Here is a 57,671-nt window from a genome sequence, read left to right on the forward strand (position 1 = left end):
AAAACTTCGACCACTTTATAACCTTTTGCTGTTGCGTAATTTGTTAGGTAGTTTATTTGTCTCTCCAAATCTTCTTTTTGGTCTGCTGATGAAACCCTTGCGTAAATTACTGCTCTTGTTTCTTCCCTCCTCTTTAAGTACTTCTTAATCTCGCTGTAAGGTATCCTGTACTTCCCTCCTTCAGTTGTTACTACCCTTATTTTCCCTTCTCTAATCCACCGTAGGAGTGTTGAGTATGAAATGCCGAGAAGTTGGCAAGCCTCCTTAGGTCTCAGTAGTCTTTCCACAAAATTAGTTGATAATAAATGAATATAAAAAGATTTCTATTAACGCGAAAAGGATTCGGCCCAACTACCCTTATACTTCCTAAAGGTAGGGAAGTACTTGAGTTTAGAAACAGTATAACTCATAAGGAGAAAATCGTCATTGAATTTCCATCTCTTCAAGGTCAAGTGAGATCTTCTCGGTTTGAAAACTCTTCTTTCCGGAATAGGCCTCGCGGAAGAATGTATCAATCATGTTGTAGTTCCCGAATTTGTCGTTTTTTCTCTACCTACCTCAAGTTCAAAACCCTTCTCCCTATACTCGTTGATCGCCTTGTCTAGGGCCTTATTGAGATCATTCATTAAAGTTGTCCACATTGTCTCGCCCTCATCGACAACTGTTTCTTGTAATCTCTTGTAGAATACTGTGCTCTTTGGTGGGACTTTTCCGCTTAGGAAGGCATAAACATTTTGCTGTCCCTGATTTCTCCCTCTAACCAAGAGATGTCGTAGATGAACTTGATGATGAGAGTTTTGAAGAGTAAAATGACGTCCCTCTTGGGTTTCTTGGAGTAAAGTGACTCAAGTTTACCCCTAAACGTTTCCCAAGAGAAGAATTTATCTATCTTGAGTAGGAGGTCCTTTTCAGTTGAAAGTGCCTTCATAATATTATCTCATCCCAATTTCTTATTAATATTACTCATGAATTGCCGTTTTAAACAACTTGGATAACGTCTCCTGCCTATAAGTAATACTCGTTATACAAATACAAATAGCTTAATGACGACATTATGTCCTATATAGAACGCCACACTGCTGAAGTTGAGGGAAAACCTTTAACCATAATTTACAACCTCATTAAGGGGTGGGACTTATGTTGACTTTTGCAAGAGTTACTTAAGGAGTTTGATAATAAGTCTAGGGTTTTGATGAGTCTTGGAGTTATGTTAGCCTAAGTTTATAGTAAGTATACATATCGTAAACTTTTTAATAATAAAGATATAGTTTAAATTATGGGAAAGACCGTAGTAATTTCCGTTCGAATTCCAGAGGAGTTAGAAAGGGAATTAAAAAAGTATGGTATAAATGAAGTTGAAGTAATTAGAAAGGCTTTAATAAATGAAGTTAAGAAGGCTAAGGCTAAGGAATTAGAGGAAAGAATAAATGAAGTTGCGGATATATTAAAGAAAATACCGTTTGAGAATGTAGTAAAGAGCATTAGAGAAGATAGGGAAAGTAGATGAGTTACGTATTTGACTCCTCATCGATTTATAAAGCGTTTTCATTTAATAAGTTAAGTATTCTAGGAGGAAACTATACTGCAATTCTATCAAAATTCGAGTTAGGAAATGTTATATGGAAAGAGGTCACAATATTTAAAAGGATTACTGAAGATGAGGGTGAGAAATTATATCAGTTTTTACTTAAAGTCCTTGAAACTATGAATTTAGAGGACTTAAAATATAATGAAGTTGAAAAGATTGGTATTAAGAATAGAATCTCATTCTACGATGCATCTTACGTTTGGCTTGCAAGGAATTTAAGTTTACCGTTAATCACTGAAGATGAAAAATTGAGGAAAAAAGTTAGTGGATTTGTAAATGTAATGTCTTTGGAAGAAATTAAATGAATAGTACGTTATTGTCTCTTTAATTCTCTTCATATAATCTGATGTCAGATTTACATCTATTGCATTAATATTGTCCATAGTGTCATCATTAAGCTATTTATATTTGTATAACGAGTATTATTCATGGGTAGGAAGGCTGATTTAGGGAAGACTTAGCATGTCCTTCTTGTGGTAGTCATCACGTGGTTAAGTGTGGTAAGCCTTTGGGTAGGCAGAGGTATTTGTGTAAGGATTCCGATAAGTATTTCCTTGCTGACGCTTTCTATCATCATCATTCCAAGAAGTTGAGGGAGGAGGCTTTGAGGTTGTATGCTAATGGTATGAGTATAAGGGCCATATCCAGTGTGCTTAACGTGCATCGTGGTACTGTTTTCACTTGGATTAAGCGTTATGGTGGGCAAAAGCATGAGAAGCTTGTGGAATTGTGAAGTAAAGCTAAGGATTTGGTCAAGGATAAGGTTACTGCTAAGGTTGTTGATGAGATGTGGACTTATTTGTACAGAGATGCTAAGGCTTTCTACAAATGGATCTTTACTTGCTACGTTTACACAAGCCTTGGTTTTTACTTAATCTATTCAGTTGGTGATAGGGACGAAAGGGCTTTCAGCGAGGTTAAGAAGTACTTGCCGGATGAGGGTAGATGGGTGAACGATGATTACAACTTGTACTTCTGGTTGAAAGATCACACGGTTATCTCACCCGTTAATCCCAATGAATCCCTTCATTCCTCAGTGAGGGATAGGTTGGTTAGGTTCAAGAGGGCTACTAAGGCAGTAAATAGGAGCATTCGCACTATGATGTACTCCATAGCCCTAGTCTTATGGGAAAAAGCTAATACCAGAATTTGTAGCTTAATAACTACACTATGTCCACACTCTATACTTTATCATAAATCTTATATTACGTTTCAAAAGAAACATTTTTATGACTGGAAGATATAAGGTGTTAATAGTTCTCATAATTCTATTGGTTGGTGTAATTGCTCTCCTATATTATAGGGTAGGGAACCAGCAAGAAACTTGCGAACAACAAAAGGTATATTTCAATTTTAATTTGGAGGAGGCTTTAAACTTTTATGAGTCTTTAAATACTAGCTTGTGGCTTTTAAGGGAATATCCAGGGTCCCACACAATATGGCTTGCAGATGATCAAGCATTAGATTATAACGCTTTAATGTTAATTTACAATATAACTCATAATGTTACTGCAAAAATGTTAGCCGAACAGATATTGATTGCGATAAAGCCTTATGGTGGTTTGTATAAATATTATAATTCAGTCTTCGAAATTTTCGGAATATATCCTAGTACCACAACTCCTCAAAGCGGAGTAGATATTATTGTTGGTAATATTGATAATTACACATTGAAAGCAACGCTTTTCAATCACACTATCAGTAATTACTACGACTATGCCGATCTTTTAGCTTACAGGGTATTATTATGGTTGCAGCTGGGAAACTATAGTGGGGCAGAGGAGAACTTCATTAGCCTAGTGAAAATGTGGAACGGAATCGGGTTTAATGACTCAGCTTATTATAATGATACTTACCAGTCATATAAACTTGCACTTTTCTTGATAGTATGGAGAGCCTTAGAATTAAATCCTCATACTTGCTTATTAGCAACTAAATACGTCAATATGACGAGAGAAGTTTCCAACATAATGTCCCTACTACAAAGTTCTCAAGGTGGAGTTTGGACCAACTATAAGTATGTTAACGGAAAAATAGAATATGGCTATAACATTTCTTCAATGAATGGAGAAACTACTTCCCTTTTCGTAATAGCATATGCATTAATGTCTACTAATATAAGCATACCGATAACATCATGAAAGTTTTTACAAAAATTTCCTTTTAATAAAAATTGTTCTTTTACTAAATTTCTATTTATATAGTATAGCAAAATGGAGCCATTCACGCATCCTTTGGAAATTCAGTTTATTTAAAGAATCGTAATGAATTTAATTAAATATCGCCGCTTTGACTGGGTGGAGATCCACGCTCAGCAGTTTACTTTGTTATCTCCATCTTATTCATGAATTACAATTCGCAAAAGAGACTTGAATCGCCTCAGCAAAACGTATAGATTGCTTCCTTATTTTGAGAGAAGAGTTTTATTCGGAAATATAGAAAGTATATTATCAAAAAGGTAAATTATCTCTGATATAGCGCTAACCACCATGTTGGTTAATATGGATCGTAGTTATATCAGAAACAAGGCAAAAATACGTCTTATAAAAGTCATCAAATACAAGTAGTAATGTAAATACATTTATTACGTAAGCGTAAATCTTATAACTTATAATATACGAATTTTACTTTTACATATGCCAGTGATTAGCATAAGAATTGATGAGAAGTTAAAGAGGAAAATGGATGAATTAAGTTATATAAATTGGAGTGAAGTAATAAGGAGAAAGATAGAGGAAGTAATTGAAGAGAAAGAGAGGAAAAGGAAAAAAGAAAGAAAGGACTATAGGAGAATCTCTGTAGCCTCGGTCAAATCCTTTGAATTCTTCTTAAATTACGGCGGTAAGAATTCCGAAGAAGTTATAAGGGAATGGCGTGAGAAAAATTAGCAGTCATAGATGCATCAGTTGTAATAAAGTGGTTTGCCAATGAAACTTATAGCAGAGAATCACTAACTCTTAAGGAAGCATATGTAAAAGGTTTAGAGGATTTATCTGCACCTTGTATTCTTCCCTTTGAAGTTTTGAACGGATTAAAGTATACTTATAATCTAAGAGAAAGGAATTAGAAGAAGTAGGCAAAATTTTATCTGATTTCCAAATAACTCTTTACGGATTTGAAGATATGCTTAGCGAGATTATTTCTCTTTCTTCTAAGTACGGCATAACGATATATGACGCTGCATATATAGTATTGGGTAAGGTTTTAGGGGACAAAGTATATACTGCTGATGAAAAACTACTCAGAAAAGTAAAAGAATTACATTTTGTAATTCACATAAAGGATTTTAAATAATAAGGGCAATTCCGCTTGGCCATTTGGATCATTCCACGGGTTAAAATTATCTTGCCATGGTCCATTGGCAGCAACAATTACCATACTTCCTTCTGGTTGAACTGATGTTGACTGCGCTAATATTGGCATAACAAAAACACCTATTGCTCATTAATATTAAAATAGAAAATATGGTTGAAATTATCTTTCTTAACACTTGTTGCTTACTTCATTTCATAATTAGTCGCTTAATTATTTAATATTTATAGGTAACAAGTTAAAAAATATACGATTGTACTGTATTATGTACCTAAGCTTTAATCCTTATTTTAATAAATTTAGGTATGTTAGGCTTATCTAAAGCATATATATGAGTTTATTTAGCCAATGCTTTGTGGACTAGTTCAATTTTTTAAATGTTAAACTTGTTAAATTTTCTTAAATTCAAAATCGGACGTTGATTTAAACGTAAGTTTCTACGTTAACTAAGATAAAAATTGAAGTAACCCACAAAGCATTTAGCCAAATTTTTTATTGTCAAAAAATTTAAGCTCAGAAAAGGTCTTATACTACATGTATTGGAAAGTAGGAATCATATCAGACGAGATCTCTCTCGATTTCGAGCACGCAGTAAAAGTGATAAAAGAGCTAGGTGCAATTCACGTTGAAGTAAGAAATTTATGGAATAAGAATATAACACAAGTATCAGACTCCGAATTTTCAGAAATAAGGAACATTGTTGAAAAATATGGGTTAACTATTTCGAATTTAGATTCTCCTACCTTTAAAATATATATTAATGACGAGAAGGGTTATAAAGAGCACTTACAAATCTTGAGGAAGGTAATAGAGTTAAGTAAGAAAATTGACATAAACTATACTAGAATATTCACCTTTTGGTACGAGGGGGAATTAAAATATTATATTGATAAGCTAGCTGAGAGGTTTAACAGTGCCATTGATATAGCTGAAAGTGAAGGGGTAACATTAGTGATAGAGAATGAGTACAGTTGTCTCGTGGGAATTGGTAAAGAACTTAGAACGTTTTTGGACAAAATAAAGTCAAAATGGGTTAGGGTATTATGGGATCCTGGTAATGCATTTTTCGCTAGGGAAACGCCTTATCCAGACGGATACGAATTAATAAAAGATGACATCATGCACTTGCACATCAAAGACGCTATGGTTAAAGATGGGCACTTCATTTGGATGCCAGTGGGAAAAGGGATGATAGACTATAAGGGGCAATTAAGAGTATTAAAGGGTAAGCCATATGTAATATCTTTAGAAACTCATTATAGAAATGCCGCAAATGACCCAGAGGCAAGTACTAAGGAGTCCTTCAATGGCTTAATGAAAATATTAAGGGAGATAACAAGTTGATATAATTGTTAGTTAAAAGAAAGTCTTATTTTAATCTCTTAATTAACCACTCAGTTACTTCTTTATACAATCTCTGCCTAACTTCATAATCGTAAAATATATGTCCACCCTTGTCAAATAGTAATATTTGTTTATCAGTAAATTTTATTTGGTTGTAAAACTCCATTGAAAATCTGAAATCTAATACCTCATTACCTTTCGAATGAGCAATGAGTATTGGGACGTTAATTTCATCAGTTATATGCATTAGGTTAACTTTCATTTCACTAGTATTTCCTATAGTATACCCATTCCGGGGTTATTTTTACTTTTTGCCGTTACTTTTCACCTTTAGCTACCACAACTATAACAGGTATCCCTTTAACCTAAACTTCTTGACCCACCTATGTATCTCCGACCTGGATTTGCATACCCCTAGGATCCATTTGACGCAATATACGCCATAATAGCTGTTGTAATAATAATTATAATAATAGTGACAATAGTACTAGGCCTAAGAAGAAGATAAAAGTAAAAATAAAGCCAAAATTTTTCTATTTATTTATTCAATTTGTACATTCGATAGAAATATTCTTCTTTCTACAATAGGTTTTGTTTCTTTTATTCTAAATATATCCCTAAGAATTATGTTTTCAGAAGAATTTCCTATTAATAACTGATATTCACCTTTCTCTACTACTAGTCGCATAAAGCTGTCATAAAACGCTAATGCCTCCGTGGGTAATATGAATTTCACTCTTCTCTTTTCACCGGGTTTAAGATGAATCTTAGCAAATCCTTTTAATTCCTTAACTGGTCTAGCAACACTAGAAAAGGTTTTTGAAACATATAGTTGAACTACATCATCACCTTCCATTTTCCCCACATTTTTAACATCTATTGAAATGGCAATATTACTGTTAGGTCCTATCTCTTTTGGCGTTACTTCAAGGTTAGAATATTCAAATTGAGTGTAACTTAATCCATATCCAAATGTAAATAATGGAGATGAACGGAGCATAACGTATGGTCTAAAGGAAGATGGTTTCCTATTATAATATAATGGTATTTGCCCAGTATCCATTGGGAACGTTATAGGCAAGCGTCCACCTGGATTGTAGTCTCCAAATATTACATCAGCTATGGCATTTCCTCCTTCTTCTCCTGGAAACCATGCTTCAATTACTGCTTTAACGTAATTAATTATCGATGAAAGAACTAAGGGCCTACCATTAATTAAAACTAAGATTATTGGTTTTCCAGTCTTGTATAGTTCTTTGAGTAATTCCTCTTGAACTCCAGGTAATCTTAGACTACTCCTATCATTACCTTCTCCAGTGACTGCTTGATATTTCTTAAACTCTTCTTCTGAAGGAATATCCATCCATGATAGCGGCAATCCTGATTTCTCACCCATGATTGCTATTATTACGTCGGCTTGCCTTGCTATCTCTATTGCCTCGGCAAATCCTTCTTTTGATTCGCTTGCAATATCGCACCCCTTTGCGTAAAGCACTTTACTTTCCCCAACCTTCTTAACTATTCCTTGAAGCACTGTTACGATCTCTATCCCGCTATCTATATTTAGATGTCCAGTATAAGTATAATCTCCTAACATATTTCTTGGATCATTAGCATTTGGTCCTATTACTGCAATTTTATTAACATTCTTGCTTAGAGGTAGTATGTTATTTTCATTTTTAAGGAGAACTATTGACTCTCTAGCTGTCTTTAACGCTAATTCTCTCGATTTGTGATCATCTAACTTTTCTGGAACCGAATTTTCATTAACAAATGGATTGTCTAAAAGTCCAAGTCTATCTTTAATTCGTAAAACTCTCTCCACGGCCCTATCTATTAGAGACTCTGGGACCAAACCCTCCTTTAGAGCATTAACTAATGGTTCACCATAGCAATCTATAGTAGGAAACTCTATATCCACGCCAGATTCCAGAGCCAAAATAGCGGCCTCCATCTTATTTGATGCAACCCTGTGTATTGTCTCTAATTGTCTAATACCATCGTAATCAGATACTACTATTCCATCAAATCCCCATTCTTGTCTTAAAATATTAGTTAATAATTGGGGATTGCCATGGCATGGTATTCCATCAATCTCATGATATGCAGGCATAATCGACATTACTTTTCCTATCTTTACGGCAACCTCAAAGGGAAAGAGGAACGTTTCCCTCAATTCTCTATTTCCAACATGCACTTGTGCAATATTTCTTCCACCCTCTGGGAAACCATGAGCTGCGAAATGCTTTGCAGTCGCTACCAATTGATTATCACCTTGTAACCCGGTAATATATGCTAATCCCATTGAAGCTACTAAGTATGGGTCTTCCCCATAAGTCTCTTCGCATCTTCCCCATCTTGGGTCTTTACAAACGTCTAACACGGGAGAAAGACATTGGTTAACTCCAACTAGTCTTCCTTGAGATCTTATGACTGATGCTATATCCATAACTAATTCAGGATTCCAGGTACTAGCCAACCCAATCGCTTGAGGAAATGCTGTAGAAGAGTATCCCATTAAACCAGATAGACATTCTTCGTGTATTATTGCTGGAATCTTCATCTTGGTATTTTCTACTAGAAATTTTTGAATTTTATTAACTAGTTTTGCGACTTCTTTCGGTTTTAGTCCTAATCTGCTACCAGCTACTCTAGTGATCTGCCCTATTCCTAATTTTAGATATTTTTTTGCTTTTTCCTCAGAGAACTCCTTTTCCTCTATAAGAGCGTCTATTGGTATAGCTTGAAGTTGAGCTATTTTTTCCTCCAAGTTCATCTGATTTAGAAGACTCCTTATAGAGTTCACGATAATAAAATATCTCTATTTAGATTTAAGAGTTTAGGTTTACATGTTATATCTTGACTAGTTTAAATACTTCTCTACTATCCAGTGAATAAGTAAGCTCTTTAAATAAGAGAAATATTTTGATAATATAGCATCACTACTATCTAGTTCTAGATGCCACATTTTCTCGCACTCAACTGATAAGTAATATCTCTAGCCAATGCTCTTTAAGTCTTTAGTTATCTTCTATAAAAGGAACTATACCTTTACATTGTTTATCAAGTTCTTTACTTTTTATTCTGTATCGCAAAATCCTCAATATGAACTTGGAATATTCCTTCAGATATTAACCGGAAAACCCCATTATGAGAATCATCTGAAAAAACACGTTAGTGGGATCATAGACGAATCCTAAATCCCCATTAAGTTCTCATAAAAGTTTAATCGTGCATCCTTCGCATGAAATTTCTATGAGAATTTTAACGTAATAGTCTTAGGTAATCTCATTAATCCTATCAATGATTAAGCTATTCCGTGAATTGGTCTTTTCTTCTGCGACTTCGCCCTCCATATACTCTCACTCCCAAAGCGTTTAGACTGCTGTACCCATTTTTATTAATGTTTCCAAAATGTTTTCTCTTCATTTTTGTCTCAGTTTTACCAGCGAAATAGAACCTATCATATCTACCAAATCAGAAGTTGTTATGGAGGAAAGATTTCTGTCCTTCCTTATTTGTTGGGAGAAAAACTCTGATTTCGAATGTTTACCATTATCTACTACTATCAACTCCTACATCAAGCCCAACCTTACTCCTTCTCTCTACAACATCCTCTAAGTTTAACTCTAGATAAATGTAAAGCTAGTAAACACAATTTCCATTAGGAAAAAGGTTAGCAATATATTTTATAAATTTTCTACGAAGATTAAGATATGAATGGGGTTTTCCTAACTAACGTGACGCCTTTTACCAAAACATTTGAGCTAGACTTAGAAGGGCTAAAAAGGATTGTAGAATTCGCAGAGAGTGTTGGGTATAAGTATATTGTACCTCTAGGTACTGCTGGTGAGTTCTCCTCACTTACCTTCGAAGAAAAAGTTAGAGTTATTGATCAAGTAAGAAAGGCATTAAGTAAGGGGGAGATCATAGCTGGTGCATCATCTACTTCCTTTTTAGAAACTGCTGAACTTTGCAAAAAATATAAGGAGATAGGTGTCGACAAAATTATGATCTTACCTCCTTACTACTTAAAGGGTAACGAAAAGGGAATAACGGATTATTTCATCAAAGTCTCTGAATTGTGTGATTTAACCATAATATTATATAACAATCCATCATCAGCAGGTATAGATCTTTCCCCTCAACTAATAAAGAGATTAAGCGATATAATACCCAGTTTTAAGGTGCTTAAAGAGGCTAGATATAATGTTGTAGAATTTAAGGAAGTATTGAGACTTGTAGGGGATAAGATAGATATAATAGATGGTTTAGAAGAGAGAGCGTTATTGGGTCTAGTTTTAGGGGCTAAGGGATTTACTACCTCAATGGGCTCGTTTTCCTCATTGCCTTTTATGATTTATGAGAGTTACGAGAAAAAGAGGGATATAGATACTACCATAAGACTATATGATTTACTCTTAGAGTATAGGACATTTATAAAATTCCCCTTGACAATGTCCCATTTAGCTAAGCTAGGAGCTTGGTTACGTGGTTTAATCTCAAGCTATGTCACACGACCCCCACTACCGAATTTAGACGATGTGATAAGTGAAGATGTTAAGAGAAAGATTATAGAGAAAATAAATCAGATATTAAACTTTGAGAAAAATGGTATAAAGTAAGGCAGGTGATATGATGAGCTGGTCCGCTCTTATAAAGGTTAATTTTCTTCTCCAAGTCACGTAGAGGTTAATTTTGAGCTAGTAAGTGAATTTAGACCATCCTACACAGGATAACGATGACGTAAATGTAAAGCTGTCTCTAAGCAAGAGAATAGTTAGATACCACGGTAAAGAATTTTAAACCTAATAGTGTTTATCAGAACAATATCCAGGTAGAGAATAAAATAAAAATGATCGCTGTAACTTCCAGGGAAATCTTTTAAGACAACTAAGACGGATGCTAACGTTATTTGAAAAATAAAACATATGCACTTGCTATTACCTTAAGAAGACAATTTATTTTTGAATAATTCCTCAACTACTTTAGCTGCCGATTTAGGCTGTCTATCTCTAGTAAATATTCCTTTCCTATTAAGTATTGTTCTCCCTGGATTTTGAGGGGTTCTAAAGTCAGCAAAGTTCCAAATGTGAAAGCCTACTATGTAATTGTTCTTCCTTAAGGCTTCTATATACTTTCTTATCATTTCACTTTGATATTCCTCCGACCACATTTGGGGAGGATCGCTATGAAGGCCATATATTGCATCAGCACCAAATTCGGTAATGATTATTGGCTTCTCTGGAAACTTCTTATGAATTTCCTCTAATTCCATTGCGACAGTCCTTACACCACTATCAATATCTCCCCACTCAGTATACCACCCATGATAATAGTTTAAGGAGATTATGTCAACATATTCTAACGCTAGGTCTCGTACTGATCTATGAGAGGCGAAAGTTACTGGCCTAGAAGAATCCAAAGTCTTCAAGAATTTAACTTCTTTCTTTATAAACTCTGCAACTTCATACATATCGCTAGGGGGTTCATTCATAACGCTATACATTATTACTGAAGGTCTATTTTTATGTTGCCTAATCATTTCCTTTATCGTATGCTTTACCTTTTCGAAGTACTTTATATCACTGAACATCTTAGCAATCTCCTCTTGGCTCATCACCCTACTAATATTGGAATAACATAAAGGTGGCTCTAATATGACCAAAAATCCCATTTCATCGGCTAAATCTAAATGTTCATTTGAATAAGGGTAGTGGGAAGTTCTAAACGAGTTAGCTCCAATTTTTCTCATAAGGTAAAAATCCCTAACTAATACTGCCCCGTACATAAATTTACCTAGTATTGGAAAATCCTCATGTCTTCCAAAGCCCTTTAAGAATATGGGCTTACCGTTCAAGTATATTCTGCCATTCTTCACCTCTACATCTCTAAAGCCTATACGTTCATAAATCGAGTCCTTCAGATTTTCATCAACGTATATTTCCACTATGAGAGTGTATAAGTAAGGATTATCTGGAGACCACGGCGTAACATTACCTACATCTTTTTCATATATTTCGTTACTACTCTCCTCATCTAATAGGGCTTTTCCCTCTTTATCAACTAATTTAAATCTTAGGCTGTGCTTTTGATTACATTCTGGCAAAATCTCTACCTTTAGATGTCCATTGGATTTAGTATATACTGTTATATCTTCTACGTGACATTCATCTACAAACTCTATGTAAACTGGTCTCTGGATCCCTCCATAGTTGAAGAAGTCAAATGCTGCAATGTTTAGATCTTTAGCTGGGGGTAAGTTGTAGGGTGATGGTGTGTTATCTATCTTTACTACTATTTTATTAAATTCATTAGTATTAAGTTTAATTGGAAATTTGAATTGTGTAAATGATCCCTCATGAGTTCCTACATATTCTCCATTAATCCAAAGTTTTGTGATGTATCCTGCCCCCTCAAATACTATCCAAGCCTTCTTACTCTCATAACTACTAACAAACAGATCCTTCTGATACCACGCTATACTAGAAAACTGATCCCATTGTGGGTTTTGCTCATTCCAAGAAGCCGGCACGTAAATAATATCTTCAGATTCTAAACCTTTACCCCACTCGTTCTTTTCCCCAACATTCTCACTATCTATCTTGAATTTCCAAAAGCCTTGAAGATCTATTTTTGGCCTATAAAACGATCTCATATAGTATCTACAAACAAGAGAGTGTAATTAAAGCTTTATTAAAATATTAGAAACTTCTAAATAGTAACGCTAAAGAATTAAATAGGCAATCTCATATACTTCTATTCGGGGTAAATATTGGATAAGCCAAAGCTAGTCTTAAAAGAGTTTGTTCAACATAATGAAATAGCATTAGGTCATCATCAGTTTAGATCTCTCTATATAGGCTTTCATCCGATTTCCAGAAACATGATAGTTCATGATGGACATGCGGCTAAAGTTTATTCCAATGGTGCTTTGTGGGTTACTTCAGAATTATACAAAAATTTATAAATAATTATACCGAGTATTACTCATGGGAAAGAGTAAGTACAAGAGGGATTGGAGCAAGTACGACGAGAACGTTATAACTAGATACGAGCTAATGTTCCCCTTCTACGTCTTCCAACACTGGTGGGAATTACTAGCAGAAGAGAATAGGAATGCCAAGAAAACCTACAAGGCGCCAAAGGAGTTCAACGACTTCCTAGCGTTCCTGCACTTGTTCCTACCTTATAGGGCCATAGAAGGAGTATTGAGAGCATTAGAAAGACTGAAAATCATCCCAACAAGCCTAGACTACTCAACAATATGGGAAAGAGTAAGAAACATGAACATAAAATTCCCAGAGGCAAATGACCAACTTGAAGTAATAGCAGACGCAACGGGAATAAGCACAAACAAGGGAGGACAATACATTATAGCAAAATGGGGAAAAACCAAGGACTCAAAATTCCTCAAGATCGAAATAGTAATGGATAAGGACCAATTCAACGTAATAAACGCTGAAGTAACCAGCAACGAGGTTCAGACTGCAGTTAAGACGGTTAAGGATTTACAAGATAAGGGAAAGAAGGTCAAGAAGTTTTATGGAGATAAAGCTTATGATGCTAATGAGGTTTACAAGACTGGGGTTGAGGTTGTTGTTCCACCTAGGGAGAACGCCTCCACTAGACGCGGTCATCCTGCTAGGAGAAAGGCTGTAAGGGAGTTCAAGAGGTTGGGTTATAATCGTTGGAGGGAGGAGAGGGGTTACGGTGTTAGGTGGAGGATTGAGTCCTTATTCTCTGCTGTGAAGCGTACTTTTGGGGAATCTGTTAGGGCTACAAGTTTTTTAGGACAAGTGGTTGAGGCTAAGCTCAAGTTCTGGGCTTATGCATGGATGGTCCACTTGGCTAATTCTTTAGTTGGTAGAGCTCCGGGTATTAGGGTGTGAGCTTGCGAATAACGTTGAAATAAATATTAATTACTGAAAAATTCTCAGTGCATCATATCATGCTTATGAAATAAATTGAAGAGATCAACAAAGCATTCCAATGGAGAAGTAATATATAGAAATGAAAAGTTAGGCAAGCCACCTAGAGCGGCAGGTAATACATATGCTGCATTAACTTGGTCTAAAGATTTATTATTCATAGGTGGATGGCTTAAGGCACCTCCAGGAATGATAGAGGTATCACAATATGAGAGAATTTTGAAATATCAGGATATGCGGATGAAGTATAGTCATATACACATGATATATGACGATGATAAAGTAGAAATTCTATGGAGTAGGAAGTGAGATGATAAAATTCCTCCAAACAATTGGTATGGTTAGGTAACTGACTTACTTTACGACCAGCACGAGGATGCAGTCTACTTCAGTAGAGCCGATGGGCATGCTGAATTAGGCTTGTGGAAAGTAGGTGTATCTACTAGAGATGCAGAATTTCTGGTGAAGAATCGTACTGTATATAAGATTGAAATGAAGGATGATAAAATCTACGCCACGATATTTAATCCTATACACTGATGTTTCATCGATAATGGTATATAATACACTTAATGGTGAATACAAGTTTGTAGAGTCATTTGACTTTCCATTAGAAAGCAATAAGAAGATACAGATAAGACGTGTTGGAGGACAAATAGTGCAAAATACAGAACAAACTAATTGCATTCTATGGTGGTACCCTCATACATATTGATCCACAAAAGGATGTATATAGGTTATATCCATTTCTAGATATTCGCAACCCAGAATCGGAAAGACCCACCTATATTCCAGGATTTAGAGCTCAAAAAGCTTACATAATGGGTATATTATATCAGTAAATCCTGCAGAGGACTTAAGGGATATGTCATCAAGGACCACATTTGGTCTACTCTTAAGGATTGACCCAGTAGTACCTCAGATAATTACGGAAAGAGGAGCAACCTTTGGCATGGCACACGATGGTGAATATTTATATGTTGGCGCTTCATATGCCAATCACACGGGAGTACACTTATAGGGCTGGTGAAGGTGGAGTATTTGCAATTCCATTTAGTGAACTGTTTAAGAAACCGTGGAATCCGCTAAGGATATGGATTCATGATGGTCCGTATTCGCCAACCGCAGGAATAGATGGTTGGTTTGGTGGTATTCCACTGAAAGGGTTAAGCGAAAAGAAAGTAAGAGTTTACACTGCAAAGTCAACTAAGATGAGGATTGCCGAGTACTCACTACTCTCAAAGGTTAGAGATGATACTGTTACACTGAATACTGGATGGAATATAATAGACTTGAACAGCTATTACGATATAATTGCGTTTAAATTAGATGAGAGTATAGACCTACTTCAAGCAGAAATAATTTTAGAGTAAAAAGCTTTTTATATTTCTATTTCTTCGTTCTCTTTTAAGGTAGTAACAACTCCATTTATTTTACCTTTAAACTCTCCATGAGAAATCTTTATCCTTATCTTTCCATTATTAACTATTAGCAAGCCCCACGCTGTAGGAAGTAACAATATCCACTTCAAATTCTTACTTTTGCCTATAATGACCTCGTTGTTTAACATATTAACCTTCATACCTTCAATAGCGTAAATCATGCTTAAAGCCACTAATGGTCTCATATATCTCGCGCCCCACTCAATATGGTTCCAGAAATTACCTGCAATCTCATACCTCTCATAAACATTCCTCAAAATCTTCTTCGCATATTCGTCAAAACCGCTATAAAACATATGTAATGCTAGATAATACTCTACGCCACTCCAAGGAGCTTTTGATTGTATTGAAAGTTTAACTCCTAAAGGTGTAATATCATCATTTGATGAGCCATTTCTAACTCCCTCCTCTCCACTGTAGTTATACTTCATTATTGAGGAGAACACGGATTTCCTTCTCTCGTAGTCTAAAAATTCTGGAAGATCCAACATTTGAACATACCAGTCACCCGTTATTTGGGATGCATTTGACGAGTCATCTCTTAAATTTGAAATGGGATCATACCAGTCCATATAATACTCCCCATTCCATAAGTATTTATTAACTTTTTCTATTAGCTCTTTTACCTCGTAGTTTTGAGGGTTACTGAGTAGTTTTGACGCTTCATTTAGTGCTTCTAGTGCTGATATCCATAGAAAGGATACGTATGGAGAAAAGCCTAACCATGACCAATCGTCTAGTGTTTGCATTGATAATGCCAAAGAGTGATAACCTAAAATCTTGTGAGCATCGTTAGCTCTTAGCATGCTATTTACATATCTTATCCACTCTATTCCAGATGGTAAAGTAAGGTATGGTAAACCATCCATGGTCTGTGTCCTCATAATACTCTCGATCGCGTTTCTTGCTACTTCGTAAACGCTCTTTAGTAACTCCCTATCACCCGTATACTTTGCTATTAAATAATAGAGTAATACAAATTCTGGATTAATATCTATTCTCTCGTAAGTATCTACTGTTAATGAGTAGCGAATATAATGAGGCATCCTGCCCTTAGGATCCTTACCAGTCTCATTGACAATTCTCTTTATAGTTCCATATAATTTTTTGAGATCGGTACTTATAGTGGGATCTTTCATAATCTCTTCCTTATACTTCATTAAATTCTCTGGGAACGCTAATGAAAATATAACGTATTCTGGGGTATCCTCCTTTAATGCTCTATTGGAAAGGTCTTTTACAATATTCTTTGCTAAATCTGGAAATAGTAGCATTACCCCCGGTAGTGCATATAGCAGTACGTCTATGGTATTTAATGCAGTGTTTTCCGGACCATCTGTATAGGGATACTTCCCAACTTTCCTATGATCTGAGGCATCGAAATATCCTTCCCATATTCCAAAGAATCCGTCCTTAGTTAGCCAAGTACTTTTCACAAGTGTAGCAATCTGTGCTCCAATTAAATCAGTAATCCACGATTCTATACCTTCTGCATTATAAAATAAATCGTGAAATTGCATAGTCTTCTCCTCTAGGTAATTTAGATTTCTCATTACGTAATCCATTACTTCTACACAGTTATTGAAAAAGTTCTCGTAATAGTGCCCAACTCTCTTACCATCTTTAAGTACAAAATTAGGGAAGAACCAAGTAATTATGAAAGTTACGTTGCTTCCTTTACCACTTATAATTGCTAGATTATCCCCCTTCTTCTTGGCTAGAGTGTTAGATCTATAATCGTCCCAGAAGTCGAAAATTTGATTATAAGCTACAGAGAAAGGTTCATCTCCAATTACCTTAACGCATAGGCTTCCTTGATATCTAGGATCATCTGGAGATGTTTCCCCTTTAAATATTATCATATCGTCTTTAACTTCTATTTGACCTTTTTCAAAAGAATTGTTAATTCCGAAGAAGAATCTTGTATTCTTCTCACTATTAAATTTAAATATTAATACCGGTAGAGAAGAGTTCTTCACATCTAGGGGTATAAATGGTGAAAATGCCTTTAGTTTTATTTTATTATCGTAATTTAGGTAAGCAATTGGCATTTCTCCTATAAACTCAATTTCCCTTATTGGCCTTATCCAAGGTCTTGTATATGGATTTGCTCCAAAATAATAGTCAAATGCTTGGAGAATTCTTATAGTCTTTCCATCTTCATACGCGAAGAAGGAGTCGAACTCTGTTAAGAAATATTTGTACCTATCCTCATTTTTTTCTGCTATTCCCCCGTTGTTAAATATGGTCCACGAGTATAATCTACCATCTGCCCTTATTTCCACAGATCCAGTCCCTATCCCACCTAGAGGAATTCCAGAATCTAAGGCGTAGGAGTATTTGTATTTCATACACTTTCGTTTATTTTGTCTAGTAAATAAGGCTTTCATAGCACATCAATCAAAGTGGTTTTCTTCATATTTCTGAACTAATTCGTGATGTAGTCGAAACTTAAGGACGAAGAATGTAGTGACAAAGTAATAATTAAACGACTTCATTACTATAATTTGCTAGATACTTTATCATCTTATGATTCATTATGCAATAAAATGTTTAGTAATAAGCTTTAATTTTTGACTTGGACCAATGAGTGTAGAGATGGCAATAGAATTAAAAACTTTGGGAAACTACAAGGCGGTTTTAGGGGAAAGCCCAGTTTAAGATATGGAGAAAAACAAACTATTCTGGGTGGATATAGATGGAAAAAATAATAGTAAATAGTCTAGATACCAATGAGGAGAATTATTATAATACTCCGGATGTAGTAACTTCCCTATGCCTAATTGATAATATTAGGATTATAGTAACTTTACGTCATGGATTTCATATCCTAGACCTGACTACCGGAAAGATACTACCATTTTTAGAATTACAGAATGATAAAGAGAATAGATTTAATGATGGAAAATGCGATGTGATGAGTAGGTATTGGGCTGGTACAATGAATCTAGACATTGAGAACCCAAAACCCACTGCTAGTTTATATAAATTAGAAGATAAGAAATTAACTAAGGTCTTGGAAAAACTTTACAGATCTAATGGACTCGGCTGGGATCCCGATAATGAATTATTTTACCTAATAGATACCGTTTGTCCCTACACTTTCATTTCAATCATTTTATGTTCATTCATGATCGAGTGTAGGGACTTAGCCCTCAACCACCCACTTACCGTAGGTGGGTCATGGGACTCCTTCGAGCCCAACGGCACGGGGCTCACATCTCCAGCCCTTTTCATCAGATTGTACAGTGAAACAACATCCCTATGCCACCTTTCTTTTTCCTTCTCACAAACACCAACCCTTAGGGCATCGCCCCCATCGAGTTGGTAAACGATCTTCGCCCCATGAATTGGGCAAACAGTAGAAGTATAAGATGGGTTAATTAAGACCACGGGGACTCCAAACTCCCTAGCCTTCTCAATAATAGCATTCTTCATTGAGGAAAATGCAGATCTATAAATCCTCAACCTAAGTTGTTTATCCTTCACGTCCTTTATCATATGCTCCGGAGTTCTCCTAGGCAAGTCCTCTAAAACTATGACACTCCTACTTTCAAAAGCCTCTTTAACGATCAGCTTGGCTAATTTCCTCCTAATGTCTACTTTCTTATCCCTCTCCCTCAGCCTCTTTAACTTCCTCCTCACTTCCCTATCCTTAGTTGACTTACCAGTAGTTATTGCCTTCCTCCTATACTCATAGCCCAGAGTAATCCTCTTAGTGTTAGTCTCTAAAAGCATCGGTTTTCCATCAACTAATACAGAGACTGAATTCTCATTTAGATCAACTGGGATGAAACCCTTAGGTTCATAAGGTTTAACATCCTTCTTAAAAATGACGTAGAACTCTACAACATTTCCCTTCATCAGCCTAAACCTGGCCTCACTCGCAATCAACCAACCCTTATTATAATATCTCCAGAAGATCTTAGGGAAGGTTGGTGAAATGAAAACCCTACTCCTCTTTGTGGAAATTGAAATCCTATCAAGGTTGAACTTCCACAGATGATCGTCGAGGTGAATAGTAACTCTCCTCACAGACGGTTTCTCAGTGTAACTTTTACCTCTCTTCTTCAACTTCTCAAAACTGTCTAATCTCTCGCTTGCATCCTCACAAGCTGTGTAGATGTAGTGTGAGGGTAAGTCCTTATGCTTCTCCCTCTCAGTCTTGTAAACTCCAGCTTTAATCCTGGTGAAGGAGGTAGTTTTGTTTGACAGCCCATAATTTATTGCCTCCTCTAGAACCTCTCTGTACTCCTTCTCGACCTCCTTAAGTGCTGAGTAAGTTTTATAATCAACCTTAACCCTTAACTTCACTGTCCTCTCCACTTAACTCACCTATCAACTTTTTTACGCCTTGAACTAGGAGTGTTTTCTTGTGACTCCTCATTCCGTAAATTTTCCCAGCGAATGAGGTAATGATTGAGATTAAGTCCTCAACTAGCTCTTGTGCGTCATCTTTGGGCTCCTCACCGAAAACTACTTCAATCTTAACTCCCATGGTTGAGAAGAACTCTTCAATGTACTCGAAACAGAACCTTGTAAGTCTGTCTTTGTATGTTATTAATACGATGTCGACACTCCTCCCCTCAACAAGTTTGAATAATTTAAGCAATCCTTTCCTTTGTGTGTTCAACCCGCTAGCTATATCTTTCAGTACTTCAACTACCTTGTAACCTTTTGCTGTTGCGTAATTTGTTAGGTAGTTTATTTGTCTCTCCAAGTCTTCTCTCTGATCGGTAGAGGACACCCTAGCGTAAATTACAGCCCTCGTCTCTTCCCTCCTTTCTAAGTACTTCTTAATCTCGCTGTAAGGTATCCTATACTTCCCTCCTTCAGTTGTTACTACCCTTATTTTTCCTTCTCTAATCCACCGTAGGAGTGTTGAGTATGAAATGCTGAGTAGTTGGCAAGCCTCCTTAGGCCTCAGTAGTCTCTCCACAAAATTAGTTGATAATAAATAAATATAAAAAGATTTCTATTAACGTGAGAAAGGATTCAGCCCACTTAGGAAAGTTTTTGAATTCGACTTCGATAAAAATAAGGGATATCTATAACAAAAGGGTTGTTATCGATTTTAAGGATGAACCGGGCAGACCAGACGGGATGACAGTTGATGAGGAAGGCCATTTATGGATAGCTCATTCTGCAGGTGGTAAGGTTAGTAGGTGGAATCCGAAGAACGGAGAAAAAGTATTTGAAATAAAACTTCCAGTAGTATACGTTTCATCAGTTACTTTTGGCAGCCCGGAAATGAATCGAATATTTATAACTACTATGAGTAGAGGAGGTGAACCTCTTGCTGGAAGACTATTTACTACCAAGGTAAATATCAGAGGACTACAGAGTTACAAATTCTTAATTTGAACAATTTATCCAAAAAGGTTATATAGTTACTAAGAGAGGGAAAGTGCGAAATGAGGGCAATAGTTGTAAAACCTCCAAAACCAGGAGTTGAGATTAATGATGTGAAAATTGATGAAGATAAATTAAGTACCATCGGGCTAGTTAAGATAAAGGTTCTGGAAAACGGGATATGTGGTACTGATAGGGAAATAGTAAGTGGCAAGAGAACTAGCGTGAAACCTCCGGCTGGTAAAGACGAACTTATCCTAGGGCATGAAGCTATTGGTATAGTAGAAGTAGGTGGCTATGGGCTGAAAGAAGGTGAACTAGTAATGCCTATAAATAAGAGAGGATGTGGGAAATGCCTTAACTGTTTAGTAGGCAGACCAGATTTCTGTGAGACTGGAGAAGGTCTAGTGGCTGGCACTAAGGGATTAGATGGATTTATGAGGGAATATCTCTATGATGACCCTAAATATCTAGTGAAAATCCCCCTAGCAATTAAGGATATCGCTATTTTAGCTCAACCTTTGGCCGACATAGAGAAATCCGTTGAGGCAATTCTTACAACACAAAAGAGAGTACCAATATGGACTTGCGATGATGGCACCTTTAACTGTAAAAAAGCGTTAGTAGTTGGTACAGGACCTACTGGAATCTTATTTTCACTAATTTTAAGAACATATGGATTCCAAGTATGGATAGCAAATCGTAGAGAGTTGTTGGATAACGAGAAAGAAATACTTGAAGAACCAGGAATTATTTTCTATAACTCAGAGAATGGATACGATAATTTAGTTAAAAGTGAGGGTAAATTAGATTTAATAATTGATACGAGCGGTGCTTCAGCGTCAATAATGCAACATTTAGTTCCCCTACTCCAAATCAATGGAGTATTAGGTCTTTTTGGCTTCCCAAGATATGACAACTTCTCTCTTGACTATAAAACCGTTCAAGATTTTGTGATAAATAATAGGATAATTATAGGACTAGATAATGGACAAAAAACACATTTTCAACAAGCAGTTATTCACTTAGCTTCATGGAAGTCATTATGGCCGAATACTACTAGCAAGATGATAACGAAAGTCATAAGTATAAGTAATGAAAGGGAAGTTATAAGTAGCCTTAGGGAAAAACTTCCAGGAGAAATAAAAGTAATAATAAGATGGGAATAAAATAAATATAAAAAACTTTTTAATCTTTATTTATTTATTTATCTTCTTCTTAGGCCTAGTACTACAACAGCTATTATTATGACTATTATTACAACTGCTATTATGACATATAGTGCGGTATTGGATGATGAGCTTACAGTAGTAGTAACAGTAGCCGTAGTAGTGCTTACGGATGTAGAGACACTTGTGGTAGTTGAAACACTCGTAGTAGTAGTAGTACTTGTTGTTGTAGTAGTACTTGTTGTGGTGGATGTGGTTGTTGTAGTAGTTGTTGATGTACTTGTGGTAGTACTAGGTGTTGTAGTAGTTGTGGTTGTTTGATACACGAATGGGTCATTGGAAGTATACCAACTTGAAGGAACTTGTGAAGTATAATACCACCAAGGCTCAGGAACAGACTGATTAACCAAATGTAAGGCTAAAACAACAGGTAAAGGAGTTGAGGGAAGACTGGTCCATGGGGGAGCCGGCCAATAATAGTTTTGCTGAGTTGGCCAACCAGTAACAGTATTGTTAACATACTCATACCACTCTGCGCCGTATACTAGAGCAATGGAAGGCATATATTTTATCCATAGAGCAGCTAGCTTATTTACTATACTATAATAGGCATTATCGTTTATGCTGAAGTTACCATTTGCCCAGTTCACAAGTTGTTCGAACGTTGGATGGATAATTGATAAATTAAACCTTTCTATGTTAAAATATGTGCTATTTCCTATCGGTGTTATGTTGCCGGGGGAATTCCAATAACCATACAAATACCCAGAAAGTGGTTGTATAGGAGTAGGACCGCTAATTAAATCCCACATTAGTCCCATCCAGTAATTGCCAGTTTCCATGTAATTATACCATGTTGTAAACGGTGGTGTTTGTACTTCCACAGTTATGCCTATTTGCTTCAAATCCTGCGCAATTATAGTTAAATCAGCATCCCAATCAGTCCATCCGGCTACCGTAATTATGGCCATTGTTGGTACTGCAGTACCATTTGGTGCAATTAGTTGGCCATTAACTAATTTATAGCCATGGGATTCAAGTAACTGTAATGCAGCAGTAACATTACCTTGAGATGGAGCAAACTGCTCAGCAAGCTGCAATACCGAAGAATTTAGATATTGTATCTGTTGTGGAGGTAATGGAAGAGGCGTAGTTGCTGGCGGTTCGTATCCATATTCGCCCAAATAGTATATTGCTGTTCTATTGATCGCAAGGCTTATTGCTTGTCTTAAAACTGGATCGGATAAAGGCCATTTTAGGTTATTGAGTGTCAACATTGTTGGAAATCCAGGAGCAAAATAGTAATGATAGTGTAGAGGATCTTTTGCCACAAATTGCTGTTGTATATTTGGTTCGAATAGTCCAGCCCAAGTTATTTGCCCATTATTTAATGCAGTATCTGCTTGAACATTACTAGGATATGATGGATAGAGTAAGTATTTTATTCTGGGTTCTCCCGGCATCCAATAGTGTGGGTTGGCCACTAGTACTATTTCTTGCGGGCTGAAACTATATAGCATATAAGGTCCAGTACCTATTGGATTTGTATTAGGGTATGTGAATGGATTTCCAGTCTTGTTTAGTCCTACATATGTTCCATTTGGTAATTGCTCTACTGGGAATATTTTACCCCATTGTGCTGGGTCCACAGGCCATTGCTCCAAAATAGTATACAATACCATTGGAGTTACTCCAGGTTTAAATACCATTTCTAGCTCATATGGATTTATTATTGTCATGTTAGCTATTTGATTAGCCGAATATGCCAGTTGTGGGTACGCTTGTTCTAACGCTAATGTGTACCATACTGCTGTAGCGTTAAATGGTGTACCATCAGTGAAGTATACATCATGCCTTAAGTATAATATTAATGCCAATGTTTGTACCTTAGTACCATTTGGCAAGTAAACATAACCAGTAGTAAATGTCCAATTGGTGGCTAACCATGGAATAGTTTGACCACTTAGCGAATTAACTTGGGCGAGTGGTTCGTAAATAAGCCAAATTAGACCACCGGGTAAAGCTGGAGCGTTCCATGGATTAAAATTATCTTGCCATACTATGCCCGGAGAAGGCATAACTACCATACTTCCTTCTGGTTGTACTGATGTTGGCTGTGATAGTATTGGCATTGCAAATATTCCTATGCTTATTAACATCAATACTGTGATTATTGTAGAAATTATCTTGTACCTTTTCATACCTATCTACCACTTATCGATTTATAATAGCATTTTAGCCATATTTAAACTTTTCTTCACTACTCAAATCACAATTTCCTTGCAACCTAATTAGTGATACAATCTCTTAATAGTTTTTCAAACAAATTCAATAGAAATTAGGAATATAAAAAATGTTATTCAATTCTTTTATATGGATCTGGTACCGCTTCTGCTAATAGTCTGGTATAATCGTGTTTTGGATGGGAAATAATAGTTTCCACATCGCCCTCCTCCACTATCCTACCATTCTTCACGACATATACCCTATCAGCTACATATCCAATTGTAGCAATATCGTGAGTGATGTACATAATTGATATCCCTTTCTCATCTCTTAACCTCTTAAATAAGTCTAGTAGTGATGCCCTTATTGAGGCATCTACGTTTGATACAGGCTCATCAGCTATTAGCACCTTAGGATTTAGTGCCAATACCCTAGCTAAATAGACTCTTTGTCTTTGCCCTCCAGAAAGTTGGAACGGATACTTATTGAGAAAGTCTTCTGGAGGAGTTAATGCAACTTCTCTTAATAACTCTTTGATTCTCTCTTCAATATCGCCCTTATATTTGTATATTTTTAGCGGTCTTTCTATATGCCATTTAACTGTATGAGCTGGGTCTAGAGAGGAATAGGGATCTTGGAAAACTAATTGAACATCAGCTCTATACTGTTTTAGTTGTTTTTTATCCGCCTTGGTAACATCTAAACCCATAGGGGTATAAATTATTGAACCTTTGGTCGGTTTCAATAACCCTACTATCATCCAAGCTATTACTGTCTTACCCCCACCGCTTCCTCCAACCATCCCCACAATCTCGTTCTTCCTTATATTCATATTCACATCCCATATCCCCGGTCTATGCTCTTTTCCAAAAACTCCTTTTCTAACTATGAAGTCTTTATACACATGTATTAGCTCAATGAGCCTATCACTCATAAGCTTTTTTCACCTCATTTCTCCATTCTGGATACCTAATACACTTATAAAATCCAAACTTATCATATGCTACGGTTTGAGGTGGAGCTTCTTTACATGTAATCGTGGCAAAGGGACATCTCGAAGAAAAGACACAGCCTTTAGGATATCTTATAAAACCTTCAAAATCCCCAGGAATTCTAGGTAGTTTCTTCCCTCTAGATCTAACAGTAGGTACACTACTAAGCAGAAGATAAGTGTAGGGATGATAAGCTTCCTCTAATAACGTATTATACTTCCCATACTCTACTATTTGCCCACCGTACATTACAGCTATGTAATCTGATATTTGGAATAGCATTGCTATGTCATGACTTATAATTACCAATGTTAAATCCTTTTCCTTCTGTATTTTCTTTAATAATTTGAGTATTTCATATTGAACTACTACGTCTAATCCCGTAGTGGGTTCGTCCATTATGAGTATTTTTGGATTTAATAGGAGTGAGATTGCAATTACAACCCTCTGTTTCATACCACCAGACAACTGGAAAGCGTACATATCTAGTACTTGCCTATCAGTAAACCCTACTTCTTCCAACGCGTTATATACAACGTTAATGTTGGCATAATAATCCATTCCTTTAGCCTTTAAGATATCTGTAAAAGTTTCCTTAACCTTTCTAATTGGGTTTAGGGAGTTTTGAGCAGCTTGAGGAACGTAAGATATTACACTTCCCCTTATTTTATTTAACTCATCTCTAGACATCGATAGAATATCGTACTTGCCATCTACAATTACACTACCCCTTTGTACATATAATGGGGGATTTATAAATCCCATTGTCGTTGTTGCCAGAGTAGATTTTCCAGAACCTGACTCTCCTGCGATACCTGTTATTTTACTTTCTGGAATGTCAATACTGACATCTCTTAGGACTTTTATTATACCATAGTCTGATAAGTAACCCACGTTTAGGTTTTTTACTGATATCGAGATTTCACTCATCTAGTCAACACCTCCTCCTTCTCTTTTGCTTTTTCTATTTTTTTCATATATTTCTTTACGTCCCATATTCTTAGCCTTGGATTCGCAACTCTATCAATCCCTATGTTAATTAAAGCGAATGAAAAAGCCACTAAACCAATCATGAGTCCAGGGGGAATGTACCACCACCATAATCCTCTTAGATAAGCCTCTCCTCCTAAAGACCAATAGAGCATGGTTCCCCAATTGACTTGTGTTAGACTACCCAATCCAAAATAATAAATGAATGTAAAGCCAGCGATACCATAAATTGCAGTAAAGAAGAAGTTTGAAGCTATGAACGGTAGGTTATTAGGTATTATTTGATTAAAAATTATACTTAATTTAGACTCGCCAATAAGATCAGAAGATAATATATACTCTCTCCTCCTTAACGATAACACTAAAGATCTCAGCACTCTAGCACCCCATGCCCAGCCAGTTAATGAAAGGACGAATAAAATTGTTATATATCCTAATTTAAACTGTACTGCTCCTAGATATGCTCCTATTAATTCGATAATCAAAATACCGGGTATTATTAAGAAAATCTGAGTTATTGCACTTAATACTCTATCAATCATTGTCTCTGCATATAATCCTGCAGTTACTCCTATGAGGATAGCTATTAGCGTACCTATTAATCCTACAGCAAAACCTACTCCAATTACTGGAAATCCACCTACTAAAAGTTGAGAAAAAATATCATGGCCATAATCATCCGTGCCTAATAAGTGTTGAGGTGAGGGTGGTAGATCCCTAGGAAAGTTAGTCGCGCTTGGATTATATGGAGTATAAAATATGCCTATTAAGGAAAATACTATTATCCCTAGTAGTATATAGAACCCAACTCTTGATACTCTTTGTTCCCACACACCTCTTATTAGATTATAAACCGGACCGTACTTGTCTATTTTTAAATTAAAAGTATATAACTTTCTGCTAGCCATCTTATAAACCCTCCGTCTCCTCTTGACTTGCCCTAGGATCTATAATTGTGTAAATTATATCGGCGACGAAATTACTTAATACCATCGCAGTGACTAGCATGAAAAATATTCCGCTTAGTAACGGGTAATCCAAACCGGTAATGGCTTGATTAAAAAAGTAGCCCAAACCTGCATAGTTAAATAAATACTCTATCGCAACAGCACCCAACACAGAGTATCCTAAGGAAATGGAGAAACTGGTAAAGTTAGGTAATAATGCTAACCTATAGGCCTTACTTGCAACCATTTTTTCTGATACCCCCATTAACCTATAATAATTCATATAATCCTCTTGTAAAATGGGTATCATATTATTCCTCATTCCCATTATCCAACCAGCTAGGGAAAAGATAATTAGAGTTAATGTGGGTAATATTGCATGATATATTACGGACCACACAAAGGGCAAACTCATAGTAGGTTTGAGAAATTGAAAGGTATTATACTGCCCACCTGTAGGGAATATGTGAAGATCAATTGCTAGTACTTCTATTAAAATCTCCCCAGTAACAAAAACAGGAAACGTATATAAAAACATCATGAGTCCCAATATGGCGTAGTCACTTATTTTACCTCTTGACAAAGCAGCCACTCTGCCAAGCAAATTACCTATGAAGAAAGAGGCTACAATAGCTGGTATTACTATACCAAAAGTCCAAGGAGCAGCTTCAGTTATTATTGTGCTTACAGATACTGGAAATTCGGTAAGAGAAACACCGAAATTCAGTGTAACTATTTCTTTTAAGTAATTAAAATACTGAATATAAAGAGGTTGTTGATACTGAGCTAAACCTAATTGCTGAACAAGAATTTGAATCTCTTGTTGAACATTTTGCCCATAATTGGATCCAGCTCCACCAATTCTACTATAAATTATGCTTGCCAATGCACTACCAGGTATTAGCCTAGGAAGGATAAAATCTATTGTAATTCCAATAAACCAAACTATGATGTAATATATACCCCTTTTGATCAAGAAATCTCGTCTCATTAGAGACCCACTATTAGAATCTTTGAAATAGAGATATATAAATATGACTATGAACAACAATTTTGTTAATTTAGTATAAATCATATAAAGTATTCATTTATTTTCAATTCTACATATGATTTGACTGTTGACGAAGAGAAGATGTCGCAATTTCTAAATCCTTTCTCAAAAAATTTTGTTGCACAATTAAAGGATTTAACAAAATTGGTATTAGAGAAATTTAAACTAAGTTTCAAATAAATGAAATTGTTATCCACACTTCATAAATATTATATGTAAAAAACTTAAACTACTAAAACAGTTCTAGATCTTTAAATGAGTATCTGCACAAGGGTTGTGATAAAAGAAGTGTTAAATCGTATTAAAAATTGAAAATAGTCTTTAGACTTAATGAAGTTCTATCTCTTTTTTCTCAGCATACCAAAAAAATAGCAACTTTTACTCGATAAGACTAATCTCCTCGTTATGTATCCCTCTTAAGTTTGTTGATTTTCGTTACTAGTTAGATCATTTTTACTGCATGAAGCAGTTCCTTCCTAAGCGTGAAGACTATATTATTTTTTATTTTAATATTTAACTCTCAATACATGTCAAAGAGAATTGGTGTAGCGGTTGTAGGTCTAGGCTCAATTGGTAAAACTCACGTAAAAGCATTAAAGGACTTAGAAAAGGAAACAGAATTCGTAAAACTAGTTGCGGTAGTGGATCAGATTAAGGCAATAGCAGAAAAAATAGGAAGTGAATACGGTACACCCTATTATACCACTATAGATGAAGTATTAAGAAACTCAGAGGTCGATGTCATAAGCATAGCAACCCCTTCCTATTTGCACGCACCCCAGGCTATTTTAGCAATTGAATATGGAAAACACGTAATAGTCGAAAAGCCAATGGCTACCACTCTAGCTGGAGCTAGAGAGATGGTAAGTAGGGCTGAGAGAAATGAGGTTAAACTAGGAGTAATATTCCAAGAGAGATATGCCCCTGACATAAGGAGGTTAAAGAACGATATCTTGAAAGAGCTTGGTAGAATATATTTGATAGAGTCAGAATTGAAATGGTACCGTGATATGAAGGGATATTATAAGAGGGATGAGATAGCTAGGAGTTGGAGGGGCATGTGGAACACAGAAGGAGGTGGAGTTATGACAAATCAAGGTATACATACTATTGATTTAATGATATGGCTTAATGGTGAAGTGGAAGAGGTGTCTGGATTTGTTGACAATTTAACTCATGATGGAATCGAAGTCGAGGACACAGCAGTCGCGATTATGAGATACAAGAACGGAGCATTAGGTACTATTTCTCAAACAGTCTCAATGAAGCCCACTACTTACCAATACAGGAAGATTAGGGTAAATGGAAGTAATGGGTTTGTGGAAATTACTGACGGTAGTCTTAGTACAGTCGCAATTGAGGGTAAAATAGAGGAGTCAAAATCCAGTGTTGAATATAAGAAAGAAACGATAGCTCAGCCAGGTAATTTGCATAAGGAGTTGCTCAGAGATTTCTTAAGGGCTCTATCAGAGGATAATGATTTTCCGATAAATGGAAAAGAGGGTATGAAAAGCTTAGAGGTGATAAAAGCCGTTTACCTTTCCTCAGTTAATAGACAAGTAGTGAAGTTACCTTTAGATGTTAGGATTGTAGTGTAACCATTTTATTATTCATACTTCCTAGCTGATTACGATTAAGAACTTTTTTCGCATCTTTCCTTATTTTTTAAAAACTATTCTAGATCTCAAAAAAGTTGAACAGTGCTTACTACTCTTTAATAATTTTTTGGTTAACTAGTTAAAGCTAAATTTAAATATCAAATACGTGTTCCTCTCATCTATGAAACTCGGAATACAAAGTTATTCGCTTAGGAAATTAACTTATGAGAATGCTTTAAAGGTAATGTCTGAGTTAGGAATATCCTACGTTGAAGCGTTCCCAAGACACTTGCCTCCTTCTTCTAATAGTGTTAAGGATATAATCAATTTACATAAAGAAAACGGAGTCAAAGTTATCGCCCATGGGGTTAACCATCTTAAGAGCGATAAGAAAGAGTTGAGAAGTATCTTCGACTTCGCAAACAAGGTTGAAATTGAGGTAATAACTGCGGATCCAGACGAGGATTGCCTTAACTTGATGAGTGACCTAGTAAAGGAATACGACATTAAAGTTGCCATACATAATCATGGTCCCTATCATAGATGGGGGTCTTATAAGAAGATTTACGAGTTCACGAAAAACTTAGATTATAGAGTTGGAATGTGTCTTGATCTAGCCCACTTATTTAGATATGGCGAGAATCCAATTGAGGCAGTAAATACACTAAGGGATAGAATTCACGACATTCATGTAAAAGATGTAAATAATAAGGGAGAGGACGTAATAGTGGGTAGTGGAATTTTAGATGTGAAGGGAGTTATAGACAAGGTAAAGGAGTTGAATCTAGACATACCGCTAATGATAGAATATGAGCCAGAACCAGAAAACCCTCTTCCGGGAATAGTTAAGTCCTTGGAGTACGTGAAAAAACTACTCTAGGTTAATCTTTCCCCTAATTTTTTGATTAATCTTAGCAACGTAAGTGTTTTGCATTGTCTTCTCTACTTGAATTTCCTTACTATCGTCAACTATTATCTTGCTCACTGGTTTCTCTGATGTGATAGTTAGCTTAGATACATAAATCTCCCTTGAAAACTTAATTTCATTACTTGAGGAGGTAATTTCAGCATTATCGTAACGCTTGAACGAGGTCTCACCGTAAACTATTAACTCGTCACCCTCCAACGGGATTATTGATCCTTCTCTCAAGTAAATTGGCAACTCATGAGTAGACTTAACAACACTCTTACCGTTTATTATCTCGCCATTCCAGTAATTGTACCACTTACCTCTAGGTAATGTTACTAACCTACTCTCCTCTTTACTTACAATTGGAGCGTAAAGCAAATACTTACCAACCATATACTCGTCTTCTATTCTATACATGTCGTCATCATCTTGGAATTCGTAAAATAGAGGTCTAATTACCGGATGTCCCTTCTCACTAGCCTCTAAAGCTAAGGAATAAATATAGGGTAAGAACTTATACCTCAACTCCACGATTTCCTTTACTTTCTCCTTATAGTAATCTGGCAGGAAAACTGGTTCCGTATCTATACCATCAGTTGCCTTGTGTGACCTATAGAAGGGGAAGAACAAGGCTAAAGCATAATATTTGACTAATAAATCCATAGAGTTGTCAATTTCCGCGAAGTTCCTGCCTTGAAATCCACCTATATCACAACCTACAAATGGTACACCAGAAATCGATAAGCCGAGAACCAATTGTAGTTGAAGCTTCAAATCATCCCATGAAGGGGTATTATCACCAGTCCAGATGAATGCGTATCTTTGTATTCCGGCATAACCGGCTCTACTCAAGATAAATATTTCATTCCTATGGCTTGTCCTAAACCCCTTAAACGTTGCCATAGCCTCATATAAAGGATAAGCATTTCTAACTTTTTCGTGTTTAACCCTCTTTCCCCTCAAGTAGTGAACTACGTTATCTGGAAAAGTGGTAACAAGTCTATCATCTCTGAACTGTACGGGTAACGAAGATAAAACGTCTCTGATCTCAATAGCCCTAGAGAAGTCAGTTGGTTCATTCATGTCTAGCCAAATACCATCAACTCCTTGTGAAAGCCATTCGGAGATTAACCCAGCCCACCATTCTCTAGTATCCTCCCTGAAGAAGTCTGGATAGACAGTAGTACCAGGCCACATTTTACCTACGAATAGTTCACCACTTTCAATCTCACAGAATTTTCCCATTCCGGAAAGAAATGGTGAATAATTCTGATCAACCCTTATTCCGTGGTCAACTATTGTAATTAGCTTAACGTTTCTCTTGTGTAATTCGTCAATTAGCTTTTTAGGTTCTGGGAACCTATAAGGATGCCATGTAAATAACTTATAAGAGTCCATGTAGTGTATATCTAAGAATACTCCAGCTACTCTAAAACCCTCCTTTTGCATTATATCTACTAACTCAACAACCTTACCCTGGGGGTAGTAAGAGTAGCGTGATATCATGTAACCGAAAGCCCACATGGGAGGTAGGAAAGGTTTTCCGGTAAGCTCCGTGTATTTCTCTAGAACGTCCTCAATTCTTGGCCCTTCAATCACGTAAAACTCTACTGAGTCCTCTGGAATTGTAACAATTACTTTATCGTATTCCTCAAGTCCCACGTCGAAGATCACTTTAGAAGCTGAGTTGAAGAAGTAACCAGTTGCAACGCCGTCTTTCACTGATATAAATAAGGGTATACTAACGTAAAGTGGATCTTGATATTTCTTATAAGCCCCAGCGTCAACGTTATACATCACATACCTTTTCCTCTTTCTATCCAACTCAAACGCCTTCTCTCCCAATCCTATAATGTGCTCTTTCAAATCCAATGATTTCTCGACAATAACCTTGTTACCTTGTTGAACTATTGTTAAACCCAACTCTGATAAAGATTTATTCGATGATATCTTTTGCTCAAGTGGGAATTCTATGGGGGGAAATGGTTCTCCTATAACTACTTTGTAAACGCCTTTGTTCTCGTATATTTTTATTGTCTGCATCCCTTATCACCGTATACAATTCTCTTCAAAATATAAAGCTTTCTTTATCTAGTTTATCTAACAACTAGATTGTTATCCTTTTTTCGGATTATGACAATAACTAACTACATAACGTTAAGTTTAAACCAATTAGTATTTATTGGAAAAGCGTTGAATTCGATAATTCCTATGAATACCTACCTTAATATTTGCTATTACTTAAAGATAAATAATAGATACTAACAATTTTAGTATAAAAACATTATTAGCTCAAACATAATTCTTTTAAAAACTATATAACCCTAGGATTTTACGTAAAATGCTAACCAATAACATGCATTCGAGACACACTTTTAACTAACTATGCTAATCCTTAATTAAAGAAGGTTTAACAAAATAGATTTATATACTAACCCTATATCATATCATAAATGATCTGTCTTGCGGTTAAGTAATGGAGACGTTATAGTGTTTGCTGGAGATAGTATAACCGATCGTGAGAAGTCAAACAACGCTCCTTTAGGGTATGGGTATGTCAATCTTTTTTATAATCTTATGTTGGCTAAACATCCAGAGACGAAAATTACTGTTATAAATTCTGGTATAAGTGGAAATACTGTAATCGACCTCATAGATAGATGGGACGATGATGTGCTAAGTTATAAACCTAATTGGATATCGATTTTAATTGGTATAAATGACCTCCATAAGTTTCTAGGTGGCTTAACGACATTTAACCCTGAAAACTACTATGAAAACTTGAGACGTCTACTAAAATATACTAGAAAAGTGCTTAACAACGTGAATTTTATTTTAATGACCCCATTTTATATCAGTAGGAATAAACTTGAGGGTGGATTTAGGGCTAAGGTGCTGGAACTATTACCTCAATATATAGAGAAAGTTAGATTACTATCTAACGAGTTCTCTGCAACTTATATTGACCTTCACGACACTTTTAAAAAACTAGTTAATATAAGGGAACCTAACGTCTACGCACCAGAACCAGTTCATCCAAATTTCACAGGGCACATGGTAATTGCCTTAAAGCTGCTTGAGGCATTGGAAATATGATTCATTTATAATACGAATTATATGAGATAAATTATTTTAAATCTCTTCAGTTATATTTGGAAGTTTCATTATAATGAGTTAACTATTAATACTGGCTCTTAAAATAATTTATTAAAAAGATTCTTTGCAATTCCTACACTAGTTTCCTTGTATTTATATAAATGCAAAAAATAAAATACCTTATATAATAGAGTTTATTATCTTCTTCTTACCACTACATAAGCTACTACTGCTATAATTACAATTATAACAACAATTATACCAGCAATAACACCAGTAGATAACCCACTAGATGTTGACACAGTACTAGTTACCGAAGTAGTACTCATAGAGGTTGTAGTAGTGACAGATGTTGACGCACTCGTTGTAGTAACAGTTGAAGTACTTGTGGAAGTCTGAGTTACTGTTGATGTGGAAGGCTGCAACATAGCTAATAATGATGGTGGTGTTGCAGTATTGGCCTTGCCGTATATGAATGCAAGTAAATCTTGCCAAGCAGCTTGAGTATAAGCAACCTCTTGTGCGTTAGACATACCAGGAGGTCTAGGAGCAAGATTCATTAACATTAATAGATTTCCTCCTATCCAAGGTTCCACATTCCATGTATAGAAGTATTGTGGAGTCGAAAATCCAATATAGTATTGGTCCTCATATTCGTATCTTGGATATGCGTCAAAGACCACTGGGATTGCGGGTAAATCCTTTATTAGAATAGCTGCCATTTTATTATATATCTGTTTTAGTAATGTTACATTTGTTGTATCTCCAGATAGTGTCGTCGTTAAGTTATTTATATTTGTATAACGAGTATTATTTATGGGTAGGAAGCCTGTATTTAGGCAAGACGTTTCTTGTCCCTCTTGTGGTAGTCATCATGTTGTTAAGTGTGGTAGGCCTTTGGGTAGGCAGAAGTTTTTGTGTAGGGATTGTGGTAAGTACTTCTTGGGTGATGCTAGTTATCATCATCATTCTAGGAAGTTGAGGGAGGAGGCTTTGAGAATGTATGCTAATGGTATGAGTATGAGGGCTATTTCTAGGGTGCTTAACGTACCTCTTGGTACTGTTTTCACTTGGATTAAGCGTTATGGTAGGAAAAAGCATGAGAAGTTGGTTGAGTTGTGGGGTAGGGCTAAGGAGCTGGTCAAGGGTAAGGTTGTTGCTAAGGTTGTTGATGAGATGTGGACTTACTTGTACAAGAATGCTAGGGCTTTTTACAAGTGGGTTTTCACTTGTTACGTGTACACGAAGCTGGGAGTTTACCTCATTTACTCTGTGGGGGATAGGGATGAGAGTACTTTCCTTGAGGTCAAAAAGTATTTGCCTGACGAGGGTAGATGGGTGAGCGATGATTATAACTTGTACTTCTGGTTGAAAGACCACACGGTTGTCTCGCCAGTTAACCCGAACGAGTCCTTTCATTCCTCATTAAGGGATAGGCTAATTAGATTCAAGAGAGCAACGAAGGCGATAAATAGGAGCATTCGCACCATGATGTACTCCATAGCCCTAGTCTTATGGGAGAGAAGGTTAATCCCAGAATTTGTAGCTTAACGACGACACTATCTATCTCCAGCCTGTATCCAAAGGTCTATAAATTCCTTAGGAGGGATCCATCTACCAAAATCAGAATATACATATACCCCAATAGTTTCTAGAGCAGTTACGTTTGGCTGATCAGTACCAGGTATAAGTGGAGGTATGAACGCAGATTCCCACACATAATAAGGACTGTAAGCATTAGTGATCCAGTATATTAAATCATACTGACCCCCATCAAGAGCCGGGCCGAACATTTGTGAAGGAGTTTCTGACACAACATTAATCTGTAGTCCTATCTGTGCTAGATCCTCTGCAATTAGTTGAGTAGTGGCATAGGTATCAGAGAAACCTTGATAATTTATCATTGTATAAGTTGGTAGTGGTGTACCATTAGGGAAACTTAATTTTCCATTAATTATTTTTAGACCGTGCGATTCCAAAATCTGTATAGCTTCAGTGAGATTATACTGATCTACTTGATGGGCTTCCTGTATAATTGTTGAATTTAACCAGATTTCTTCCATTGGAGATGGTAAGAAGTCAGCAGGTGTTGGAGGAGCTCCGGTAGGTATCCCATATTGCGAACCTAAAGAAATTTGTGTTCTATTTAAGGCTAATGACAACGCGTATCTAAACCAGGTCTCGTTCCAAGGCCAATAGTTAAGTGGAGTACTATATGGAATCTTATCACTAATTACTGCAGAATTTTGGGGTGTATTGCCAACTAACATAAACAATTTAGGAACTATGCTATTCTTTATCTCATCCAACGGAGCTTACCTAAGTAATCAGTGGTGGTGGATATTAGGTGCGATAATACCAATTATGGTATTAGGCGCTGGTCTAGGGATATTGAATATAGGAATAGACGAGTTTATTGATCCTAGACTAAAAGAGGTTAAACCTAAGGTAATTCCGGAAAAGATTGTTATACTTGAGGAACAGGAGATAATAGAAGTACCAATGTTAGGAAATTATAAGAATAGAAAATGATTCTAATGTATTAAGAAGATATATTCAGATTTTTACTATTTTAAAAACTTTTACTAACTTCCTATACATTAAATCAAGTTAGGGATTAGATATATTTAATACTAGCAATTAAGAACATAGATAAAAGAAATCACACAAAGATATGTGATACTCATAATTCATTGTACTAAGTAGTATATAATTAAAAGGGAAACTTATCCATATGAAATAACTGAATTTTAACTTAAATTAAATTTACCTAGATAAAGAACTCTGTCATATTTAAATTTTACTAGATACTTATATAGGTTAGTACCGCTATTTAAACCCGAAAAATCACATAAATAAATATTTTAACTTCAGATCCGTAACTATTAACAATAATGTATTTTCACGTGACGATATGCTAATTCTTTTTCATAAGGAAGCGGTATTGTAGACAATTTTACAAGCATTATTCAACTTTTATACGAATTCTCTTAACACAATACAATTTGAATACATCCTTTTGAAGTTCCCGTTATAGTATGCACTAGGTATCTGGGCAAAGAGATTTGAAGCCTATTGAATACTAAGCAATAGTAAATTGTAACCCAATAATATACTACTAAGTAGAGCTAACTATCTATAATCTAGGATAACCCTTATAACAAGAGGAGCCCTTATAATTTCCTCTATTTTTATCTTTAAACCTTCATCACTTAAACTCCACTCTAACTTACCTTTCCCATCTAATCTGCTTACATCTACTATTACAGCTTCTTCTATTAGCTTTAGATTTTTCATAAACGACCTTAACGTAATTTCCTTAGGCTTTCCGAAGAGAATAGCGTAAATATGCCTTTGTCGCGGATAATAGTCTTTCACAGTGTATCTCACATCTTGATAGCCTAAAGTAATTTTTCTCTCTGTAAAGAATCCCCCTTCATTAATTCCCGAAGGACCTTCTCCGTAAACTCTCCACGGTTTTGATCCGAAAATCGCTTCGCCATTTACATTTAGCCAATCCCCAACATCAAGTAGAATTCTCTTAGCCTCTTCTGGTATCGTACCGTCAGCTTTAGGTCCTATATTCAAGAGAAAAACTCCATTTTTACTAACAACATCACCTAAATGGGATAATATAACACTAGGTAGCTTGTATTCAGCATCTTTGATGTAACCCCAGGATTTGTAGTCTATAGAAGTGTCAGCTAACCATGTGGAGGGATATACGTTCTTTATTGTTCCCCTTTCAGCTAAATCCGGTATGGCTGTACCTTCCCCAAATGCCCCTTGCTTGTAAATTATTACGGGTTCTATTCCCCATTTATATGACCTATTATAGTAATAGGACGCAAAGGCCTTCAAATATGGTTGGAAAGAGGGATTGGCAATCCACCAGTCGAAATAGACTAGCCATGGCCTATACTTTTCAACAGCCTCAACAATTCTAAGCAACCAATCCATTAGAAACTCATCATTTGGCTGTACATTATCCAGTGAAGGTGGATCTCTAGGATTTAGGGAAGCAGACTGAGCTGGGCCATATAAATCAGGATATCTGGGGTCCTTTACATCAGACTCTATTTTCATCCCTTGATCGAAAAACCACCAGTGCTCAGCCCTATGATACGAAATGCCAAATATTAGCCCTTGACCTTCAACAGCTTCCTTAAGTTCTCTAACAATGTCCCTTTTAGGTCCAATCTTGGTTGCACACCACCTAGTGTAATTTGATTCCCATAGTGCAAATCCATCGTGATGTTCTGCAACTAGGACTACGAATTTAGCTCCACTTTTCTTAAAGACCTTAGCCCACTCATATGGATCCCAATTCTCTCCAGTGAACATCGGTATGAAATCCTTATATCCGAAATCGGTTACTGGGCCGAATTTTTTTAGGTGATATTGGTGTTCTGGTCTATCTGGCATGTACATGTATCTAGGGTACCATTCATTACCAAATGCTGGTACTGAGTATACTCCCCAATGGATAAAAATACCGAATTTAGAGGTGGTAAACCACGATGGGACTATATACTTTTTTAATGAACTCCAAGTAGGTTTGAAAGGACCATTAGATGGTACTGGAAGTGATTTCAAGATTTTGTAAGAATTTTGTGACATTTAACTGACCTACCTATTGATTAAAGGAAGTACACTTAAACTTTTCTTAAGTTGATTAACATTTAGTTGATAATGTCTTTCAGGGTAAAGCAGTTTTGGGAAAATGCTTTCATTAACGTATAATTGGAAAGCTTTTAAACTTTTAAAAAAGTATGAACTTGTGAGCCATAAGTACATTAACGTGATGGTTTCGCATCATGGCTGTTGGTCAGAGCTCACGAGTGTAAATTATATTGATACGTTAATTAACATTGAGTAATCTAGTTTTGAGATACTTAAGGCAAGTAGGATTGCTATGATTAGAGGGAGTAAAGAAAATATTAAAGGGCAGATTAAGAACATTATGACTAAAGATAGGAGTATTATAGACTTTGATATATCAGAGATTGTTAGTGATAATAATAAGTACTCAATCTATTTAATATCAATGTTGCAAGAGGCTGAGAATACGATGATAAGTAAACTGAGAGCTAAGGGTACTTCTATCATTGGGACTACCATACGAGATGGTAAGGAGATCTACGACGTTATAGTACCAAGAGACGTTAAGACTTTAGTTGTAGACGCCATAATGAAGGATGACAGGGTAAAAATTATCAACTTCGTGGAGAAGGACGTTAATGAGGAATTAATATTCAAAGTAATAAGTAGGAACTCGTTCGAAATGCTTCTAACTGAAAAGGAGAGAATGCTATTGAGAAAGGCAAGGGAGTTAGGTTATTTTAATGTGCCTAGAGATAGGAACTCTCAAGAACTAGCTAAACAATTAGGAGTTAGTAAGATGAATATCTCTTTCTCTTTAAGGAAGATACTTAAAAAAATCTCTAACTTGATAGATTAACTCAATCTGAACTTAAAGTTTTTAGTAAGATTTGGACAAATTTCTCATAATCGATGTCATATACGACTTCGGCGTTAGGTTTATTGTTACCAATAATATGTCCAGGGTCTACGTAATCTATTATAGTGACACCTCTAGTCAACCCCTCATTAGTTTCAACATCTACGTGCTCTTTATGAGATTTTTTAATAATTTTTGGGTTAATGGCTATAGCTGCTGTAATAACGTCTGGATGTGGATTTCCCCTCATTCTTTGTATCTGCATTGAAAATGTTCTAATGTGAATAAATCTTAACGTAAAAATTAGAAAGTTTGGTATTAAGGGATTGTATGAAATTTCACATAGGATCAATAGCATTAGCCACTGCAACCTCCCAAGGAACTAATGTTACGTTGGTGAAACCAGCGTGTAATGCTATCTTTACTGCATCTGGTCTACCCAAAAATTATATTCTGCTATGGGTGTTTCCATAGATTGTGCCACCCATAATGTATAGGTGATGTGTAAATTCAGTTAATCTAGGATACTTTAGATATGCTAAGGCTAAATTAGTTAACGGAGAGATAGCTAAAAACTCTAATTCCCCGAAATACGTTTCACATAACTCCGTTATAGCATCAACAGCATGCTTAATTTGTGCCTTAAGTCTTATTGGTTTTACAATCTCGTTTTCTACTCCTCCCTTTCCATGAAAATGTTCTACGGTTTTAAAAGACTTAACTAGTGGTCTTTTTGAACTTGGATATAACTGGAATATCGATATTTAGAAACTCTAAAGCCCATAACATAGTCTACTTGTTGATCAAAGTTTACATTACCTTCAACAATAGTAATCCCGACAATTTGTATATTGTTTTTAATCAGCATTATCAAACTCATTGTATTATCTTCTGCAGTGTCACAGTCTATTATGAAGTATCTCATCTATTTCACTTTTTCCATTAATATAAGTAATATAACAATGCCCCTATGAGCGATCCGATGCTTTAGCCATAGCCCAAAATATGAATATTTTTGAAGAATACATATAACCGAAATTCTTGGGTATAGGTCTTACTCCTATTGCCTTAAATCCTTGTACCTTTCATGTATACTTCTTCAGACTTATTTTCTCGCTTACTCATCTGACTTTCTCACCGCCCTGGAAGGGCGATGGTTCCCCTCCCCGGTCGGTAGACCCAAAATCGTATTATGAAAAATAATTCTGACAGAATAATATCGATTCATGATAGATAACAGGATTTATATGAGTATTAAGAATTCAATTGAAGAAAGGGTTTAAGGTGAGGGAGATGGAGTATTACCACGTGAGTAAGTGAGATGGTAACACCCGGTCTCCCTCACCAAAATAACATTCAACAAATAGGATATAAATTACTTTCCATGTTGAACTTCAAGGGAAAGAAAGGGGAAGAGGTGGCGAGAACCCTCATCTCAGCGTGTTTATGGAACGATTCGGTGGAAAGCAAGTCCAGAGCTTATGACGTGTCCCCACAGACCGTGAGGAATTACGTAGAGAAACAAGGGATGGAAGTGATTGAAAAGCTATTGGAAAGCGCCAGGAAGATATCCTTGAAGGTACTGAAGGGAGTCAAGGAGATAGATCTTTCAATAGACTGGACAACCAAGACGTGGTATGGGAAACCAGTGAAAGGGCTCGGGAGTTCGGAGGAGGGAAACTCTTGGAACTACGCAACTGCGACGACAAAGTTTAATGGGAAAGTGCTCCTACTGGCCTTCGTCACTCAAGTCAAGGGGATGACTAAGGAAGAGATCGTGAAGGCCCTCGTGGAGCAAGTCGTCGCGATGGGGTTCAAGATAAGGTTGATAACTCTTGACGCTGGGGGGCTACTGGGTATAGTTGTGTAAGAAAATATGTAAGCAGAAGGTTAAAAGTCTTCATCAAGACTCACCTGGAACCTTGAAGCGTGGAGTTGTTTGAGATGATATGAGTAATGCCTTATCACCGACATGGGCCTGAACTTCCAACGCGAATTACTTTCATGGATCGAAACGTAGAGATAGACCTCCAAGGAGCGAAGAGAGGGAAAGTAACCTCCGAGCTCCTCCTCGAACCTAGCCAGGATCGAGTTGAAACTCTCCGACGTGTTATTAGTGTAGAGGTAGTGTCTAATCTCCCTGGGGAAGTTGAGAAAGGAACAATACTTGTCAGCAGCGTCAAGAAGCCTCTTGGCTCGGGCTGGAGAAAAGGGTTGGACAAGTTGGCTGAGGGACAATATAGCCTTCCTTCCCTCCTCCACGTTCCTGGAGGACTTTAGATCCCTAACTCTAATCATTAGTTCCTCCTTGTCTGGGAGGACCCTCATGAGGTTCCTAACCATGTGTGTTATACAGAGCTGGTGTTGAGAGGAGGGAAAGAGCGTGGACACGACGCGATCAAGTCCAGAGAAGTCATCGCTCACGATTACGTCAACCCTGCTGACTCCCCTGCTTACGAGTCCGCTCAAGAAGGACTTCCAACCGTCAAGGTCCTCCCTATCCCTAACTTCGTAGTCCAAGACGAACTTATTCCCTTCTAAGTCAACTCCTATGGCAATGTAAATGGCTCTCTCCATGATCGACTCGCTGATTCTGACCTTTACGATCTTCACATCGATGTAAAGGGCTAGGAGATCGTGAGGTAGTTCGCGGCTCTTGTATTCCTTGAGTTTGTTGGATATTCTCTCGGCAACCCGATTCATTACGATCTCACTATACGGTATTCCCTTGGCTGCTAACACGGCCTTGACTTGACTTGGAGTCATGCCTGATAGAACGAGCTGCTGGAGGAAGTCCTCGTAATCTGGGCTGGTCCTCTCGTACTTCTCCGGAAGGATCTTAGGTCTGAAGCCACCCTTTCTGGTTCTCGGTACTCTGAGTCTTAATACTCCGTCTCCGGTTCCCAGATATCTGAAGTAGGTCCCGTTCTTGTGGTCGTCCTCAACTTCTAGGTAGGCTTCCCTCTCTTCCATCATGGCCTCTTGCAAGATTATCTCCTCTATTTCCCTTAGGCTAACTCCTTCTTTGATTGCCTTTCTTATCTTTTCTCTTATTTCTTCCATTACCTTCATGGTATTACTCTCCCTTATGGTATTACCCCTTCCGGGGTTATTTTTACTTTTTGTCATTATTTTTCACCTTTTGCTACCACAACTATAACTGGTAGCCCCCCGCACGTTGATCTTCGTGCTGGCCGTGGCCTTCTACTCCCTGTACACCGTGTTCAAGGGGGAGGTGAGGAGGGAGCAGTTCAGGTTACTCCTAATACTCTTGTTTTCTGATGATTTATTCTATCTAAAAGATTTTCTATTTAAATCAATAGAACCGCTTATTAATAATATAGATTTATTTTCCAGGAGGTGATTTTGGGTTTACCGCAGAGAGGCGAGGCTTTTCGCCCCCTTAACCCTATATAGGTTTTATTAGCTCTAGATTCTTTATTTTAGCATCTTTACTAGTAAAGATGCAATAATGCTTAGCTTCATTTAAAACCTCTAATTATATTAGAGATGTAAAGGGTTAAGCACTTAATAAGAAAACGTTTAATTATTAATTATGAAGATAAAGGGAAAAGAAGAGTTTTGGGAACCTAAAACTCAAATTGATACAATTAATGAAAGTGTAAAGTTATTCAAGGATAGGATTGCACTAGACTATTTCGGAAACAAAATTACTTTTGAAGAGCTTCGTCGTATGGCAAACTCTATTGCTAGCCAGCTATCAGAGTACGTTAAAAAAGGAAATGTTGTAATTATATCTACACAAAACATTCCCCAATTTATTATAGCAGAATATGCAATATGGAAATTGGGAGGAGTTGTATTACCAGTTAATCCTTCCTATACTGAATATGAATTAAAATACTTAATACAAGATGCTAATCCAAAAATAGCTATTGCCTCATGTGAATCTAACGTTAGGAAATTAAGTCACATAATAAAAATAATCACAACTAATCCCAATACTTTCCATGAATTACCATATGAGTATAAGGAAAAATGGAGAGTCGAAGATTATTGTGAGGAAGAATTGAACCTCAAAAGTAATAAATTTAGAATGGATAACGTAAAGGTAAACGTTGATGATTTAGCCTTATTAGTATACACTTCGGGTACTACGGGAAAACCTAAAGGCGTTCCAATAACTCACTCTAATATTTACGCCTCCTCGTGGATTTATAAAAATTGGTTCAAGTATACTGAAAATGACAAGATACTAGGCATAGCTCCATTTTTCCACATAACTGGCCAAATATTTCACATAACAACTTCAATCCTAGCCGGCTCATCAATTTATACTTCATTTAGATTTGATCCAGAACTTTCCCTTAGAATTATTGAAGAGAACAAAACTACATTAACAATGGCTGTAGCAACCGTATATAGGGCTATGCTGAACGTATTAGATAAGCAAGATTTGACAAGCATGAGACTTTGGTCCTCTGGAGGGATGCCCATGCCCAGAGTAATAGAGGAAGAATGGAGGAAGAGAGTAGGGGATTGGGTTTACATGGCGTGGGGATTAACTGAAACTACTTCGCCTGCAACTTTATGGCCATATCCCTATAACGGTAATTTGCCGGTTGAGCCAGAATACGGTATTGTGAGTTCTGGAATTCCAGTATACAATACTGAAATAATGATAGGGGAGGATGGGGAAATATTCGTTAGGGGACCTCAAGTTGTTAAGGGGTATTGGGGGATGGGTGAGTTTAAGGATGGTTGGTTGCCAACTGGAGACATAGGAAAAATAATAAACAATTGGGTTTACATTATCGATAGAAAGAAGGATATAATAAACGCCTCTGGTTTTAAGGTAATGCCTAGAGAGGTTGAGGAAGTAATATATCAACATTATGCCGTAGATGAGGCTGTAGTTGTTGGAGTGCCAGATGAGTATAGGGGAGAAAATATTGTGGCTTACGTAAAGCTGAAAAAGGGATATTCGCTTTCAGATGACTTGGCTGCCGATATAATAAATTATTGTAGAATGCATTTAGCTCCATATAAGGTTCCCAGGCAAGTTAGATTCGTGAATGATATCCCTAAAACCCCATCTGGAAAAATAATGAGGAGAGTATTTAGAGATGAAGCTTAGAAGATCTTAGATAATCTGAGTTTGATCTTTTATGTGCATTGTGGTCATGTTGAATTTTCACGATCATTTAAGGACTCCCATAAACATAAATTATGTATCAAAACATTAATTGAAATATAGATAATAGTTATATTATAGTTATTTTTAGAAAAACATCCAATATGTTAACAAAACGTCTTTTACGGAAATATATAAATGTTAAACAAGTTAGGTATACTATTTATAAAATAGTTAGGTCATAAAAGTACCCGAGAATATGTCTAGGCGTAGATTATACAAGGCGATATCTAGAACAGCAATAATAATAATTGTAGTAGTAATCATAATTGCAGCAATTGCTGGAGGTCTTGCAGCATATTATAGCTCTAGCAAACCACCCGCTACCAGTACGAGTTTAACCAGTACGAGTAGCAGTTTATCCGTGACGACTTCTTCTACAACTTCTACCTTATCTTCTATTACGACAACGACGTCAACTGCTTCATCATATGTAGTAGACTTTATAAATCCGTGGGGTGCTGAAGACCCTGTAGGACTAAAATGGATTGGAGGAAATTTCTCAATTTACTACCCTGGCTATTCAGTGCAATTCACATCATTACCAGGAGCTAGTGGTGTAGAGGAGAGGTATGTTGTAATTAACGATATTGAGGCTGGTAAGCTACAGGGTATCTTTTGGGCTCATGGAGGCCCAGAAGTACTTTCCTATGTGGAACTATTACCTAGCCCCCACGATTTATACAATATGACCCCACTGTTAGCCCAAGAGGGATTATTCCAGAAGGGTGTCACGGAAGCACTTATGGCTATATCTTATAATGGTACAATATTCGGCTCTCCAACAAACGTGCACAGAGCAGAGGAGTTATACTTCAATCCTCAAATCCTTAAGAAATACAATTTACCAATTCCTACCAATTTAAGTTTACTAATCTATGATACTCAACAATTAGAAGCACATGGAATAAATCCGTGGGCAATGTCTGGCGCTGAAGGTGGATATGAACAATTACATTTGTGGTTCGCAATATTCCTATCTGTAGCTGCGCAATACTATGGAGCTGCAGGAGCTGCTAAATTATCAAATGAGTTAATGTATGGAGTGCTTAACTTAAATAACGTAACAGTTCAAAAGATTATTAACGAAACTGATAACGTATTCTTGCAGTTTGTAGGTCAAAGCAGTGTGATTCCGAGCTGGCAAAGTCAATCTATATGGTCCGCTTTAGCACTAGTAATAAAGGGACAAACTGTATTCGAAGCTGGTGGCAATTGGCTTGCTGAATACGCAGCTATATGGTATAATACTACTACTTATCCTGCTACACAACCCTATCTAAACTGGTCCAATATTACACTAATGGCAATGCCATTCCCTGGTACACAAGGTATTTACGTTATAGATATGGACTCTGTTGCAATACCTACTGTTAATAATCCACAAGAGCAAGCTGCTATAAATTTTGCAAAATTCTGGGCTTCTTATGAAGGACAGAAGATATGGACATACTACAAGGGTGTGTCAATATGGGCTAATTCAACAGATTACTATTCTACTCCAATGCAGTGGTATGATTATCAATCTTTACTAAATACGCCAGCACAGAACTTTACATGGGCGTTCGCTGATGGGACCCTATTTGATGATGTGTTCTACTTCCTAATAGCGCAAGAGTTGAATCTACAAGAGCAAGGTTCATCGTATATTCCCACATTTAACGCAGCTCTATTCAAAGCTGAAAATATGACATTCCACGAATGGCAAATAGCTGCGAAAGATGGTTTCGGCTTCGTGGGACAAAGAGGAAATCCATTTGGTAATTATCTACCACCATGGGTTAATCCAAGCACTTATACATATAATTCAAGTTATACTCCATCATTCTTACTAACACCACCTCACTATTTATTGCCATATCTTAAGAAACTTGGACAACAGCAATATGCTAATAAGGTTAATAGTGTAAATTACTATGCTATCAACGGTGTTAATTTATTACCATTTCCATTGCTAATCGTATTAATGATATATTTAGATCAAACTAGATATAAATATGTTATAAAGACATTCTTAAATAAGATAAACTTTTTTTCAAATATATTTTTATCTAAATTTTTAACCTTTAATTTTACTTTATACTTAGGTGTATAAGTAATGAGGAAAGGAGCCATCTTAATGTCTATACCGGGATTTATATTTGCAGCTTTTTTGATATACTTATTGGCTCTCAATGTTTACTTTTCACTTTTGAATTGGTCATTATTTAATTTACAGCCGAGTTTTGCAGGTTTAGGCACTTATCAGACTTTATTTTCAGAATACTTTTTTAGTTTAGCCGTTACTCATACAATTGTATATACTATAGCTGCTGTTGCAATAGGTAATATACTTGGAATACTGGGAGCTGGAATTTTATATTTTTTAAAGAGTAATACGAGAAGAGCCATTTACTTATCTGTATTTTTATATCCCTTAGCTGTATCTTCTTCTACTTACGCCATAACTTGGCAGTGGTTATTTAATCCTCAAACTGGCATTAATTTAGTCTTAAGAATATTCCACTTCCCAAATATAATTTGGCTAACTACACAACCCACTATTTACGCAGGGATGATAATTATAGAAACATGGGCATATACTGGTTTAGCAGTGCTATTCTTTCTTGCTTTTTTTATGAGCGTGGATAAATCTATTATTGAGGCAGCTAAAATAGATGGTGCAAATAATTTTTATTTATTATTTAGGATCATATTACCAAACTCAATGAATGGACTAATAGTATCTACAGCTCTTCTATTTCTATTCTCATTTAGAATATTTACTGTACCGTTTACTATAGGAGGTCCTACAAACCCAAATATGATGAGCCTAGTAGAATATATTTACATTTTGTTTAGTACTGAGTATTTCTCTTTATCTTCAGCATTATCATCGTTAGTGACATTAATAGCTGCAGTAGTAATTATTCCTTACGCAATACTAGGTTTAAAAAGATGGGTGTTTAGAAGGTGAGGTAAAATGGAAAGATCTGTAAGTAAAGGCAGTTATATAACAAGTTCAATTAAGTATGCATTATTGGAAATAATAGCTGCAATACTCGTTATCATGTGGTTGGTTCCGTTGTACGCTATGATTTTAGGGGGATTAAAATCCAATTTAGAAGCAGCTAGTACTCCGATACTCCTTCCTCCATCTAAGCCATCACTAGACGCGTACGCTTTTGCTTGGTTTGGATATGCAACTATTCCCGGATTGGAACCAACACTGTTAAGATATCTCCTTGTAGCCATACCATCCGTATTACTATCGGTAGTAATAGGGACGATGACTGCTTATTTCTTCTTTGTACTTAGTGAGAAACATGGAATAATAAGCAATGGCTTATTTTCCATAATGGCCTTAGCAACCTTCCTTCCTATAGAAACAGTTACGTTTCCATTGATTGAGTTAGAGACTTCTCTAAACGTTTACAATACTTATATAGGGTTGATATTTGCTATGCTAATATTCTATGTACCGACTTCTGCGTTACTAATGTCAATATTTCTTCCCGTAGTTCCTAAGTACTTAATAGAATCAGCTAGAATGGATGGAGCTGGAGACTGGACTATACTGTGGAGAGTAGTATTCCCATTGATATTCCCCGGATTCCTATCAACTTTAATATTCGTTTTCTTACAGATTTGGAATGAGTTCTTCATACCATTAATACTTACAAATACACCAAACATGTTAATGTTACCGGTAGCAGCTAGATTCTATACTGCTGCCTATGCGTTAATTTATAATAGGTCGTTTGCAGCTGGAGTTATTTCTTCCTTAATACCGTTAATAATATTTATATTTCTCGGAAGATATTTTATACGTGGATTAGCAGCATTAGGTGGAGGAGCTAAAGGGGTGTAGAGATAATGACCACAATTAGAGTAGAAAATCTATCCAAAATATTCAAAAAAGGTAAAACAGAAGTAAAGGCAGTGGATAATGTGTCAATAACAATAGACTCGGGAATGGCTTTTGGTGTTTTAGGACCAAGCGGTCACGGAAAGACTACATTTCTAAGGTTGATAGCAGGATTAGAAGAACCTACTAGTGGTTATATATATTTCGATAATGAGGCAGTATCATCACCACGTAGAGTTATGATGAGTCCGGAGAAAAGAGGCATTGCAATGGTTTTTCAGAATTGGGCCTTATATCCCAATATGACTGTTTTCGATAATATAGCCTTTCCATTAAAACTGGCCAAGGTACCTAAAGATAAGATAGAAAACAAGGTTAAGGAAGTTTCTGAAGAATTAGGTTTATCCGATGCTTTAAACAGATACCCTAAGGAACTGTCTGGAGGTCAAATGCAAAGAACAGCAATAGCTAGAGCGTTAGTAAAAGATCCTAAGGTTCTTCTGTTAGACGAGCCCTTCAGTAATCTGGATGCACAGATTAGGGAAAGCGCAAGGGCTTTAGTAAGGAAGATACAAAGAGAGAGAAAGCTAACTACACTAATTGTATCCCATGACCCAGCAGACATATTTGCTATAGCAAATAAAGCTGGAGTTATTGTTAATGGAAAATTCGCCCAAATAGGTACTCCAACTGAAATATATGAATATCCTGCGACAGATCTAATAGCTAGGCTAACTGGTGAAATAAACTTGATACAAGCAAAGATAATAGAAAATAATGCGATAATAGCTAACTTAAAAGTACCCCTAAATAATATGGAATTAAAAGGACAAAGCAATATAGTTATAGGGTTAAGACCAGATGACCTAACTCTTTCTGATACTTTACTAGATAAGTATATAGACATGGGTATTGTAAAAGTAAAGTTGGTAAGTTATGGTGCTGGTATATTTAAGATAGTTGTATCTCCAATTACTGACGAAAATATAGATATAATAGTTGATGCAGAAGAACCATTAGAGACTGGAATTGAAACTCATCTACTAGCTAAACCAAATAAAGTAAAAATATTCGATCTGAATGGGAGTAATTTGATTACTAGTAAAACACAAATTATAAAATAGTTGGGGAAGTTTCATATTTATTAAAACATTATACTTAATCTTTTTTATTATGTTACCCTATAGTTTTGTTAACAGGTTAGCGAAAACGTTATTATAATGACAATAACTTATTTTTCAATATGATTGAGGAGTTATTCGATCAAATGTCAAAGGGTAACTTATTACTAATAGATATGACTTACGACATGTTTAATGGAATGCAGACGTATATCGGAGATCCACCATTTAAACACGAATATTTTAGGAAAGGTAATAAATATGGCGAAGTTACACTTTCAACAGTATACATGGGGCTACACTCTGGCACTCATATAGACCTCCCTTTACATTTCGTACCTAATGGAGAAAGTGTTGAAAAATTTAACATAATACAATTTATAGGTTATGGCAACGTTTTAGACTTAAGTTATAAGAAATTAGGAGAACCAATATCTAGCAATGACCTAAAGAAGTTTGATGACAAGATAAAAGAGAATTACGTTGTAATGCTCTACACTGGTTTCTCAGCAACAAGGGGTAAAGAGGACTTCCTATACAATTGGCCTTATCTTGATTCTAACGGTGCTGATTACTTGGTGAGTAAAAAGATAAGAGCTGTGGGAATAGAAAGCATGAGTATTGCTGGTTGGGCAGGAAAGGAATATCCTCCTAGAACAAACTGGGATGAGGTAGTTTACGTACATCATAAGTTGCTTAGTAATGACATAATAATATTGGAAAGCGTAAACAATATGAAGAAAGTGTTAGAAGAGTGTAAAAATGGTGAGGCACTATTCTTCTATGCGCCTCTAAAAATCGTTGGTGCTGAGGGAGGACCAACTAGGTTATTTGCTATTTGTGAGAAAAGATGAAAGATCTTTTATCATCCCTCGTATTTTACTCTCTTCTTCACATATTGATAAAGGAGGTCTTACTACGTTTTTTATAGGCATATTCAATACCTTAAGCAGTAGTTTAATTGATGCAGTATACGAGTTACAATAATCGTAAATATCAGTTAGGTTTAATACGTTTCTCCAGTATTTATTAGCGTCAGAAAGATTGCCATTTTTCCAACTTTCGTACACTTTCAAATGGAGCTTTGGGATGGCGTTGGCTAGACCCATTACCCCACCATTACCACCCATATATAGAAGTGGTAATAGGTACTCGTCAAACCCCGTAAGTATTGAAAAGTCCTTTCTTATTTCTCTTATTTCACTAATTAACTTCTTGAAGAAAATTAGGCTGTCTAGGGTTACTTTAGTTCCAATTATATTGGAGTGTTGAGATACTAACATCTTGTAAACTGAGATTGGTATGTCGATTCCGGTGAAGAGGGGTATATTGTATATAATGATAGGAAGATCCACTTTCTCAGCTATCATTGAAAAGTGATCCAACAACTCTTTTTCTCTTACCTTAAAGAAATATGGAGCCATTACTACTATTGCATCAACTCCCATATCCTTAAAATCCTTAGCTAGCTTTATGGTTTCCTCTGTAAAGTTAGTAGAAGCTCCCGCGAAAATTAATGTGCTGTAACTTTTTCTGGAATCTAAGGCTATCTTTGTTACTAGTTTCATTTCGTCTAGAGTTAAGCTTGCGAACTCACCTACGCTTGAATTTACGAATATTCCGTTAACCCCATTTTCACTTAAGTAAGATACTAACCATTTAAGACCTTCCTTATCTATTGAATAATCCTCTAAAAAGGGTGTGATTAATGGAACTACTACACCTTCTAATCTCATAAATATAAATAAACGCTACACGGCTTTAATATTTTAATTAGAAAGTCCCTCCTCCTAATATATCCAGCAATACTTCAAGTCCGTAAGTGGTCGCTATACCTATAAATAGCCATGTCCAGAACCTAGCCTTAAATCCACTTAGTAGTGATGCTGCGTTTATGTTAATCCTAATCATCACAAACACTAAGGAAGCTGAGGCCACTACGTTAAGAAATGCTAAGAATATTTCGTTTGAAATACCAAGATAGTATATTGAAGCTCCTAAGGTAGTAGGTAAACCAGCAAGTAGGGATAGTGGTATTAGAACCTTTAGCCCCATTACTCTTTTTGACATTACTGTTGGTGACGATATGGCAAATCCCTCAGTCGCGTTGTGAACAGCGAACCCTATCGTAAAAGCCCAGGCTGCAGCTACTGACCCTGATAATAATGCTGCGGCTATGGCAAATCCTTCCCCTATATTGTGAAATCCTAGAGCGCTAGCCACAACAACCGGCAATCCTTCACCACTTGGGTTCTTTTCTAAAAGACTTAAAAGCAACCATGTTCCTATTAGTCCTATTGAAGTTAAGATAAGGGCAACGGTGAAATCTGGGTAATCTTTGACCGCTAAGAAATTGGTAACTATTTCTTCAGCTTCCGAACCAGTATCCAATGCTAAATATGATAATATTCCTCCAGTAAACGCTCCTAGATATCCAATTGTTGTTTTGTTGAATTTCCCTTTGGATATTATTATTGCTCCTATAGCAACCGTACCTCCTGCTATTAGACCTAAAAGGATTTGGAAGTAATTCATTTCTTTTCGCCATGTCGTAATTGGATAAAGAAACTTATAAGCTTATTTATCATATCAATTATATAGATTAAATAGAGTATTGAATCTCCATATTTTTCTCATAAAGAAATCTTGATTACGTAAATATTATGGACTAACTGCATAAAATTACTCTATAATCTTCTTAAACCTTATAGATGCTAAGAAGTACATTACTACGTTAAATATTAAAATGGCTAAAACATCACATACTACACCATCTGTATTACCAGTTATCATTAGTCTCCTACAAATATCTATAATATAAGTTAATGGATTACCTAAGGCATTAGTTCTATGTGTAAAGTCCATTACTAGCTAAGAATAAGGGCATAGTTATTACTTGCCCTATTCCCATAAATATCTCCATGGTTTTCATGAAAGAGGCTAGATCGTTTCTGATCTCGTATAATCCTAACCTATATAGCTAGAATGTATTCTATTTTTCCTTCCTCTCCGAGGATGGTATACCGTAAATTTTACTGTAAATTAGTAAATTGTCGTATGCAGTGATATCGGTCCAAACACTTATCTCTTGAGGGACGTATCCTATTATTTTTCTAGCTTTGTTTGCATCATCAGTTACATTATAACCACCAATATAAGCCGAACCTCCACTTGGTGGTATTTGAGTTGATAATATCCTGATTAAGGTTGTTTTCCTGCGCCGTTAGGACGTAGAAGGGCAAACGCAGTGCCCCACTCAACTTCTAAGTCAATTCCATTAAGTGCCTTTACTTTGCCATTATATGTCTTAACAAGCCTTTTACGTAAACAGCAAAGCTATTAAAAAACACAAGATATCGTAACCGAAACGAATTTTAAAGTTAACTGAGAGATTAAAGAAGAATTACCATCTTTATTTAACAGAGTCAACTAGCTGATAATAATTTACCATCCCTAACTGTTAAATAATGTCTTTCTAATCAAGAAGTTACTTAAAGTTTCTGTACGTACATTAGCTTCGTTTAAGAACTCACTCCCATTCGCTCTTTCTATAAACTAATTTTAATAACCTTTCCTCTATTTACTTTCCCTCAACAATGTTCTTCAGCCCTTTCAACACAATCATTGTTTTCCAAAAATAGTTTACCTATAATCTCCCGCTACAGTATACTTAAATATCTTACTGATTATTTTCACAATATGAGGGATAAAATAATTTTATTTTTAGGAGGTGTAGCCTTTGGAACAGCTGCAATATTTGTAAAATTTTGTACTATAACTCCTCCTTTTATAACTTTTCTAAGATTTTTAATAGCAGGGATTCTTCTTCTCCCATTCGTGTCAAAGAGAAGAAGGAAAATCATCTTAAAACGATTTATCTTACCATCTCTGTTTCTTTCTCTTCACATGTTATTCTTTGTTTCTAGTGTATTTCTAACTACAATAGCTTCATCAACCATTCTAGTCTCTACTAGCCCGATATTTGCAATGTTATTTAAGAAGAAAATTGATCCTTTCATAATTATGGCAATCCTAGGAATATTTATCATGAATTTTAACACTTCGTTTGGATATATTTTTGGCAATGTACTCGCTATACTTTCAGCAATTTCATTTGCAATTTACACATATTTCCTTTCTAGACTAGATTATGATTCTCTTTCAATCATACCTATTATTTATCTAATATCCTCTATTTTTATGATCCCAGTCCTTCCATTTTACGGTTTAGGTGATATTAACCCAATATCAATATTAGCTGTACTAGGTTTAGTGTTAGTTCCAACTCTTATTGGCCATGGCTCAGTCATATATACTGCAAATAAGTTGCCGATCAGTTTAGTTACTTCTGCGGAATTGATTGAACCAGTTATGGCTACAATATTAGCAATACCTATATTTCACCAAATACCAGATACCCAAGAACTCATAGGAGGAACAATAACCTTGATTTCCATATATTTTGCATTCAGACGATAAACCATTCTATGTTACTATATCAAAAGAGTGCCTTATTATCAACATTAGAGAAGACACTAAGGAAGGGTGTGAAGTATGACGCCCTTATGAAGGGCATCCCCATTTCTCGGTAATGGTTTTTACTTCTTAGAGAAACGTCGATCCCCCAGCAGAAGAAATTCCGCCGAACGAAACCGTTCTGGAATACCCAGTACAGAAGATTGATTAGGTAGGGGCGTATATATAGGTTGCACTCCAAAGCTTAAGCTCCCCTAGTCCTAAAGCACTATATGCTCTATGCCTCTTATATAAAACATATTACTCAGATCTGAGTAATACAGATCTGACTGGGGTGTAGGCCATTACGCCTCTTGGGCTCAAAGCTCGGTTGTTAGCTTGGCTACCTCCCAATTCGAACCGGAAGTTGGGCAAAAAGCCCGAATAAGGGTAAATTTGGAGGCCCCAGTTGCAGGAATAGACGTATCAAAAGATAAATTAATCATGTATTTTCAAGGCAAACTTTACGAGTTTGCTAATGATAGGCAAGGGTTTGAGGAGATAAGGAAGATCTTGCCTAAGGGTTGCAAGATAGGCATAGAAAGTACTGGAATTTACCACATTAACCTAGCAAAGTACTTGATGGGCGAGTATGATGTTAGGATCATTAATCCCTTCATACTCAAGAAGTTCAAGGATTTTAGGGGTAAGAAGAGTGATAAGAATGATGCTAGCAGAAATAGTTGTAAGCATGGGTAGTGGGTTTACAACAAGTGAGGCTAGGGAGTTAACTAGCCAATGGGATTTTGTTACTAGGAGTATTGCTAGGGTTAAGAATATGTTGAGAAGGGATTTGATACTTTTAGGTTATAAGGAATGATTTCATCTCGATAATTCCTAATATTTACTTTTCATCTTCTTTATTTATGATACCAATTTTACCATTTTATGGAATACATGATTTAAATTTGATTTCAATATTTGCAATCTTAGGCTTAGTTTTTATTCTCACATTGATTGGTCAAGATTCTGTTATATATACAGCAAACAAATTGCCGATAAGTTTAGTGACGTCAGTCGAGTTGATTGAGCCAGTGATTGTAACGTTGCTAGCAATACTAATTTATCATCAAATACCTAATTTACAGAAGATATAGGCGGTTTAATAACCCTTATCTCAATTTATTTTATATTAGAAAATGAAAACTTTTAATGGACTATTTTGATCCGTTAAAAACTTATTAAGTATTATTACCATAATTAGTTCATGAGGTATCGTTCTCTAGTTGAAACATCAAGAAGTAAAAGATACGTGAGACTACTCCCTATGCTCTTTTTCTTATATATAGTAAACTTTCTCGATAGAGTAAATATTTCCTATGCAATAGATGCCGGAATGTTCCAATATCTAGGAGTTTCTGCTAAGGAAGTTGGTATAATTGCTTCCCTAGCTTCATCATTATTCTTTGTAGGTTATTTTATTCCCCAAATCTTCTCAAATCTCGGTATTAACAGATATGGTGTTAGGAAAATATTTCTTATAGCATTTCTAGTGTGGGGCATAATAACTATTGCAACTGGTTTTGTAACCTCAGTTTCGCAAGTATACGTACTAAGATTTCTACTTGGAATAGCTGAAGGACCATTCTTTGCGGGTGTAATGTTCTATCTGAGTTTGTGGTTCTTGAAACCAGAAAGAGCTACTGCCAATAGTTTCTTTACTGCTGCAATTCCAATATCTGGAATATTTGGTAGTCTAATTGCTGGAGCAATATTTGCAACTTATGGTAACTATCCAGGATGGCGATATTTGTTCTGGTATGAAGGAATGTTGGCAATATTTGGTGGGTTACTTGCGTACTTTATTTTAACAGACTTCCCAAGTGATGCCAAGTGGTTAAGCAATGACGAAAGGAGTGCATTAGAGCAAGCATTTAAGGAGGAGGAGGTGGAGAAGGTTAAGGTTAGTTGGACTAAAGCATTAGCTGACTTAAATGTAATATTACTTGCCATTGTTTACTTTTTAGGAGTTACAAGTCTTTACGGCTATTCGATCTGGTTACCATCAATTATTAGCTTTATTGGTAAAGTTAATGCTACAATTGCTAGTTTTCTGTCAATAGTACCATATGTTATTGCCTCGATATCATTAATTCTCATAGCTCGCTATGCTGATAGAAGGCAAAATCATAGATTTGTAACCTTTGCAGTATTTCTAGTTGCTGGAATTGGTTTAGCATTAAGTGCTGCAACTCAGAGTATATTTATTTTATCATTCATGCTTTTCGCAATAGCTGCTATAGGGATTTACAGCTTCATTGCAACGTTTTGGGCGGTACCTCAAGGTTATTTATCTGGCGATGCAGCTGCAGCTGCTATAGGTTTGATAAACGCTATTGGAAATCTTGGAGGAATTGCCGGTCCTATAGTAGTGGGATTTCTAAAATCATACACTGGATCATTTGTAGATGGAATTTACGTCATGGCGCTATTCTCAATTTTAGCTGGTGTAGTAACATTGCTTATCAGGAGGAGTTGAGCTATTCCATACTTTTTGCTTTTTCTTTGCCAAGTTCATCCTTTTGTTTATAAATTCTACTATTAAGAAATAAATAGAAACAAAAAGACATTTAACTACAGATTTAGAAGAATATAATGTGATAAGAAGTTATAACGTAGTATTATCGCATGAAGACTGGACTTTACTAACTGATAAGTATGATGAAGAAGATCTAAGAGTGTTGATGAAAATTCGTACACCATCGTTTGAAAAGATGGAGGAGAATATAATAGCTGAGGCTTATGTCCGAGATCCTTTAATACTTAATGAATTAATTAATATAATTAAGTCTAATAATAGGGTGACCAGAGTAAAAATTATTGAAAATGTTAGAACAAAGAACGAGTTAAGAGCTTTAATATTGTTGTCAGCTAAGTTAAGGGGAGGAATTAGCGAACTCTTAATGAATAAGGGGGCATACTACATCTCCGAACGAATTTCAAACGGGTTAGAAAAATGGTCCTTAGTAATAGATGATAAAATATTCAGAGAAATAATATTACCCACCTTGAAAGAATATACTTACAGTTTAAAGATCATCGAGAAAGATGATGGAAATTTAGTGTCTGTGAAGAATTTGCTCACAAGTAAGGAGTTTGAAATCATATATAAGGCGTATAAGATGGGATATTTCGATTGGCCTAAAAAGGTGGATTTGAAGGAATTATCAGAGGAATTAGGAATAAGTAAAGCAGCCACCCTACAAGCGTTAAGGAGGGCAATGGGGAAGTTAATTAGGAATTATGTAGATAATCTGGTCTAAAATTGGTGATCTTTTCTTCTCTTAAATCTAATGATCTCTAGCCCAACTCCTACTATTATGAGGAAAATTCCAACTGCAATATATGATTGATTGTAAAAAATCTTATACCCTTCTAATAGTATACTGGCGTTGCCAACTCCATATAGTATTGAGGCTGGTTTAATAGTGATACTCCCTTTTACTAATAATATGTACGTATAGTTATGATAAACTATGAGAAAACTTCCACTATTCACACTTACTTTTGCCTTTTCATACCATGGAGGGATTATATACATACTGCTATTGTTGACGTTTAATGTAGTGTTTAAAGGAAACGTTATCTCTCCTAGTACTAGTATGAAAATACCTAAAGAGATTA

At 36.1% G+C, this 57,671-nt stretch carries 50 protein-coding genes and 12 pseudogenes (2 of these 62 cut by a window edge); 36 read left to right on the forward strand and 26 right to left on the reverse strand.

Features of this window, described 5'->3' with window-relative positions; all coding sequences use genetic code 11:
* The 3 genes from YN1551_RS02115 to YN1551_RS17325 all read right to left on the reverse strand — a co-directional run.
* Positions 1 to 287: the 5' portion of an IS607 family transposase gene (locus YN1551_RS02115; RefSeq protein ID WP_012716631.1), read on the reverse strand. The gene continues 349 nt to the left of window position 1, outside the view; 287 of the gene's 636 nt are visible here — the first part of the coding sequence; it begins with the start codon at positions 285 to 287; the stop codon falls past the left edge of the window.
* Positions 288 to 515: 228 nt separating this feature from the next.
* Complete coding sequence (locus YN1551_RS17840) at positions 516 to 641, reverse strand: hypothetical protein (RefSeq protein ID WP_274379007.1); 126 nt, start codon at positions 639 to 641, stop codon at positions 516 to 518.
* A 74-nt stretch (positions 642 to 715) separates the two neighbouring features.
* A complete protein-coding gene (locus tag YN1551_RS17325) occupies positions 716 to 928 on the reverse strand; it encodes a hypothetical protein (protein WP_238526042.1) in 213 nt (70 codons plus the stop codon).
* A 348-nt stretch (positions 929 to 1,276) separates the two neighbouring features.
* On the opposite strand from YN1551_RS17325, the gene YN1551_RS02125 reads away from it, so the two are divergent.
* From YN1551_RS02125 to YN1551_RS17950, 6 genes and pseudogenes are all read left to right on the forward strand, one after another.
* Entirely contained in the window at positions 1,277 to 1,507 is a 231-nt protein-coding gene (locus tag YN1551_RS02125; protein ID WP_012714359.1) for a hypothetical protein, read from the forward strand.
* Complete coding sequence (locus tag YN1551_RS02130; RefSeq protein WP_012714358.1) at positions 1,504 to 1,893, forward strand: type II toxin-antitoxin system VapC family toxin; 390 nt, start codon at positions 1,504 to 1,506, stop codon at positions 1,891 to 1,893. The genes YN1551_RS02125 and YN1551_RS02130 overlap by 4 nt, the downstream gene beginning before the upstream one ends.
* A 123-nt stretch (positions 1,894 to 2,016) precedes the next feature.
* A pseudogene (locus YN1551_RS15655) lies at positions 2,017 to 2,748 on the forward strand (IS1/IS1595 family N-terminal zinc-binding domain-containing protein).
* 69 nt (positions 2,749 to 2,817) lie between these two features.
* Positions 2,818 to 3,729, forward strand: a complete 912-nt coding sequence (locus YN1551_RS02145; RefSeq protein ID WP_012716629.1) for a hypothetical protein — start codon at positions 2,818 to 2,820, stop codon at positions 3,727 to 3,729.
* Positions 3,730 to 4,224: 495 nt separating this feature from the next.
* The gene (locus YN1551_RS02150; protein ID WP_012714356.1) at positions 4,225 to 4,476 is read left to right on the forward strand and encodes a hypothetical protein; all 252 of its coding nucleotides are present in this window, start codon (positions 4,225 to 4,227) and stop codon (positions 4,474 to 4,476) included.
* A 5-nt stretch (positions 4,477 to 4,481) separates the two neighbouring features.
* Positions 4,482 to 4,882 (forward strand): annotated as a pseudogene (locus tag YN1551_RS17950) (type II toxin-antitoxin system VapC family toxin).
* Here the strand turns inward: YN1551_RS17950 and YN1551_RS16960 are convergent.
* On the reverse strand, positions 4,847 to 5,011 hold the full coding sequence (locus tag YN1551_RS16960) for a hypothetical protein (RefSeq protein WP_012714354.1): 165 nt from the start codon (positions 5,009 to 5,011) through the stop codon (positions 4,847 to 4,849). The pseudogene YN1551_RS17950 and the gene YN1551_RS16960 overlap by 36 nt on opposite strands.
* 423 nt (positions 5,012 to 5,434) lie before the next feature.
* Here YN1551_RS16960 and YN1551_RS02155 point away from each other — a divergent pair, with 423 nt between their 5' ends.
* On the forward strand, positions 5,435 to 6,244 hold the full coding sequence (locus YN1551_RS02155; RefSeq protein ID WP_012717104.1) for a sugar phosphate isomerase/epimerase family protein: 810 nt from the start codon (positions 5,435 to 5,437) through the stop codon (positions 6,242 to 6,244).
* A gap of 25 nt (positions 6,245 to 6,269) precedes the next feature.
* Here YN1551_RS02155 and YN1551_RS02160 read toward each other — a convergent pair whose 3' ends face one another.
* Entirely contained in the window at positions 6,270 to 6,506 is a 237-nt protein-coding gene (locus YN1551_RS02160) for an alpha/beta hydrolase (protein ID WP_012717105.1), read from the reverse strand.
* A gap of 279 nt (positions 6,507 to 6,785) precedes the next feature.
* Positions 6,786 to 9,050, reverse strand: a complete 2,265-nt coding sequence (locus YN1551_RS02165) for a glycoside hydrolase family 3 N-terminal domain-containing protein (RefSeq protein WP_012716627.1) — start codon at positions 9,048 to 9,050, stop codon at positions 6,786 to 6,788.
* A gap of 910 nt (positions 9,051 to 9,960) precedes the next feature.
* On the opposite strand from YN1551_RS02165, the gene YN1551_RS02170 reads away from it, so the two are divergent.
* Positions 9,961 to 10,869, forward strand: a complete 909-nt coding sequence (locus YN1551_RS02170; RefSeq protein ID WP_012717106.1) for a dihydrodipicolinate synthase family protein — start codon at positions 9,961 to 9,963, stop codon at positions 10,867 to 10,869.
* A gap of 323 nt (positions 10,870 to 11,192) precedes the next feature.
* Here YN1551_RS02170 and YN1551_RS02175 read toward each other — a convergent pair whose 3' ends face one another.
* Entirely contained in the window at positions 11,193 to 12,902 is a 1,710-nt protein-coding gene (locus tag YN1551_RS02175) for a glycoside hydrolase family 2 TIM barrel-domain containing protein (RefSeq protein WP_012717108.1), read from the reverse strand.
* 117 nt (positions 12,903 to 13,019) lie between these two features.
* Between YN1551_RS02175 and YN1551_RS02180 the strand changes: the two genes are divergently transcribed.
* From YN1551_RS02180 to YN1551_RS17345, 6 genes are all read left to right on the forward strand, one after another.
* Entirely contained in the window at positions 13,020 to 13,214 is a 195-nt protein-coding gene (locus YN1551_RS02180; RefSeq protein ID WP_048052268.1) for a hypothetical protein, read from the forward strand.
* 22 nt (positions 13,215 to 13,236) lie between these two features.
* Positions 13,237 to 14,136 carry an IS5 family transposase gene (locus YN1551_RS02185; protein ID WP_012717109.1) on the forward strand — a complete coding sequence of 300 codons (900 nt, stop codon included), beginning with the start codon at positions 13,237 to 13,239 and terminating at the stop codon, positions 14,134 to 14,136.
* A 75-nt stretch (positions 14,137 to 14,211) separates the two neighbouring features.
* A complete protein-coding gene (locus tag YN1551_RS17330; protein ID WP_238527866.1) occupies positions 14,212 to 14,484 on the forward strand; it encodes a DUF2139 domain-containing protein in 273 nt (90 codons plus the stop codon).
* Positions 14,485 to 14,674: 190 nt separating this feature from the next.
* Complete coding sequence (locus YN1551_RS17335; RefSeq protein ID WP_238527867.1) at positions 14,675 to 14,890, forward strand: hypothetical protein; 216 nt, start codon at positions 14,675 to 14,677, stop codon at positions 14,888 to 14,890.
* Positions 14,891 to 15,040: 150 nt separating this feature from the next.
* Positions 15,041 to 15,196, forward strand: coding sequence for a hypothetical protein (locus YN1551_RS17340; RefSeq protein ID WP_238527868.1), 156 nt, complete (start codon positions 15,041 to 15,043; stop codon positions 15,194 to 15,196).
* Positions 15,168 to 15,548 (forward strand): hypothetical protein, encoded by a 381-nt coding sequence (locus YN1551_RS17345; protein ID WP_238526214.1) that lies wholly within the window; start codon positions 15,168 to 15,170, stop codon positions 15,546 to 15,548. Before YN1551_RS17340 ends, YN1551_RS17345 begins: the two co-directional genes overlap by 29 nt.
* Positions 15,549 to 15,556: 8 nt before the next feature.
* Here YN1551_RS17345 and YN1551_RS02195 read toward each other — a convergent pair whose 3' ends face one another.
* Positions 15,557 to 17,968 carry a GH116 family glycosyl hydrolase gene (locus YN1551_RS02195; RefSeq protein WP_012953221.1) on the reverse strand — a complete coding sequence of 804 codons (2,412 nt, stop codon included), beginning with the start codon at positions 17,966 to 17,968 and terminating at the stop codon, positions 15,557 to 15,559.
* A 235-nt stretch (positions 17,969 to 18,203) separates the two neighbouring features.
* On the opposite strand from YN1551_RS02195, the pseudogene YN1551_RS15660 reads away from it, so the two are divergent.
* A pseudogene (locus YN1551_RS15660) lies at positions 18,204 to 18,705 on the forward strand (SMP-30/gluconolactonase/LRE family protein); the annotation flags it as partial.
* An 8-nt stretch (positions 18,706 to 18,713) separates the two neighbouring features.
* Here YN1551_RS15660 and YN1551_RS02200 read toward each other — a convergent pair.
* Together YN1551_RS02200 and YN1551_RS02205 are read right to left on the reverse strand one after the other, a co-directional pair.
* Positions 18,714 to 19,931 (reverse strand): RNA-guided endonuclease InsQ/TnpB family protein, encoded by a 1,218-nt coding sequence (locus tag YN1551_RS02200; RefSeq protein WP_012717111.1) that lies wholly within the window; start codon positions 19,929 to 19,931, stop codon positions 18,714 to 18,716.
* Positions 19,915 to 20,556 (reverse strand): IS607-like element ISC1913 family transposase, encoded by a 642-nt coding sequence (locus tag YN1551_RS02205; RefSeq protein WP_012717112.1) that lies wholly within the window; start codon positions 20,554 to 20,556, stop codon positions 19,915 to 19,917. The genes YN1551_RS02200 and YN1551_RS02205 overlap by 17 nt, the downstream gene beginning before the upstream one ends.
* 58 nt (positions 20,557 to 20,614) lie before the next feature.
* Between YN1551_RS02205 and YN1551_RS02210 the strand changes: the two are divergent.
* Positions 20,615 to 20,981, forward strand: a pseudogene (locus YN1551_RS02210) (SMP-30/gluconolactonase/LRE family protein); the annotation flags it as partial.
* Positions 20,982 to 21,031: 50 nt separating this feature from the next.
* Positions 21,032 to 22,138 (forward strand): glucose 1-dehydrogenase, encoded by a 1,107-nt coding sequence (locus YN1551_RS02215; protein ID WP_012717113.1) that lies wholly within the window; start codon positions 21,032 to 21,034, stop codon positions 22,136 to 22,138.
* Positions 22,139 to 22,176: 38 nt separating this feature from the next.
* Here YN1551_RS02215 and YN1551_RS02220 read toward each other — a convergent pair whose 3' ends face one another.
* The 5 genes from YN1551_RS02220 to YN1551_RS02240 all read right to left on the reverse strand — a co-directional run bounded on the left by YN1551_RS02220 (position 22,177) and on the right by YN1551_RS02240 (position 28,368).
* A complete protein-coding gene (locus YN1551_RS02220) occupies positions 22,177 to 24,339 on the reverse strand; it encodes an ABC transporter substrate-binding protein (RefSeq protein ID WP_012717114.1) in 2,163 nt (720 codons plus the stop codon).
* 155 nt (positions 24,340 to 24,494) lie between these two features.
* Positions 24,495 to 25,298 (reverse strand): ABC transporter ATP-binding protein, encoded by an 804-nt coding sequence (locus tag YN1551_RS02225; RefSeq protein WP_012714346.1) that lies wholly within the window; start codon positions 25,296 to 25,298, stop codon positions 24,495 to 24,497.
* Complete coding sequence (locus tag YN1551_RS02230) at positions 25,291 to 26,286, reverse strand: ABC transporter ATP-binding protein (RefSeq protein WP_012717115.1); 996 nt, start codon at positions 26,284 to 26,286, stop codon at positions 25,291 to 25,293. The genes YN1551_RS02225 and YN1551_RS02230 overlap by 8 nt, the downstream gene beginning before the upstream one ends.
* Positions 26,283 to 27,254 carry an ABC transporter permease gene (locus YN1551_RS02235; protein WP_012717116.1) on the reverse strand — a complete coding sequence of 324 codons (972 nt, stop codon included), beginning with the start codon at positions 27,252 to 27,254 and terminating at the stop codon, positions 26,283 to 26,285. Before YN1551_RS02235 ends, YN1551_RS02230 begins: the two co-directional genes overlap by 4 nt.
* A 1-nt stretch (position 27,255) precedes the next feature.
* A complete protein-coding gene (locus tag YN1551_RS02240; protein ID WP_012717117.1) occupies positions 27,256 to 28,368 on the reverse strand; it encodes an ABC transporter permease in 1,113 nt (370 codons plus the stop codon).
* Between the two features lie 458 nt (positions 28,369 to 28,826).
* Between YN1551_RS02240 and YN1551_RS02245 the strand changes: the two genes are divergently transcribed.
* Together YN1551_RS02245 and YN1551_RS02250 are read left to right on the forward strand one after the other, a co-directional pair.
* Positions 28,827 to 29,942: a Gfo/Idh/MocA family protein gene (locus tag YN1551_RS02245; protein WP_010924112.1), complete on the forward strand. Its 1,116-nt coding sequence runs from the start codon at positions 28,827 to 28,829 to the stop codon at positions 29,940 to 29,942.
* Positions 29,943 to 30,123: 181 nt separating this feature from the next.
* Positions 30,124 to 30,822 carry a sugar phosphate isomerase/epimerase family protein gene (locus tag YN1551_RS02250; protein ID WP_012717118.1) on the forward strand — a complete coding sequence of 233 codons (699 nt, stop codon included), beginning with the start codon at positions 30,124 to 30,126 and terminating at the stop codon, positions 30,820 to 30,822.
* Here the strand turns inward: YN1551_RS02250 and malA are convergent.
* Positions 30,814 to 32,895, reverse strand: coding sequence for an alpha-glucosidase MalA (gene malA / locus YN1551_RS02255; RefSeq protein WP_012717119.1), 2,082 nt, complete (start codon positions 32,893 to 32,895; stop codon positions 30,814 to 30,816). The genes YN1551_RS02250 and malA overlap by 9 nt on opposite strands.
* A 447-nt stretch (positions 32,896 to 33,342) precedes the next feature.
* On the opposite strand from malA, the gene YN1551_RS02260 reads away from it, so the two are divergent.
* Positions 33,343 to 33,948 (forward strand): SGNH/GDSL hydrolase family protein, encoded by a 606-nt coding sequence (locus YN1551_RS02260; protein WP_009988429.1) that lies wholly within the window; start codon positions 33,343 to 33,345, stop codon positions 33,946 to 33,948.
* A 197-nt stretch (positions 33,949 to 34,145) separates the two neighbouring features.
* Here YN1551_RS02260 and YN1551_RS02265 read toward each other — a convergent pair.
* A pseudogene (locus YN1551_RS02265) lies at positions 34,146 to 34,718 on the reverse strand (sugar ABC transporter substrate-binding protein); the annotation flags it as partial.
* A 46-nt stretch (positions 34,719 to 34,764) separates the two neighbouring features.
* On the opposite strand from YN1551_RS02265, the gene YN1551_RS02270 reads away from it, so the two are divergent.
* The gene (locus tag YN1551_RS02270; protein WP_012717120.1) at positions 34,765 to 35,499 is read left to right on the forward strand and encodes an IS1-like element ISC796 family transposase; all 735 of its coding nucleotides are present in this window, start codon (positions 34,765 to 34,767) and stop codon (positions 35,497 to 35,499) included.
* A gap of 14 nt (positions 35,500 to 35,513) precedes the next feature.
* Here YN1551_RS02270 and YN1551_RS15665 read toward each other — a convergent pair.
* Positions 35,514 to 36,152 (reverse strand): annotated as a pseudogene (locus YN1551_RS15665) (ABC transporter substrate-binding protein); the annotation flags it as partial.
* Here YN1551_RS15665 and YN1551_RS02280 point away from each other — a divergent pair.
* A pseudogene (locus tag YN1551_RS02280) lies at positions 36,148 to 36,480 on the forward strand (ABC transporter permease); the annotation flags it as partial. The pseudogenes YN1551_RS15665 and YN1551_RS02280 overlap by 5 nt on opposite strands.
* Before the next feature lie 600 nt (positions 36,481 to 37,080).
* Here YN1551_RS02280 and YN1551_RS02285 read toward each other — a convergent pair.
* Positions 37,081 to 38,568 (reverse strand): alpha-L-fucosidase, encoded by a 1,488-nt coding sequence (locus YN1551_RS02285; protein ID WP_012717121.1) that lies wholly within the window; start codon positions 38,566 to 38,568, stop codon positions 37,081 to 37,083.
* A 103-nt stretch (positions 38,569 to 38,671) separates the two neighbouring features.
* Here YN1551_RS02285 and YN1551_RS02290 point away from each other — a divergent pair.
* A pseudogene (locus tag YN1551_RS02290) lies at positions 38,672 to 39,409 on the forward strand (helix-turn-helix domain-containing protein).
* Between the two features lies 1 nt (position 39,410).
* Here YN1551_RS02290 and YN1551_RS18040 read toward each other — a convergent pair.
* Positions 39,411 to 40,334 (reverse strand): annotated as a pseudogene (locus YN1551_RS18040) (nucleoside hydrolase).
* Between the two features lie 396 nt (positions 40,335 to 40,730).
* Between YN1551_RS18040 and YN1551_RS02300 the strand changes: the two are divergent.
* A pseudogene (locus YN1551_RS02300) lies at positions 40,731 to 41,255 on the forward strand (DUF4322 domain-containing protein); the annotation flags it as partial.
* A gap of 44 nt (positions 41,256 to 41,299) precedes the next feature.
* On the opposite strand, the gene YN1551_RS02305 reads toward YN1551_RS02300, so the two are convergent.
* A complete protein-coding gene (locus YN1551_RS02305; protein ID WP_012715725.1) occupies positions 41,300 to 42,538 on the reverse strand; it encodes an IS256-like element ISC1332 family transposase in 1,239 nt (412 codons plus the stop codon).
* 43 nt (positions 42,539 to 42,581) lie between these two features.
* Between YN1551_RS02305 and YN1551_RS16480 the strand changes: the two are divergent.
* From YN1551_RS16480 to YN1551_RS02335, 7 genes and pseudogenes are all read left to right on the forward strand, one after another.
* Positions 42,582 to 42,773: pseudogene (locus YN1551_RS16480) on the forward strand (ISH3 family transposase); the annotation flags it as partial.
* Positions 42,774 to 42,965: 192 nt separating this feature from the next.
* Positions 42,966 to 44,507: an AMP-binding protein gene (locus YN1551_RS02310; protein ID WP_012716609.1), complete on the forward strand. Its 1,542-nt coding sequence runs from the start codon at positions 42,966 to 42,968 to the stop codon at positions 44,505 to 44,507.
* A 256-nt stretch (positions 44,508 to 44,763) separates the two neighbouring features.
* Positions 44,764 to 46,659 (forward strand): glucose ABC transporter substrate-binding protein GlcS, encoded by a 1,896-nt coding sequence (gene glcS, locus YN1551_RS02315; RefSeq protein ID WP_012717123.1) that lies wholly within the window; start codon positions 44,764 to 44,766, stop codon positions 46,657 to 46,659.
* 3 nt (positions 46,660 to 46,662) lie between these two features.
* Positions 46,663 to 47,520, forward strand: a complete 858-nt coding sequence (glcT, locus tag YN1551_RS02320) for a glucose ABC transporter permease GlcT (protein WP_012717124.1) — start codon at positions 46,663 to 46,665, stop codon at positions 47,518 to 47,520.
* A gap of 6 nt (positions 47,521 to 47,526) precedes the next feature.
* Entirely contained in the window at positions 47,527 to 48,414 is an 888-nt protein-coding gene (gene glcU, locus YN1551_RS02325; RefSeq protein WP_009990874.1) for a glucose ABC transporter permease GlcU, read from the forward strand.
* A 5-nt stretch (positions 48,415 to 48,419) separates the two neighbouring features.
* Complete coding sequence (gene glcV, locus YN1551_RS02330; protein WP_012717125.1) at positions 48,420 to 49,535, forward strand: glucose ABC transporter ATP-binding protein GlcV; 1,116 nt, start codon at positions 48,420 to 48,422, stop codon at positions 49,533 to 49,535.
* 119 nt (positions 49,536 to 49,654) lie between these two features.
* Positions 49,655 to 50,386 carry a cyclase family protein gene (locus tag YN1551_RS02335; RefSeq protein ID WP_012716605.1) on the forward strand — a complete coding sequence of 244 codons (732 nt, stop codon included), beginning with the start codon at positions 49,655 to 49,657 and terminating at the stop codon, positions 50,384 to 50,386.
* On the opposite strand, the gene YN1551_RS02340 is transcribed toward YN1551_RS02335, so the two are convergent.
* From YN1551_RS02340 to YN1551_RS18045, 4 genes are all read right to left on the reverse strand, one after another.
* Positions 50,360 to 51,268 (reverse strand): dihydrodipicolinate synthase family protein, encoded by a 909-nt coding sequence (locus tag YN1551_RS02340; RefSeq protein ID WP_009990871.1) that lies wholly within the window; start codon positions 51,266 to 51,268, stop codon positions 50,360 to 50,362. The two genes, YN1551_RS02335 and YN1551_RS02340, sit on opposite strands and share 27 nt — an antisense overlap.
* A gap of 37 nt (positions 51,269 to 51,305) precedes the next feature.
* Complete coding sequence (locus YN1551_RS02345; protein ID WP_012717126.1) at positions 51,306 to 52,067, reverse strand: ZIP family metal transporter; 762 nt, start codon at positions 52,065 to 52,067, stop codon at positions 51,306 to 51,308.
* 147 nt (positions 52,068 to 52,214) lie between these two features.
* Positions 52,215 to 52,397, reverse strand: coding sequence for a hypothetical protein (locus YN1551_RS02350; RefSeq protein ID WP_009990866.1), 183 nt, complete (start codon positions 52,395 to 52,397; stop codon positions 52,215 to 52,217).
* A gap of 127 nt (positions 52,398 to 52,524) precedes the next feature.
* Complete coding sequence (locus YN1551_RS18045; protein ID WP_080513598.1) at positions 52,525 to 52,734, reverse strand: ATP-binding cassette domain-containing protein; 210 nt, start codon at positions 52,732 to 52,734, stop codon at positions 52,525 to 52,527.
* 497 nt (positions 52,735 to 53,231) lie between these two features.
* Here YN1551_RS18045 and YN1551_RS02355 point away from each other — a divergent pair, with 497 nt between their 5' ends.
* From YN1551_RS02355 to YN1551_RS02375, 5 genes and pseudogenes are all read left to right on the forward strand, one after another.
* Positions 53,232 to 54,011, forward strand: coding sequence for a DMT family transporter (locus YN1551_RS02355; RefSeq protein WP_014511459.1), 780 nt, complete (start codon positions 53,232 to 53,234; stop codon positions 54,009 to 54,011).
* A gap of 432 nt (positions 54,012 to 54,443) precedes the next feature.
* Positions 54,444 to 54,864 (forward strand): annotated as a pseudogene (locus YN1551_RS02360) (IS110 family transposase); the annotation flags it as partial.
* Between the two features lie 49 nt (positions 54,865 to 54,913).
* Positions 54,914 to 55,144: an EamA family transporter gene (locus tag YN1551_RS02365; protein ID WP_009989096.1), complete on the forward strand. Its 231-nt coding sequence runs from the start codon at positions 54,914 to 54,916 to the stop codon at positions 55,142 to 55,144.
* Between the two features lie 110 nt (positions 55,145 to 55,254).
* Positions 55,255 to 56,526: an MFS transporter gene (locus YN1551_RS02370; protein ID WP_012717127.1), complete on the forward strand. Its 1,272-nt coding sequence runs from the start codon at positions 55,255 to 55,257 to the stop codon at positions 56,524 to 56,526.
* Positions 56,527 to 56,644: 118 nt separating this feature from the next.
* On the forward strand, positions 56,645 to 57,310 hold the full coding sequence (locus YN1551_RS02375) for a helix-turn-helix domain-containing protein (RefSeq protein WP_009989098.1): 666 nt from the start codon (positions 56,645 to 56,647) through the stop codon (positions 57,308 to 57,310).
* Here YN1551_RS02375 and YN1551_RS02380 read toward each other — a convergent pair.
* On the reverse strand, positions 57,307 to 57,671 hold the 3' portion of the coding sequence (locus YN1551_RS02380) for a hypothetical protein (RefSeq protein ID WP_009989099.1). 22 nt of this gene lie beyond the right edge of the window; 365 of the gene's 387 nt are visible here — the last part of the coding sequence; its start codon lies off the right edge, out of view; its stop codon occupies positions 57,307 to 57,309. The genes YN1551_RS02375 and YN1551_RS02380 overlap by 4 nt on opposite strands.

It is taken from the genome of Sulfolobus islandicus Y.N.15.51, assembly GCF_000022485.1.
In the GTDB taxonomy this organism is placed as follows: Archaea; Thermoproteota; Thermoprotei_A; order Sulfolobales; family Sulfolobaceae; genus Saccharolobus; species Saccharolobus islandicus.

Coding starts and splice junctions, on each gene's coding strand:
- YN1551_RS17840 (WP_274379007.1), bottom strand. CDS start 641: ATGTGGACAACTTTAATGAATGATCTCAATAAGGCCCTAGACAAGGCG.
- YN1551_RS17325 (WP_238526042.1), bottom strand. CDS start 928: ATGAAGGCACTTTCAACTGAAAAGGACCTCCTACTCAAGATAGATAAA.
- YN1551_RS02125 (WP_012714359.1), top strand. CDS start 1,277: ATGGGAAAGACCGTAGTAATTTCCGTTCGAATTCCAGAGGAGTTAGAA.
- YN1551_RS02130 (WP_012714358.1), top strand. CDS start 1,504: ATGAGTTACGTATTTGACTCCTCATCGATTTATAAAGCGTTTTCATTT.
- YN1551_RS02145 (WP_012716629.1), top strand. CDS start 2,818: ATGACTGGAAGATATAAGGTGTTAATAGTTCTCATAATTCTATTGGTT.
- YN1551_RS02150 (WP_012714356.1), top strand. CDS start 4,225: ATGCCAGTGATTAGCATAAGAATTGATGAGAAGTTAAAGAGGAAAATG.
- YN1551_RS16960 (WP_012714354.1), bottom strand. CDS start 5,011: ATGCCAATATTAGCGCAGTCAACATCAGTTCAACCAGAAGGAAGTATG.
- YN1551_RS02155 (WP_012717104.1), top strand. CDS start 5,435: ATGTATTGGAAAGTAGGAATCATATCAGACGAGATCTCTCTCGATTTC.
- YN1551_RS02160 (WP_012717105.1), bottom strand. CDS start 6,506: ATGAAAGTTAACCTAATGCATATAACTGATGAAATTAACGTCCCAATA.
- YN1551_RS02170 (WP_012717106.1), top strand. CDS start 9,961: ATGAATGGGGTTTTCCTAACTAACGTGACGCCTTTTACCAAAACATTT.
- YN1551_RS02175 (WP_012717108.1), bottom strand. CDS start 12,902: ATGAGATCGTTTTATAGGCCAAAAATAGATCTTCAAGGCTTTTGGAAA.
- YN1551_RS02185 (WP_012717109.1), top strand. CDS start 13,237: ATGGGAAAGAGTAAGTACAAGAGGGATTGGAGCAAGTACGACGAGAAC.
- YN1551_RS17335 (WP_238527867.1), top strand. CDS start 14,675: ATGATAAAATCTACGCCACGATATTTAATCCTATACACTGATGTTTCA.
- YN1551_RS17340 (WP_238527868.1), top strand. CDS start 15,041: ATGTCATCAAGGACCACATTTGGTCTACTCTTAAGGATTGACCCAGTA.
- YN1551_RS17345 (WP_238526214.1), top strand. CDS start 15,168: ATGCCAATCACACGGGAGTACACTTATAGGGCTGGTGAAGGTGGAGTA.
- YN1551_RS02195 (WP_012953221.1), bottom strand. CDS start 17,968: ATGAAATACAAATACTCCTACGCCTTAGATTCTGGAATTCCTCTAGGT.
- YN1551_RS02215 (WP_012717113.1), top strand. CDS start 21,032: ATGAGGGCAATAGTTGTAAAACCTCCAAAACCAGGAGTTGAGATTAAT.
- YN1551_RS02220 (WP_012717114.1), bottom strand. CDS start 24,339: ATGAAAAGGTACAAGATAATTTCTACAATAATCACAGTATTGATGTTA.
- YN1551_RS02225 (WP_012714346.1), bottom strand. CDS start 25,298: ATGAGTGATAGGCTCATTGAGCTAATACATGTGTATAAAGACTTCATA.
- YN1551_RS02230 (WP_012717115.1), bottom strand. CDS start 26,286: ATGAGTGAAATCTCGATATCAGTAAAAAACCTAAACGTGGGTTACTTA.
- YN1551_RS02235 (WP_012717116.1), bottom strand. CDS start 27,254: ATGGCTAGCAGAAAGTTATATACTTTTAATTTAAAAATAGACAAGTAC.
- YN1551_RS02240 (WP_012717117.1), bottom strand. CDS start 28,368: ATGATTTATACTAAATTAACAAAATTGTTGTTCATAGTCATATTTATA.
- YN1551_RS02250 (WP_012717118.1), top strand. CDS start 30,124: ATGAAACTCGGAATACAAAGTTATTCGCTTAGGAAATTAACTTATGAG.
- malA (WP_012717119.1), bottom strand. CDS start 32,895: ATGCAGACAATAAAAATATACGAGAACAAAGGCGTTTACAAAGTAGTT.
- YN1551_RS02270 (WP_012717120.1), top strand. CDS start 34,765: ATGGGTAGGAAGCCTGTATTTAGGCAAGACGTTTCTTGTCCCTCTTGT.
- YN1551_RS02285 (WP_012717121.1), bottom strand. CDS start 38,568: ATGTCACAAAATTCTTACAAAATCTTGAAATCACTTCCAGTACCATCT.
- YN1551_RS02305 (WP_012715725.1), bottom strand. CDS start 42,538: ATGACAAAAAGTAAAAATAACCCCGGAAGGGGTAATACCATAAGGGAG.
- YN1551_RS02310 (WP_012716609.1), top strand. CDS start 42,966: ATGAAGATAAAGGGAAAAGAAGAGTTTTGGGAACCTAAAACTCAAATT.
- glcS (WP_012717123.1), top strand. CDS start 44,764: ATGTCTAGGCGTAGATTATACAAGGCGATATCTAGAACAGCAATAATA.
- glcT (WP_012717124.1), top strand. CDS start 46,663: ATGAGGAAAGGAGCCATCTTAATGTCTATACCGGGATTTATATTTGCA.
- glcU (WP_009990874.1), top strand. CDS start 47,527: ATGGAAAGATCTGTAAGTAAAGGCAGTTATATAACAAGTTCAATTAAG.
- glcV (WP_012717125.1), top strand. CDS start 48,420: ATGACCACAATTAGAGTAGAAAATCTATCCAAAATATTCAAAAAAGGT.
- YN1551_RS02335 (WP_012716605.1), top strand. CDS start 49,655: ATGATTGAGGAGTTATTCGATCAAATGTCAAAGGGTAACTTATTACTA.
- YN1551_RS02340 (WP_009990871.1), bottom strand. CDS start 51,268: ATGAGATTAGAAGGTGTAGTAGTTCCATTAATCACACCCTTTTTAGAG.
- YN1551_RS02345 (WP_012717126.1), bottom strand. CDS start 52,067: ATGAATTACTTCCAAATCCTTTTAGGTCTAATAGCAGGAGGTACGGTT.
- YN1551_RS02350 (WP_009990866.1), bottom strand. CDS start 52,397: ATGGACTTTACACATAGAACTAATGCCTTAGGTAATCCATTAACTTAT.
- YN1551_RS02355 (WP_014511459.1), top strand. CDS start 53,232: ATGAGGGATAAAATAATTTTATTTTTAGGAGGTGTAGCCTTTGGAACA.
- YN1551_RS02365 (WP_009989096.1), top strand. CDS start 54,914: ATGATACCAATTTTACCATTTTATGGAATACATGATTTAAATTTGATT.
- YN1551_RS02370 (WP_012717127.1), top strand. CDS start 55,255: ATGAGGTATCGTTCTCTAGTTGAAACATCAAGAAGTAAAAGATACGTG.